The organism is Synechococcus sp. UW179B (genome assembly GCF_900474245.1).
GTDB lineage: Bacteria > Cyanobacteriota > Cyanobacteriia > PCC-6307 > Cyanobiaceae > Synechococcus_C.
The window spans coordinates 1-56945 of record NZ_UCNZ01000009.1 but is presented as its reverse complement, the minus strand read 5'-3'; the positions used below and the strand labels follow the sequence as shown (position 1 = coordinate 56945).

Below are 56945 nucleotides of genomic sequence, written 5' to 3'. Positions count from 1 at the left end.
TGCCGATTGGATGTGCTGTCACCCTCCGGGGTGATCGCATGTATGCGTTTCTAGAACGCTTCATCAACTTGGCGCTGCCCCGCATTCGGGATTTTCGAGGCGTTAGCCCGAAAAGCTTCGATGGCCGTGGGAATTACACCGTGGGAGTTAGAGAGCAAATCATTTTCCCTGAGATCTCTTTCGACAAGATCGACGCCATCAGAGGCATGGACATCACAATCGTGACGTCTGCCCGCACGGATGAAGAGGGCCGGGCCCTCCTCCGCGAGATGGGAATGCCATTCCGCAGCAACTGAGCCCCCCTCGGAAACCACTATGGCTAATCACGACCCAATTTCCGACATGCTCACTCGCATCCGCAATGCGAGTGAAAAACGTCACGAGTCCACAAAAGTTCCAGCTTCTCGCATGTCCCGCAGCATTGCCAAAGTGCTGCAACAAGAGGGATTTATCGCTGAAATCAGCGAGCAAGGCGAGGGTGTCCGCACCGAATTGGTGCTGGAGCTCAAGTACAGCGGCAAACACCGCCAACCCACCATTCGCTCCATGCAACGGGTCAGCAAGCCTGGCCTTCGCATTTACAAAAACACGCGCGGCCTGCCCAAGGTCCTCGGAGGACTAGGGGTAGCCATCATCTCCACCTCCAAGGGTGTGATGAGCGACCGCGACGCCCGCAAGCAAGGCGTGGGCGGCGAAGTGCTCTGCTACGTCTATTGACCCGGAACCTGAACCATGTCACGTATTGGTAAAAATCCAATCCCCATTCCCGACAAGGTGAATGTCACACTCGACGGCCTCGCCGTCACTGTGAAGGGGCCCAAGGGTGAGCTCAAACGCACCCTTCCTGTTGGTGTGAGCGTTAACCAGGTGGATAACTCCATCGTGGTGGCACCCACCAGCACAAAACGCAGTTCCCGTGAACGCCACGGTCTGTGCAGAACTCTCGTCGCCAACATGGTGATCGGAGTGAGTCAGGGCTACTCCAAAAAGCTGGAGATCGTTGGCGTGGGCTCCCGAGCCCAGGTCAAAGGCAAAACCCTTGTGGTGAGCGCTGGCTACAGCCACCCCGTTGAAATGGTGCCCCCTGAAGGCATCACCTTCGCGGTGGAAGGCAACACCAACGTCACCGTTTCAGGCACCGACAAGGAATTGGTTGGCAATGAAGCCGCCAAGATCCGCGCCATCCGTCCTCCCGAGCCTTACAAAGGCAAAGGAATTAAATATGCGGGCGAGCGCATCCTGCGTAAGGCAGGCAAGTCGGGCAAGAAGTAATTCCCTGCCAGACACCCTTCAGCTTTACCCACCATGTCGACCCTCTCCCGCAAACAGCAGACCCAGAAACGCCACAGGCGTCTGCGTCGCCATCTCAGTGGCACTGCCGATCGTCCCAGACTGGCCGTGTTTCGCTCCAACAGTCACATCTACGCTCAGTTGATCGACGACGATGCGCAGAGCACCCTGTGTTCTGCGTCAACGCTCGACAAAGATCTGCGATCCAGCCTCAAAGCTGATGGCAGCAGCTGTGATGCCTCCGGTGCCGTTGGCGACTTAGTGGCCAAACGTGCCATCGCCAAAGGCATCCAACAAGTTGTCTTCGATCGAGGCGGCAACCTGTACCACGGCCGAGTGAAAGCTCTTGCCGATGCCGCCCGGGAAGCGGGCCTTCAGTTCTGATCCTGCTCTCACTATGACGACCGAACCCAACAACCAGACCACCTCCAACGACGTGCCATCGGCTTCTGACGTTCCGGCAGCAGCTGAAGGTCAAGGCCAACAACAGGAGCAGCGCCGCGGAGGCGGAGGCGGCCGCGGTGACCGTCGCGGCGGTCGCGGCGACCGTCGCCGTGGCCAAGAACGTGATTCCGAATGGCAAGAGCGCGTTGTGCAGATCCGCAGGGTCTCCAAAACCGTGAAGGGCGGCAAAAAGATGAGCTTTCGCGCCATCGTTGTTGTCGGCAACGAACGCGGTCAGGTCGGCGTTGGTGTCGGCAAGGCCGGCGATGTCATCGGTGCGGTTCGCAAGGGAGTTGCTGATGGCAAAAAGCACTTGGTGAAAGTGCCTCTGACCCGCCACAACTCGATCCCGACCCTGTCGAATGGTCGTGACGGCGCAGCGAGTGTTCTCATTCGTCCCGCCGCACCTGGTACCGGTGTAATTGCCGGTGGATCCATCCGCACGGTGCTCGAACTCGCAGGCATTAAAAATGTCTTGGCGAAACGCCTAGGAAGCAAAACCCCTCTTAATAACGCTCGGGCTGCCATGGTGGCCCTGCAACTTCTCCGCACCCACAAGGAGACAGCCAAGGAACGGGGGATCTCCCTCGAGCAGATCTACTCCTGATTTCCCCCATGACTCTCAGACTCGACTCTCTCAAACCCAACAAAGGTGCTCGTCGGCGCAAATTGCGTAAGGGCCGTGGTATTGCAGCCGGTCAGGGTGCTAGTTGCGGTTTCGGTATGCGCGGACAAAAGTCCCGCTCAGGCCGTCCCACCCGTCCTGGATTTGAAGGCGGCCAGATGCCGCTTTATCGCCGGGTGCCGAAGCTCAAGCATTTCACCCTGATCAATCCGAAGTCATTCACCGTTCTGAACGTGAGTGCTCTGAACGACATCAAGGCTGGCAGCACCGTCAATCTCGACTCGCTCGTCAAAGATGGCATTGTCACCAGCCCTAAGAGTCCCCTCAAGATTCTTGGCAACGGTGAATTGAAAGCCAAGCTCACCGTTCAGGCAGCGGCCTTTACGGCCTCTGCTCGCGCCAAAATCGAAGCCGCCGGTGGGACCTGCGAGGTTCTCGACTGATCTCGCCAATACGATCTGCTCCGCGCAGATCTAAGGTCTGAGCCGTCCCACTGGATTCCGGTCCTGGGACGGCTTTGCTGCATCAGCCCCATTCTTTTCTTCCTTCTCCATGCTTGTCAGTCGGGGACGCAACCCCAGCGCCACTGAAGTGATTACCCAGTTGGTGCAGAACCCTGAGCTGCGCGGCCGGGTTCTCACAACCTTGGGGTTGCTCATGCTTGTCAGGCTGGGGATCTACATCCCCATGCCTGGGATCGATCGCGTTGCCTTTGAACAATTTATTGAGCAGGGAGGAACACTCATTGGCTTCCTTGACATTTTCACTGGAGGCGGAATCTCCACCCTTGGGGTGTTTGCCCTAGGCATCCTGCCTTTCATTAACGCCTCGATCATCATCCAACTGCTCACAGCGTCGCTCCCCCAACTCGAGGACCTACAGAAAAACGAAGGCGAGGCTGGTCGGCGAAAAATCGCCCAAATCACTCGCTATGTGGCGCTGGGCTGGGGAACGGTGCAAAGCGTCATTTTTGCGATGATCCTGCGCCAATACGCCGTTGAAGGATTAAGCGACGTCGTCTTTGTCGTCCAAACAGCGCTGGCCTTGGTGACAGGCTCGATGATCGTGATGTGGCTCAGTGAAGTGATCACGGAACGAGGCATCGGACAGGGGGCCTCCCTTGTGATCTTTTTGAATATCGTCGCCACCCTCCCGAAGGCCTTGGGGTCAACGATTGAGAAGGCTCAGACAGGAGACCGAGGAGATGTTGTCGGGATCATTGTGCTCGTCTTGGTTTTCCTAATCACCATTGTTGGAATCATCTTTGTTCAGGAAGGCGCTAGACGCTTACCCATCGTCAGTGCCAAGCGCCAGGTAGGGGGGACAGCGCTCCTCCCAAGTCGTCAGAGCTATCTCCCCCTCAAGCTCAATGCCGGTGGCGTGATGCCGATTATTTTCGCGTCAGCGCTGATCTTTTTGCCGATCACGATCGCGAACGTCACCAATAATCCAATCCTGATTCGAGCGGCGAGCGCCTTAAATCCGGGCGCAGCCAATCCATGGCCTTACGCGCTCGTGTTCTTCTCCCTGATTTTGGGATTCGCCTATTTCTATTCATCGCTCTCTCTCAATCCGAGTGACATTGCCACCAACCTCAAACGAGGCGGAGTTGCCATCCCAGGAGTGAGGCCTGGTAGTGCAACAGCTGCCTATCTGGAGGGGGTTAAAAATAGATTGACCCTTCTTGGCGGACTTTTCCTTGGCGCTGTGGCCATTATTCCCTCAGCCGTTGAGAGGGCCACGGGAGTCACAACCTTCCAAGGGCTTGGTGCCACCTCACTTCTGATCCTCGTTGGTGTCGCGATCGACACCGCCAAGCAAGTTCAGACCTACGTGATCTCCCAGCGCTACGAAGGACTTGTTCGCCAATAAGGCATTCACAATCCAGTCAATCCAATTTCCATGAAACAACGACTGCTTTTCTTAGGCCCTCCCGGCGCTGGAAAAGGAACCCAAGCGGCACTGTTATGTGATCGTCATGGCTTACGTCACCTCTCCACTGGTGATCTTCTTCGCGCGGAAGTGTCGGCGGGAACCGAACTGGGCAAAGAAGCCGAAACCGTGATGAATCGTGGAGAGCTGGTGAGCGACGCGCTCGTGCTAGCCATCGTGAAAGCCCAGCTTGGAGCCCTGAATGGTCAGGGATGGTTGTTGGATGGATTCCCACGCAATGTTGCCCAGGCTGAAGCGCTCGATCCGCTCCTCAAGGAGCTCAACCAACCCATCGAAGCCGTCGTGCTTCTTGAGCTAGATGACGCCGTCCTGATCGAACGCTTGTTATCCAGGGGGCGAGACGACGACAACGAAGCCGTGATCCGCAATCGACTCGTGGTTTATGCAGACAAAACCGAGCCCCTGATTGATCATTACCGACAGCGGGGTCTGCTGCAATCGGTGGAAGCCCATGGCAGCATCGAAGCGATCACTGAGCGCATCGAAGGTGTTCTTTCCTAGGTCGCTGTGGTAAATTCGCTGTTTGGAATTTTGGAGAGCCACACCCCATGAAGGTGCGCGCCTCGGTCAAGAAAATGTGTGAAAAGTGCCGGGTGATTCGTCGCCACGGCCGGGTGATGGTGATCTGCCCAAACCCTAAGCACAAGCAGCGCCAGGGATGATCCCTCGCTCCACACTCTGACCGCATCATTCGCTGCCAACAGGCGGCAACTGTCCCCCCTCGATTATTTGCTCAGTGGCAAGGATTGCTGGTGTTGACATTCCCCGCGACAAGCGGATCGAAGTCGCACTTACTTACATCTACGGAATCGGCTCAACTCGGGCCAAGACCATCCTCACCAAAGCCGGAGTCAACCCTGACATCCGCGTGAAGGATCTCGAGGACAACGATGTGCAGAAACTGCGCAACGCCACTGAGTCCTTCACAATCGAGGGAGATCTACGGCGTCAAGAGGGCATGGCCCTCAAGCGCCTGCAAGACATTGGTTGCCTGCGTGGGCGTCGTCATCGGATGAGCCTTCCCGTGCGCGGTCAACGCACCCGCACCAACGCCCGCACCCGCCGTGGCGCCAGGAAGACCGTGGCCGGCAAGAAGAAATAAGCCTGCCCGATTCAATCGGTCTCTCTCTTCATTCATTACAGCCCTACCCCCCTCAGGCTCTAGCCCATGGCCAAGCCCGCAAAGAAATCAGGCCCCAAAAAGGCCAAGCGCAACGTCCCCAACGGAGTTGCCCACATTCAAAGCACGTTCAACAACACGATCGTGTCCATTACAGACACCACCGGAGAAGTTATCTCCTGGTCGTCTGCTGGAGCCAGTGGGTTTAAAGGGGCTCGCAAGGGCACCCCGTTTGCTGCACAGACCGCAGCAGAAGCTGCCGCTCGCCGCGCTCTCGAGCAAGGCATGCGTCAAATTGAAGTCCTTGTTCGTGGACCTGGTTCCGGACGGGAAACAGCCATTCGCGCTCTTCAAGTTGCTGGCTTGGAGATCACCCTGATCCGCGATGTGACTCCCCTACCCCACAACGGGTGCCGCCGCTCCAAGCGGCGTCGTGTCTGAAGATCTCAGCGAATTAGCCCAGGCCCACTTCACTCTCTCCGCTTCAGCCCGTGTTGCAATACCAGATCGACCGTATCGAGCATCAGATCACAGATGATCGCTCGCAGACCGGTGTTTTTCTCATCGGTCCCCTCGAGCGTGGTCAAGCAACGACTCTCGGGAACTCCCTCCGACGGATGCTCATGGGCAACCTCGAGGGCACAGCCGTTACCGCTGTCCGCATTGCTGGAGTTAATCACGAGTACGCCACCATTCCAGGTGTGCGCGAAGACGTGCTTGACATTCTCCTCAACTGCAAGCAACTCACGGTTAATAGCCGTACAGACGTACTGGAAATCGGCCGTCTGATCGTCTCGGGGCCTGCAACCGTAAAAGCCAAGGACTTGCAGTTCTCATCCCAAGTACAAGTGGTGGATGGTGAGCGTCCGATTGCCACTGTCAGCGAAGGGCACAGCCTCGAACTGGAAGTTCATGTTGAGCGCGGCGTCGGCTATCGCCCTGTTGATCGCCATAACGAAGACACGAGCGCCATTGATCTCCTTCAGATCGATGCTGTGTTTATGCCTGTTCACCGCGTGAATTTCACGACGGATGAAACCGCTGTTGCCGAGGGTGGATCTGCCCGCGAACGACTCCGCATGGAAGTCGTGACCGATGGATCGATGACCCCGGATGACGCGATTGCCCAGGCTGCCAATCAGCTCATTGAGCTGTTCCAGCCTCTTGCCACCGTCACCATGGTGGAAGAGCCAGGGATAGAGCCTGAGCCTTCTGCCGAAGCTCAAATCCCCCTCGAAGAGCTTAATCTTTCTGTTCGGGCTTACAACTGTCTTAAGCGCGCCCAGGTGAATTCAGTCTCTGACCTGATGGGTTTCAGTTACGAAGATCTTCTCGAGATCAAAAACTTTGGCTCGAAGTCAGCTGATGAAGTGATCGAAGCTCTCGAGCGCATCGGCATTTCGATCCCCCAAAGTCGCACTAGCGTCTGACCCCTCCTTCCTTCAGTTTTCTCTTAGAACCATGCGCCACCAATGTCGAGTTCCCCTGCTGGGCCGCCCGGCTGACCAACGCAAGGCGTTGCTTCGCGGACTCACAACACAGCTCATCCGCGAAGGCCGGGTGACGACAACCAAAGCAAGAGCCAAGGCTCTGCGTGATGAAGCCGAACGGATGATCACGTTGGCCAAGAACGGAAGTCTCGCCTCCAGGCGTCGCGTTCTGGGCTATGTCTACGACAAGCAGTTGGTCCACGCCCTCTTCGACAAGGCCCCAACGCGCTACGGCGATCGGAACGGCGGATACACCCGCATCACCCGCACGGTGCCTCGGCGTGGCGACAACGCTGAGATGGCCATTATTGAGCTGGTCTGATTCACCCAATCAACACAGCTTCATCCGTGTTGCCTGTGGCCCTAAATCCCTCGTCTGAGGCTGAAAGTCCAATTCTTCAGAGAATTGCGATCAGCTTGCAGTACGAGGGATCTTTTTTTTGTGGTTGGCAGCGTCAGACCCAAGGACGGGGTCAGAGCGTGCAGGCCGTTCTGGAAAAAGCCATTGCAGCCCTCGATCCACACCGACCCGTTAAGGCCATCGCCGCGGGGCGAACCGATGCCGGTGTTCATGCTTCAGGCCAAGTTGTCCACTTTGACTGCAGTGGGCCGATACCAGCGAGTCGCTGGGCACCAGCACTGAATGGGCGCCTGCCTGGGAGCATCCGTGTGCGCGAAGCCATCGAGCGCCCTCTGACTTGGCATGCTTGCTATTCGGCCATCTATCGGCGCTACCGATACACGATTTATAACGGCCGCCGGCCCAATTTATTTTTGGCTCCCTGGAGTTGGCATCGCTACCAGAGGCGACTCGATGAGCAAGCGATGGCGCAAGCGCTCTCTGCATTGAAAGGAGAGCATGATTTCGCGGCCTTTCAACGCGCAGGCAGCCGCCGATCTCATTCAAGGACAACTATCCAAGACGTCAACATTGAGCGAGACGGCGATCTCTTATGCGTGGAGATTCAGGCCAGCGGCTTCCTCTATGGAATGGTTCGACTCCTGATGGGGCAACTCATCTCCGTCGGCGAACACCGCCTCACCCCGCAAAGATTTGAACAGCGTTGGCGGGAACGTCGTCGAGACGAAGTGCGAGAAGCCGCCCCACCCCATGGCCTCTGCCTGCTGCGAGCTGGATACCCGGAGGATCTATTCAGCAAAGGTGGCTGGTACGATTGCCAACCGCGGTTTGCTTTGGCGACGTGCGATCCTCCTCCGGATCCTCCGCCTTGGCCGCAAAACCAATAAGCCCATTGCCTGAGGAAGCCCGCTGCCCCGGTCTAGGAATCAAAAACCAAGACCAGTGACAAGGTAAACTCGATCTTTGAGCTTTGATCAGATCACTCAAGTGATCTGATGCTCCCTGCCCAGCTCCGCCGCTTGCGACGGGGTATACGAGAACCGGCATGCCGGCGCGATGAACAAGACCTCCGTTCCCTCCATTGATTCGATCGACCGCCAGTGGTATCTGGTTGACGCAGAGAATCAAACCCTCGGTCGCCTAGCGACTGAAGTGGCTGCTGTGCTGCGTGGAAAAAACAAAGCCAGCTTCACTCCTCACCTCGACACTGGCGATTTTGTCATCGTGGTGAATGCGGACAAGATCCGAGTTTCAGGCAAGAAGCCCCAGCAGAAGCTGTATCGCCGTCACTCAGGCCGTCCAGGTGGCATGAAGGTTGAAACCTTCGAGCACCTCCAGGAGCGTCTTCCAGAGCGCATCGTTGAGAAAGCGATCAAAGGGATGCTTCCCCACAACGCCCTGGGCCGCCAGTTGTTCCGCAAACTCAAGGTTTACAAGGGCACCGAGCATCCCCATGCCGCCCAGCAACCCAAGACCCTTCAGCTCGACCCTGCCGCTTCCGCACAATGAGTAGCTCAAACAACGCCGTCGTTTATTGGGGCACAGGTCGCCGCAAGACCTCCGTCGCCCGTGTTCGCTTGGTTCCCGGCAATGGCACGATCACCATTAATGGACGCCCTGGCGACAACTATCTGAATTACAACCCCGCCTACTTGGCTGCGGTGAAAGCCCCTCTTCAGACCCTGGGACTCAGCACCGAGTACGACGTTCTTGTGAACGTGCGCGGCGGTGGCCTGACAGGTCAGGCGGATGCCATTAAGCAAGGAGCTGCACGAGCACTCTGCGAACTCTCGGTCGATAACCGCAAGCCACTCAAAACCGAAGGACATCTCAGCCGAGATCCTCGTGCGAAGGAACGTCGCAAGTACGGACTGAAGAAAGCACGTAAAGCGCCTCAGTTCTCCAAGCGCTGATTTTCACCAGATCACCCATTTTTTTGTTTTCCCATGCCTAAGCCCGACATTCACCCAACCTGGTATCCGGATGCAAAGGTGATTTGCAACGGTGAAGTTGTCATGACCACCGGCTCCACCCAGCCTGAAATCAATGTTGATGTCTGGAGTGGAAACCATCCATTCTTTACCGGCACGCAGAAGATTCTCGACACCGAAGGCCGTGTGGATCGCTTCATGCGCAAGTACGGCATGGGCAGTGTTAACAACACCACCTCCGAGACAAAGGACGCCAAAGACGAGACTTCCAAAGAGTCCTGAGCGCTCATAACGCCCATCAGTTCCCGGAACTCGTGAGCCCAACCTCCTCTCGCAGAACGTGTCTGCGCTTGGGGGTTTTTTGATTACTGCTCCCTGAGGGGATGGACACAACAACTCTGATCAGTCGCTTGGAAGCGGCAACCAGCAGCTTCCACAATTTGGAGCGACAGCTGGCAGATCCCGATGTGGCCGCTGACCCACAGCGGCTAGAAACCATTGCCCGTGAGCGTTCACGCCTGGAACCTCTGGTTCTCGATTACACCAGCCTTCAGAAGGTAGAAGCCGAGCAAGTTCAAGCCAAAAGCCTGCTGAAAGAAAGCCGTGGTGATGCAGCCATGGAAGAGTTGGCCCAACAGGAGCTTCAAGAACTCGATCGCCACCATGCCGATCTGATTCAAAGGATCACCCTGGCTTTGTTGCCAAAGGATCCCAGAGACGAGCGCAGCGTGATGCTGGAAATCCGTGCTGGGGCTGGTGGAGATGAAGCCTGTCTTTGGGCTGGAGACTTAGCGCGCATGTATGAGCGCTTCAGCAGTCGACGGGGATGGAGTGTGAAACCGGTTAGCGCGAACGAAGCTGATTTAGGTGGCTACAAAGAATTGATTCTTTCGGTGAAGGGGGATGCCGTCTTCAGCGAACTGAAATTTGAAGCCGGCGTGCATCGGGTGCAAAGGGTGCCCTCCACAGAATCCCAAGGACGGGTTCACACCTCGACAGCCACGGTTGCCGTGATGCCAGAGGCTGATCCGGTTGAAGTGGAGATCGACCCCCGCGACCTGGACATCAGCACCGCCAGGTCGGGCGGCGCCGGCGGCCAAAACGTCAACAAAGTCGAAACGGCGGTTGACCTGATGCACAAACCAACCGGCATCAGGGTGTTTTGCACCCAGGAGCGCTCGCAAATGCAAAACCGCGAACGCGCCCTCGAGATTCTGCGCGCCAAGCTCTACGAACGCCAACTTGCTGAGGCCAATGCCAGCGAACGATCAGCTAGGCGCGCCCAAGTGGGCACGGGGGATCGCAGTGAAAAAATCCGCACTTACAACGCCAAAGACAACCGGATGACAGATCACCGGCTCGGACGCAACTTCAGTCTTGATCCCGTACTGGAGGGTCAAATGGATGATGTCATCGATGCCTGCATCGCCGAAGAACAACGAGGCAAACTCGCCGACCTCAGCGAACAGGCTGATTGAACGGAGATCGATTAAGCACCGATCACATACTTGGCCCATTCGAGATAGCGACCAGAGTCGATCTGGCGTACGGCTTCAAAGCTGAGGCTGCTATGCGGACGACGTGGCACACGATTGAGGGGCATCCCCGCCTCCTCAGGCGTTCGGCTGCCCTTGCGAACATTGCAGCTCAAGCAAGCGGTGGTGATGTTGTCCCAACTATCACCACCGCCACGGCTGCGGGGCATGACGTGATCGATGGAGAGCTGCTCCGTGCGCGAGCCGCAGTACTGACAGCAATGGTTGTCCCTCTGAAACACGTTTCGACGCGTCAAGGGAAGTTGGCGAAAAGGCACCCTTACGAACTGAACAAGACGGATCACCGTCGGCAGATGGGTGCCTTGACGGATCAACTTGCTTTGGTCGTGCTCCAATCCTTCCGCTTTTCCTTTCATCAACATCACCATGGCTCGCCGCCAAGTTGTGATGTTCAGGGGTTCATAGGAGGCGTTGAGAACCAGAACTTGGCCCATTCCAACCCTCCAATAATGGGCATGCTATCGAGAATCACAGGGACGTCTCTGTGATCTTCACTACCCTGCTCGCATGCGAGATCAGATCGCCGACAACCAAAACTCTCCCTGGATTCAGAATCCAGCGGAGGCCAACCCACGCCAGCGCGCCTGGCTAGAGGTGTCGGCTTCTGCCATCGAAACGAATGCCCGTGCTCTAAAACGCCACCTTGGTCCTTCCTGTGATCTGATGGCTGTCGTCAAAGCAGACGGCTATGGCCACGGAGCAGAAACCGTGGCCATAGCCTCTGTTCGTGGTGGTGCCACGAGCTTTGGGGTGGCAACACTCCAGGAGGGGATCGACCTTAGGAATGCAGGGCTTGATCAGCCGGTGCTGGTGTTGGGGCATCTCTCCCAGCCCGATGACCTCAGAGCCTGCCTGCAATGGCGGCTGATGCCTACCCTCAGCAGTATGCGTGAGGCCTTGCTCTGTCAAAACCTGGCGGATAGCAGTGGGCGACGTTTCCCCGTGCAACTCAAGCTGGACACGGGGATGACCCGCCTGGGCTGTGACTGGAAGGAGGGCAACCGGCTGGCCCACGCCATCCAACAGCTGGATCAACTCCACCTTTGTGGCATTTACAGCCACCTAGCCCTAGCGGATGGAGAACGCGACGGACATGCAGGCCAGGTCACCACGCTCCAGGCAGAACGCTTCGAAAGCTTCACACGCGAACTGCGAAGCCCAACCTTGAAGCGGCATCTGGCCAACTCAGCAGGGACCCTGCGGGATTCGCGCCTTCACCACGACCTTGTGCGCGTGGGACTCGCTCTCTACGGTCACTGCCCCAGCGAACATCTCGATGGGATTCTCAACCTGGAGCCTGCGCTGAGCGTTAAAGCCAAAGTGAGCCTGATCCGCGAGGTCCCTCCAGGGGTTGGCGTCAGCTATGGGCATCGCTTTGTCACCAAGCGGCCCAGTCGTCTGGCCGTTGTCAGCATCGGCTACGCCGATGGAGTGAGCCGCTGCCTTTCGGGCCGCATTCATGCGCTGCATGATGGCCACACGCTTCCTCAAGTGGGAGCCATCACCATGGATCAGCTGATCCTCGATGCCACGGAGCACACGGGCCTGGAAAGCGGTGATGTTGTCACCCTGCTAGGCCGCGATGGCGAACAAACCATCAGCCCTCGGTCCTGGGCGGAACTTGCCGATTCCATCCCCTGGGAAGTGCTCTGCAGTTTCAAACATCGCTTGCCGCGCTTAGTGATCTGAGCATTTGGCACACCTCTTGGTAAGATGACCTGGCTGCTGGAGAGGTGGCTGAGTGGTTGAAAGCGGCTCCCTGCTAAGGAGTTACAGGAGGCAACTTCTGTCGAGGGTTCGAATCCCTCCCTCTCCGTTTTAAACAATTCTCTGTTGCCACTTCACTTGACGGTGAATGCAAACATGGAATCCATAGAGATTGTTCACGAAGTACTTCACGCCTTCATGACCGATTCCCAACTCTGATCAAAAAAGTATTATTCAAATCTTTTAAAAGAACCTCTAAAGATTTTCAGGATTCGGCAACTTTCAGCCAAAATCTCCATACCAAGACCCAAGCAGCTACAGACCTGGGAGACAATATTTCTTTACGACTACCTACGCAATAACCATGAGCACGCATCAACCTGATTCACCGCTATGCCGCAAACATCTGTGCGATTCATCAAAGATTTAACTTTCAGATCACCAGTCGAATGAAACCCTTCATCGACCCAAACCAGCGCTTTACAAGCAAGAGATCAAAACAAAATCAATGCAAAGCCATAGCACTTCAAAAGATGCACATATCAGCTAAAAGCTGCAACAACAGCACTATTTCTTACTAAGGCAAGCACTATGAATGCAGGCAATTAATTACTTAGAAGACCTAGCGAAAAGCAGCTAACTCCCTCGCGATCCCCGGCAACAACTGGTTGTCATTGGCACGTTCATGACCCACGCTGAACACCACCAGCATCTGGGCTATGCCCTCAGGATCAGTCCACCAAGCGGCGTCATGCCTGGCCTGACTCATCCATCCGGCTTTGCTCCATAGCCTGCTGTTCTCTGGTAGGCCTTCGCCCAGAAAACCATCTACCTGATTTTCAGGATCAGCGCTCCTCTCGTCCGGATCTAAAGAGCGTGCGAGCGCTGAACGCAGCCGATGACAAGCCGGTGGGGAGAGCAGGCCGTCGGTCATCACCGCCTCTAACAACCGAGAGACGGCAGCAGTTGTTAAGGCATTGCGGTTGCTGTTGTTCTCGCCATAAAACCTCTGTTCCCTCCCATAGGGCCCATCCCCCCAGGTTTTCTGGCAACAGTTCACCCGTTCAAACTCAGCCCAGCCAAAATCCGACAACCACTCATTCACCAATTGACGCTGACGCTGCCAGCTCACCCATGCTTCGCCCTGCAGGTCTGGCCCACTGGAGGTGCCCGTCAGATAGTCCATCACCAATCCAGTGGCATCGTTGCTGGACAGAGCGATCATGTCGTTGACGGCACGCCGTAACTCCGCCGTTTCCAGAAGGAGACCCTTTTGCAGCCAAGCCTCAACCGCAACGGCATAAACCAATTTCACAACGCTCGCTGGATAGAGCGGTTTCTGATCAGCCCAGGCAGCACCAAATCCGCTCCCCGTCGACAGATTGGCTTGGTCGTAACGCACCCAATTCACGGCAATCTGCTCGTGCAATCCAGGGCGGCCCTGCTCAGCGAATCGATCGATCAAGCCGACGAGGTACTCCTGCATCGCCGGCTCGGCACGGTAGAACGCCATAGCACAGGCATCAGTCAATGCCGACCCTAGGCACAGCCCTCACTCCCGAACAGCTGAGCAAAGGAAGCTGTTGGACATTGAATGTGGATGTTCAAGGGTATGCGCGCAGTCATGGCAGCGGCTTAGCGACGCAAGCGTGCGCTGGCAGAGGGTTTCGAGTTCTGGCCGATCCGCCTGCGAGCGCCCATCGCGTCAAAACAGCTTTGCTTGAGGATGGGTACCCCTGTTGGATGGACATCGATGACCTCAAGGGTCAGGCCATAGCGCGCACCAACTGGCGTCCTCGCCTCCTCGATGCAGAGAGCATCCAAAAGCGTCTTCCATTCGTGATTCGTTGGCTGAAGGACGCTGCTCAGATCCCCAATCACTATCTATGGGGGGGGACGATCGGTCCTGATCTCGACTGTTCAGGCCTTGTGCAAACCGCCTTTGCCAGCCAAAGCCTCTGGTTACCTCGGGATGCTTACCAACAGGAACGGTTCTGCAGCCCCGTGGCCGTCCGCCCCGGGAATGATCAACTGCTGCGCCCTGGAGATTTGTTGTTTTTTGGCACGGCACAGCGTTGCACCCATGTGGCCATCCACCTCGGACAAGGTCGCTACATGCATAGTTCGGGGCAGGAGCATGGGCGCAACGGGATTGGCATCGACAGCATCCACCCCTCGGACCAACACCCCGTGGCCTGCCACTACCGATCCGAACTTCGCGGAGCCGGCAGGGTGACGCGCTGCCATGACGGCTCCACGCTTCCTTGAAGAGATCCCTCGATGCCGGATTAAGTTGCTCGCATCGCTCCACATCTGGATGTCTCTGAGCCCAGCAGCACCCTCAAACGCATCCGCAAACGGGGAGAGCAGTCTCGACATATCCGTAGTGGTGCCGCTCTACAACGAAGAGGAGAGCCTTCCCGAACTTGTCGAGCAACTTCTCGCATCCCTGCGGCCCACAGGCGAGCGCTTCGAGCTGGTCCTCGTGAATGATGGGTCGTCTGATCAGACCGCAGCCGTGCTCGCGCAGGTGAGTCAGGAGGTCCCAGAGCTCGTTGGCGTGCTCCTGCGCAAAAACTACGGTCAAACCGCTGCGATGGCCGCGGGGTTTGACGTGGCCCGTGGCCGGGTCATCGTCAGCTTGGACGGCGACTTACAGAATGATCCAGCCGACATCCCCTTGCTCCTGGCGAAGCTGCGGGAGGGCTATGACCTCGTGAGCGGCTGGCGTCACCAACGCCAGGATGCCGAACTCCAGCGCAAGTTGCCCTCGCGCATCGCCAACCGACTGATCGGCAGGGTCACAGGCGTGAAGCTCCATGACTACGGCTGCTCACTGAAGGCCTACGACCGGGCCGTTCTATCGGACATGCGCCTGTATGGAGAGCTTCATCGCTTCCTGCCCGCATTGGCTTTCATCGAAGGAGCACGGATCACCGAGGTGAAAGTGAATCACCGGGCAAGGCAGTACGGCAGCAGTAAATACGGCATTGATCGCACCTTCCGGGTGCTCATGGACCTCCTCACCGTGTGGTTTATGAAGCGATTCCTCACGCGTCCGATGTACGTGTTCGGATTCGCCGGATTGATTGCGATTGCGTTGAGCGTGATTTCCAGCAGCTACCTCCTGCTGATCAAGCTTCAAGGAGCAGATATTGGCAACCGCCCCCTGCTGACGCTGGCGGTGGTTTTGGGGTTGGCAGGCATTCAATTGTTCTGCTTTGGACTGTTGGCAGAACTGCTCATTCGCACCTATCACGAAAGCCAAGGGAGACCGATTTATCGCATCCGCGCAACGTTGCGCGGGGGCCGTACAGATTGAGCAGGAGCAGGGGCAGGGCCGCCACGATGAGGTTCGATTGCGGCAGCTGATAGCTGCACGATGCGTGCGTCCACATCTCGCAGTCCCCTCCTGAGCAGGGGCACGGTGGAGCGATGCCCCCATTCACAGGCGATTTGAATGGCCCTCAAGCGCTCATCCGGATGACCGTGGTTAAAAGCATGCAGCAATTGCTTCCTTAAGGCCATCGCTTGAGCTTCTGAGCAAGGTCTCTGCCAGAGCGGCTCTGCGCTTGCTTCATCGCCGATCGGCTCAGACGCAGGCGACCCGTCGTCAGAGCTTCCATCCACAAGACCAAGTTGCGCTCGGTTGATGGCCGCAACCATGCCTGCATCTGTACTGCTCAGGATTGTTTTGGAGGGACGCCGCCCGAATCCCCACAAAACAAGAACCAAAACAAACGCAGCGCCACCGGCAATGAGCTGATTCATCGGAAAGAAATCGCGAAGACGAAGGATTGAACTTTTATGTCGCCGTCCCGATTGAGGACGGGCCGCATCAAGGGCTTTCTATACAGTAAATAAGGACCTTTTGGCGTCGCCATGACCGGAGAATTCGTCGCTGCCTGGATGCCCTCGGTGTTTGTCCCCCTTGTGGGAATCATGGGACCAGCCGTGGCTATGGCTCTGCTTTTCAATGTGATCGAAGCCACTGACTGATCGGCGGAGACCCCCCAGATCACCTCTGCACATCGCAACCAACTCGCCTTTCCTTCCATGACAGTGACCCCCGTCGCCGATCCCACCGTCGGCAACCTGGCCACACCTGTAAATAGCAGCTACTTCAGCAAGGCCTTCCTCAATGCCTTGCCCGCCTATCGCCCGGCTTTATCTCCCAACCGCCGTGGTCTTGAAATTGGCATGGCCCATGGATTCTTCCTCTATGGACCCTTCACGGTGTGTGGGCCGATGCGCTCAACGGACTACGCCACCACAGCGGGGCTCTTGGCCACGATTGGATTGGTTTCAATCTTGACCATCTGCATGTCGATCTACGGCAGCGCAGGAAATGGACCCAACGTCCAGCCCGCTGACGCCACAATCGACAATCCTCCTGCTGATCTGTTCACCAAAGCAGGCTGGGCTGAATTTGCTAGCGGATTCTGGCTTGGCGGATGTGGTGGGGCTGCCTTTGCATGGTTCCTCACAGGAACGGCCTTGGTCGCACCACTTGTTGATATCGCCGGTGGAGTCTGGAGCGTGGGCTAAGCCTCGCCAACCCATACGTCCACAGACCACCAAAGCCCCGGTTGAGCGGAAACTCGCTCAACCGGGGCTTTCAACTGCCAGGATCAATCTGGTTTTGCAGCAGTTGCCGCCTTGCGGTCCATCTCCCAGCCGTTTCTGCGGCGGCCTGTCCTCACCGTTGTCTGCAGCCTGCTTGTCCTGCTGGCAGGACTTGTGTCGCTGTCTGGCTTGGGCCTGGAAGACTTACCCCAGTTGGCCCCAACCCAGGTCAATGTGACAGCACGCTTCCCTGCTGCATCTCCTGATGTAGTGGAACAGAGCGTCACAACCGTGCTGGAGCAACAGCTCAACGGTCTCAGTGATCTCGACAGCATTCAGTCCACCAGCAGTGAAGGGCAATCAAGGATCAGTCTTCGCTTTAAAAAAGGCAGCCCTCAACTCAACGCGATCAAGGTCCAAAACGAAGTCAATTTGGCGCTGCGCCGATTACCGCAAGCCGTTACCCGCCAGGGGCTGAGCGTGAGTCGCTCCTCTAGCGATTTCCTGATGATCCTGGGCTTTAGTCATCCACAAGATCTCTACGTTCCCACCTTTCTCCCAGGCTGGCTTGAACAGTCGTTCAGAGAGTCGCTCCGCTCGATTACCGGCGTGGGAGACATTCGTGTATTCGGAAGCAGCGAATTGGCCTATCGCCTGTGGATGGATCCTCAAAAGCTGGAGCAAGCCAATCTCACGATTACGGATGTCAGCACAGCGCTTGTCGAGCAAAACGTTCTGGCGGCCATCGGCGCTCTTGGCAGCGCACCGGCTCCACCAGGACAACTTCTCAGCCTTCCCGTCGAAACCGACGGTCGCTTGCGCAGCCAGGGAGAACTTGAAAACCTTGTCATCAAACGATTGGCCAACGGGGGCCTCATTCGCCTCAAAGATGTCGGCCGCGTCAGCCTTGGACAACGCAGTTATGGGAGGGCTGCGATCAATCTGCAGGGAGAGCGCTCCGTTGCCGTAGGGATTTATCAAAGAGATGGAGCGAATGCCCTGGCTCTCAGCCGAAGCATCCGCAGCAATCTCGCAAAACTCGAATCAGGCTTTCCCCCCGGCATCACGATGCAAACCATCGTGGATACGGCCGACACCATCCAGGCCAATCTCGATCGCACCGTCACAACACTGCGCGATGCCGTCCTGCTGGTTTTGGTTGTTTTAGTGCTCTTCCTGGGACGATGGCGTTTAGCCATGGTGCCAGGAATCGCCGTCCCCATTTCGTTGGTGGGCAGCTTGTTGGTGATCCGCCTCAGCGGTTCAGATATCAACAGTTTGAACCTATTCGGACTGATTCTTGCCACAGGCATCGTTGTTGACGATGCCATTGTTGTGAGCGAGGAAATTGCCGATCGCATTGAGAAAGGGGACCAACCCCTAAAGGCTGCTGAAACAGCGATGCAGGAATTGGCCGGGGCAATCGTGGCCACATCCTTGGTTCTTGTGGCGGTGTTCGTTCCTGTTCTGCTGATTCCAGGGTCGATTGGACGCCTCTATGAACCCATTGCCTTGACGATTACGGCCGCCATTGTTTTTTCCACTCTGAATGCCCTCACGTTCACGCCAATGGCATCAGCCAGGGTTCTCACCCCAGGGAATGGGCGCCTGCCAGGACCGATCAGACGACTCAGCGATCGGCTCCGAAAGGCCATGCAGCGCACTGAAGCGCACTACTCACGAACTCTGCGCAAGCTGTTGAATCGCCCCAATTGGGTGGGCCTCGTCCTCATCATTAGCTTGATGCTCACGGGAGTCGTCCTCAGCAACACGCCGACAGCCTTTATCCCCAACGAAGACCAGGGCCAGATTCGCGGTTATTTCACATTGTCGGAAGGCGCCAGCCTGGAACGAAGCGTGGCAAGCATGGAGGCCATTCGCGCTGTCATTGAGCAGGAGCCCCTGATCCGGTCAGGGAACTTCTACGCAGGAAGTTCGTTTGGTCAAAGCGGGGAAGATAAGGGCTCGTTCTACCTCAGATTGAAGCCATTACAGGAGAGAGGCGGAGCAGAGCAAAGCGATCAAGCCATCAAGCGTCGACTGCAAAAAGCCCTGAACCGCTCGATCAGCGATGCCAAAGTTGTGCTGATTACACCGCCAACCGTGCGTGGGTTTAGCGGTGACTCAGCTTTGAATATTGAGCTGCTAGACCGCAGCGCTGGCCAACTGAGCCTGGTCCAATTCGAACAGGTCGCCACGGCCTTTATTGCACGAGCCAAGGAAACGGGGAAATTTGAACGGGTCAGCACGCGTTTTGACGCCAGTGCCCCGAGATGGCGCCTCGTTTTAGACCGCGATCAAATGGCAGCACTGAATCTCCCGTACAGAGAAACCCTGAATTCGATTGGCATGTCCATCGGCGGACGCTATCTCGATGACACCTATGCCGACGGAGAGATTCGCAGCATTTGGATTCAGATGGAGGGCAGCGACCGCAATCGCCCAGAGGACATTCAATCCCTCATGCTCCGAAACCGTGATGGGGAGCTTGTCAGCGCTGAAAGCGTGGCCCGACTTGAAAAAGTTGAGGGGACCGGCTCGATTGATCATTACGCCCTCAACCGATCCATCCGGGTCAGCGCCGTGCCGGCGAAAGGAACAAGTAGCGGACAAGCCATCAACATCCTTGAAGCCACAGGCGAACAAATTGGAGGGGGCAACATTGGTCTTGCTTTTACAGGCCTGGCAGAAGAAGAAAGGGTGGCCGAAGGCGTCACTTGGGCCTTCTTTGGTTTGAGCGTGGTGGTGGTTTACCTCTTGCTCGCTGGTTTGTACGAGAGTTTTCTCGATCCCCTAGTGATTTTGCTTTCAGTGCCTCTTGCACTCCTCGGTGCTCTGATCGGAATCAAACTGCGTGGGCTGCCGCTTGATGTTTACGGCCAGATGGGCCTTCTCGTGCTCGTGAGCTTGGCCGCAAAGAATGGAATTCTGATTGTGGAATTTGCCAATCAGAGGATCCGCGCAGGCCTACCTCTTCGAGAGGCCATCACCGACGCCGCAGAAGAGCGCATGCGGCCCATTGTTTTGACAGCCATTACCTCCTTGGCAGGATTTCTGCCCTTGCTGCTCGCCAGCGGAACGGGATCAGCGAGTCGAATCAGTATCGGCACGGTGGTCTTCAGCGGCTTGCTGATCTCCACACTGCTCTCTCTGTTCGTTGTTCCAGCCGTTTATTTGAGCCTCAAAGGCTGGAGGCAGAGAGCACAAATTCAGCACGCGCAAGGCAATTGACAAACCGGTTGGAGCAAAAAAGAGATAGGTTCTCTGATCAAGCCGATTGCGGCAACCCACGTGGAAGCTGCATGACAACGACCGCAAAGACAATTAGCCAAGACATGGCGCCTAGCAATTACCCCAAACGGATCGACTTCCAACTCGCTCCGTTTATGGCCAGTGATGACCGCATCGCGAGCTGGCAGATCTTCAACACCGTGATTCCCATCATCGCTGTAGCGATCGCGATGGCTGCGGTCACAACATCGTTCAACATCACAGCCATTGTGATGACACCCTTGCTCCTGGTGTTGATGGTTCTGCTGCTCAGTCGCAGCTTCTCCCTGATGCATGACTGCGGACATCAAAGTCTGTTCCGTTCGAAGCGGTCGAATCGAATTGCGGCCTTCGGATTGAGCTTGATTCACGGCATGCCGCAACATCCCTGGTCAAGGGGGCACGCCTTTCATCACAAACACAATGGAAATTGGGACCGCTATCGCGGACCATCTGCTCTCATCACACGCGAACAATACGAAGCGAGATCTCCACGTTCGCAGTGGCTTTATCGCATCTTGCGCCATCCATTGCTGTTATTCCCAGGCGGTTTCTTTTATCTCATCATCAAGCCAAGACTTGCCTTGCTATTGAGCTTCTTTGAATTCATTGGTCATTCCATCAAAAGCACCATCAAGATGGTACGCACTGGGGCCTGGGAATCTCCTCAACAAATTTGCTCAAACTACAAATCGAGCTTCTTCTACACCAGCGGCGAATGTGTCGACATGGTCGCCAACACAGCCGTTGTGGGCCTTTTGTGGTGGTGGATTGGCAGCTCTATTGGCTACGCACATTTTTGGATTCTTTATGCCTTGGTCATGAGTTGCAGTGCCGCAGTGATGATTGCGGTCTTTTTTATTCAACATAATTTCCCAGACTCTTACACAAGCAATGAAGACAACTGGAGCTATTTTCGCGGCGCCCTATCTGGATCCTCCTTCCTGCAAATGCCTGCAGTTTTGAATTGGTTTACCGCCGACATTGCCTATCACCACATCCATCATCTTTCAGAACGAATTCCAAACTATCGATTAAAAGAATGCCATGAAGCAAATATTCACCTAGTAGAGGGTGTTCATAGGCTTTATTTATCTCAAATTGGTGATTGCTTTTCTCTCATCCTTTGGGATAGAGAACGTTTCGAGCTTGTTTCACCTTTCGCCTGAGCTCGAGGCTGACTTCCGAGAATGACGCCACTCATACAATCCCTATCCCATTGATCGATAAGGTATGCGTTCCGTTGAGGCCGGCTCCTTGGTAATTCCCGCATTGCATCAGGCCTCATCTGAGCAAGCCCGTTTTTTTGATTACCGATCCGCTGCAAACCCCCAACAGAGCGGACTGATCTCACCGGTTCCCTATCGGTCGTTTTCGCCGGATTTTTTCGATCAATCCGGCTGTGAGGTTCTTCCTTTAGACCTGAGTGAAGAGCTCGGCTGCACTGGCCCTGCCACCGGTCCTGCTCTTTGCGCCAATTTTGTGCGTCTCGACTGTGGTGATCAACGCACCAGTGCTGTTGCGACAAGTCAGCTGTTTTTCGTCACGCGTGGAGAAGGGGAGACCCAAGCCTGTGGGCAAACATTCCAATGGTCAAAAGGTGACCTTTTGGTGCTGCCTGCAGGAGGCGACGCAATTCATACCAGTCACGAAAAAGCAGGTTTGTATTGGGTGCATGATGCTCCGCTCCTGCGTTACCTCGGAGTAGAGCCAACCCAAGCTCGCTTTGAACCAAGCTTTTACAGCCATCGGGACAGCAAACGGCATCTTGAAGCGATTGCAAACAGCCCTACTGGTGCTCGCGCCAACCGCGTCAGCGTATTGCTGGGCAATAGCCATTTCCCACAAACGCGAACGATCACCCATACGCTTTGGGCCATGCTCGGAATCTTGCCTGCCGGCCAGAGTCAGCGCCCCCATCGCCACCAATCCATCGCTCTTGATTTCGCCGTGGATTGCCAACCCGGCTGCTACACCATGATCGGCACGAAGCTGGATGACAACGGGATGATCATCCATGGGCATCGGGAAGATTGGGTGCCTGGAGCCGCTTTCGTGACACCACCTGGCTATTGGCATTCTCACCACAACGAGTCGGGAGCCGATGCCTACGTTCTGCCGATTCAAGATGCCGGCCTACACACCTATCTACGCACGCTGGACATTGCCTTTAGCGGCGTTAACTAAAGCCAAACAATCAATAGCTTCTGATCTGTTTGTAGCTGGACGGACGATACCCTCACCCGTCCCATAAAAAACCCGCCCGGTAAACCGGACGGGTGAATCTCTGAGAAACGGCTCGTTAGTCAGGCAGAGGTTGGGACTGAATCAGCCAAACTTGCCAGACGTGGAGGCGATCAAGAAGGCGGCGTACGTCAGGATGTACCCGATCGTGAAGTGAGCAAGACCCACAACACGGGCCTGGACGATGGAGAGAGCCACAGGCTTGTCACGCCAGCCAACAAGGTTGGCGAGAGGAGTGCGCTGATGAGCCCAAACGATGGTCTCAATCAGCTCCTGCCAATAACCACGCCAGGAGATCAGGAACATGAATCCTGTCGCCCAAACCAGGTGACCGAACAAGAACATCCAAGACCAAACAGCCAGGTTGTTGCTGCCAAATGGGTTGTAGCCATTGATCAGCTGTGAACTGTTCAGCCATAGGTAGTCGCGGAACCAGCCCATGAGATAGGTGCTGGACTCGTTGAACTGAGCCACGTTGCCCTGCCAAATCGCAAGATGCTTCCAATGCCAGTAGAAGGTGACCCAACCCACCGTGTTCAGAGCCCAGAAGACGGCGAGATAGAACGCATCCCAGGCAGAGATGTCACAGGTACCGCCACGGCCAGGACCGTCGCAGGGGAAGGAGTAACCGAAGTCCTTCTTGTCAGGCATCAACTTGGATCCACGTGCATCCAGAGCACCCTTCACAAGGATCAGGGTGGTGGTGTGGAGACCTAGAGCGATGGCGTGGTGAACAAGGAAGTCACCGGGGCCAATCGGCAGGAACAAGTCATTGCTGCCACGAACACCGTTGATGGCATCCATCCAACCGCCCATGTAGGCCGCGTTGGCATTGGCAGCAGCTCCACCCGCGTTAGCGAGAAGAACATCGAAGCCGTAAATCGCTTTACCGGAAGCAGCCTGGACGAACTGTGCAAAGACAGGCTCAACCAAGATCTGCTTCTCAGGGGTGCCAAACGCCACAACCACGTCGTTATGGACGTAGAGGCCGAGGGTATGGAAGCCCAGGAAAAGGGAGACCCAACTCAGGTGACTGATGATCGCTTCTTTGTGCTCGAGCATCCGAGCCAGGACATTGTCCTTATTGGCTTCGGGGTCGTAATCACGAATGAAGAAGATCGCACCGTGAGCGAAGGCACCACACATCAAGAAGATGGCGATGTACTGGTGATGGGTGTAGAGCGCTGCCTGGGTTGTGTAGTCCTTCGCGATGAAGGCATACGACGGCATCGCATACATGTGCTGTGCAACCAAGCTGGTGATCACGCCAAGAGAGGCAAGAGCAAGACCAAGTTGGAAGTGCAGGCTGTTGTTGATGGTGTCGTAGAGACCTTTGTGACCAGCACCCAGGTTTCCGGGAGTTCCGGTTGGTGGGTTGTGGGCTTCAAGGATCTCGCGGATGGAATGACCGATTCCGAAATTCGTCCGATACATGTGGCCGGCGATCACGAAGATCACGCCGATGGCCAAATGGTGATGGGCGATGTCTGTTAGCCAGAGGGCTTCGGTCTGAGGGTGGAAGCCACCGAGGAAGGTGAGGATCGCAGTGCCTGATCCTTCAGCGGTACCAAAAACCTGACCAGTGGTGTCAGGATTTTGGGCATACACACCCCAATTGCCGGTGAAAAACGGACCCAGGCCAGCTGGGTGAGGCATCACGTTGAGGAAGTTGTCCCAACCAACGTGCTGACCACGGGACTCAGGAATGGCCACGTGAACCAGGTGACCGGTCCATGCGATGGAACTGAATCCAAACAGAACAGCCAGATGGTGGTTCAGGCGGGATTCCGCGTTTTTAAACCAAGCAAGAGACGGACGGAACTTGGGCTGCAGGTGCAGCCAACCAGCGAACAGAGCCCAAGCTGACAGGATCATCATGAAGATGGATCCTTGATACAGCTCGGCATTCGTGGTCATGCCGATCGTGTAAAACCAGTGATAGAGGCCTGAGTAGGCAATATTCACAGGGGAGGAAGCACCCGCTTGGGTAAAGGCATCAATAGCGCCTTGACCGAAGTGGGGATCCCAAATTGCGTGAGCGATTGGGCGCACGTGCAGAGGGTCGGCGACCCACTGCTCGAAGTTGCCCTGCCAGGCGATATGGAACAGGTTTCCCGAAACCCAGAGGCCGATGATGGCGAGATGCCCGAAATGGGTGGAGAAGAGCTTTTGGTAAAGCTTCTCCTCCGTCATTCCGTCATGGCTCTCGAAGTCGTGAGCCGTGGCGATCCCGTACCAGATGCGGCGGGTTGTCGGGTCCTGTGCCAGACCCTGGCTAAACGAAGGAAATTTCGTTGCCATTAGAGGGAAAGGTCAGGTGAGGTCAGCCGACCACAAGGATGTGGGCGTGGAAGAAGGCCCATGTGGTCGCGATGCCGCCCAAGAGGTAATGAGCGACACCCACGGCACGGCCCTGGGTGATTGACAGTGCACGGGGCTGGATGGCAGGTGCCACCTTCAGTTTGTTGTGAGCCCAAACGATGGACTCAATCAATTCCTGCCAGTAGCCGCGGCCACTGAACAAGAACATCAAGCTGAAGGCCCAGACGAAGTGAGCACCAAGGAACATCAGGCCATAAGCACTGGTGTTCGAGCCGTAGCTATTGATCACCTGCGCGGCCTGGGCCCAAAGGAAGTCACGCAGCCAGCCATTAATGGTGATTGCACTGTTGGCGAAATTGCCATTCGTGATGTGTTGGACACTGCCATCAGCATTCACTGTTCCCCAAACATCGCTTTGCATCTTCCAGCTGAAGTGGAAAATCACGATGGAGAGGGAGTTGTACATCCAGAACAGGCCTAGGAACACATGGTCCCAAGCAGACACCTGACAGGTGCCACCTCGGCCAGGTCCGTCGCAAGGGAAGCGGAAGCCCAGGTTTGCTTTATCTGGAACGAGGCGGGAGCTACGGGCATAGAGCACACCTTTGAGAAGGATCAACACAGTCACGTGGATCGTGAATGCGTGGATGTGGTGCACCATGAAGTCAGCGGTCCCAAGAGGAATCGCTGCTGCAGCAACCTTGCCACCAACGGCAATCGTGGAGCCGTTGAACACCTCACTCACGCCAGCAAGTGCGTTGGGAGCGGTGCTACCGGCAGCTCCGGCATGCAAACCCTGAATCCACTGAGCGAACACAGGCTTCAGCTGAATCGCTGAATCACTAAACATGTCCTGGGGACGGCCCAGAGCACGCATGGTGTCGTTGTGGATGTAGAGGCCAAAGCTATGGAAGCCCAACCAAATGCACACCCAGTTCAGGTGGCTGATCAGGGCATCGCGAGCTTTGAGCACGCGATCGAGCACGTTATCCACATGCTTGGCAGGGTCGTAATCGCGGATCATGGCGATTGCTGCGTGAGCAGCAGCGCCAACGATTAGGAATCCACCGATCCACATGTGGTGGGTGAACAGTCCGATCTGCGTCGGATAGTCAATCGCCATGTATGGATACGGAGGCATCGCATACATGTGCTGGGCCACGATGATGCTCAGCGAACCGAGCATGGCCAGATTGACTCCCAACTGAGCATGCCAAGAGGTCGTCATGAACTCAAAGAGTCCGTCGTGCCCATTGGTTGCAGGGAATAGAAGGGGATCACCCTTCTGACCTTCGAGGATCTCCTTGATGGAGTGCCCGATGCCCCAGTTCGTGCGGTACATGTGACCAGCCACGATGAACAACACCGCGATGGCTAGGTGGTGATGAGCGATATCGCTCATCCACATGCTTCCAGTAACTGGATTAATTCCACCTTTAAAGGTCAGGAAGTCGCTGTATGCAGCCCAATCACCAGAGAAGAAAGCGCCAATACCGGCACCGAATCCTGGATAGAGCTGAGCGATCAAATCCTGATTAAAGAATTCGTGTGGCAGTGGAATGTCTGCGACAGAAGCAATGGTTTTGCCATTGAGCACCAGCGGCTGGCCGGCGTCGATGGCATCCATCAACTTGGTGGTCGGCAGAGACACATGCAGAAGGTGCCCGGTCCAGGAAAGGGAACCGAGACCAAGCAAACCTGCCAAGTGGTGGTTGAGCATCGACTCAACGTTCTGGAACCACTCGAGCTTGGGAGCTGCCTTGTGATAGTGGAAAACACCGGCATTCAGCATGAGACCGGCCATCACCAGAGCGCCGATGGCAAGAGACATCAGCTGGGTCTCGTTGGTGATGCCCCATGCACGCCAGACGTGAAAGAGGCCAGATGTGATCTGAATGCCTTGGAAACCGGCACCCATATCACCGTTGAGAATCTCCTGGCCAAACACGGGCCACACCACCTGAGCACTTGGCTTCACGTGGGTGGGGTCGGCGAGCCAGCCGGAGAAGTTGGAAAAGCGGGCTCCGTGGAAGAAAGCGCCGCTTAGCCAGATGAAGATCACGGCCAAATGGCCGAAGTGAGCACTAAAGATCTTCCGAGAAACCTCTTCAAGGTCACTCGTGTGGCTATCGAAATCGTGAGCGTTGGCGTGGAGGTTCCAGACCCATGTTGTGGTCTTGGGGCCTTTCGCGAGAGCTCGGTCGAAATGTCCGGGCTTGCCGAACAATTCAAAGGTTGCTGGATTGTCAACCTTTTCGACTTGGCTCTTCGCGGTGCTCCCACGCTCTGGTGGGCTGATGGTCATCGAGTCGTTCCTCGAGGGACGGGATCGAGGTGGAGGGCCACCCCTCCGGAGAACCGGACAGTTCGCCGGGGCCCCGGCCATAACCCGAAGGCTGTAGCCGGGCGCCAGTTCAAGCCAGGAAAACCCTGTCCATCACTGGTGCTTTGGGCCCCAAAGAGGGGACCGCTGATTTGAGCATAGAGTCGCGAGAGGGCCTTAACCCTCATCGAGTTACAAAGGTTCAATCCGGCGGCGATCCAGTCTGCAACTGGGGTCTGGTTTGCAGGTGGTGTCAGCGAGAACCACCCAATCAAGACACAAAACTATCAACAACCTGCTTATTTTCTTTCGCTAATTAATACTCAGTCAGCGCCCTGGACCTGCGAAGTGGGGCCATTCAGAATGTCGGCACATCCTCTCCGCTCCATGGATAAATCGGGCCGGCGACAAGCAAGCATCCGATGGTTCGCAGCACTCTTCGCCCTGATCCTTCTCTTTGGAACGGGACAACCCGTGCTGGCCATTCCGTCGTTGCCTTGGGCCAATCAGCCCAACTCCAAATCCGCTCCTAATCAAGGCAAGAATCTTCCGACCCAAAACCCATCAGGCCGTCTTCGAGAAGTGGAACCACCTGGTGCGGTTCAGCAGCTCCAGCAAGCCTTAGCGAAGCATCATCCCCAGCTTTCACTCATCAGTCCCTTGGATGGGAGCCAGCTCAAGGAGGGCGGTCCCCTCAACCTGGAATTAAAAATCGAGGATTGGCCCCTCGCGAACGACCGCGAACTCGGTCTCGGAGCCCACGTCGCGATTCAAATTGATGACCAAGCACCCATTCGCATCAGTGAACGGAATGGAAACCGCGTCACGCTTGAACTCCCTCCCCTTAGTCCAGGGAGCCACAGGTTCACGGCCTATGCCGCTTATCCCTGGGGAGAAGCCGTCAAAACTCCTGGCGCCAGCTTGCATTGGGCTGTAGATCAGCTGCGCCCGCTGATGGGCACGCAGCCAAAACGCGATGCCCCTTGGCTGGCGATGGTGAGTCCGGCTGAGCTTGGGGGGGACAGCCCTTTGCTGCTCGATTGGTTGGTATGGAATGCGCCGCTGCAAAACCTCCGAGCTGGAGACGCTCGCTGGCGCCTACGCATCACGGTTGACGAGGACAGTTTTGTCGTGGACCAGCAGGATGCCCTTTGGCTCCAGGGAATCGACAACCGCAAAGGGATCAACACTGTTCAGATGGAATTGCTGAACGGGATCGGTGAATCGCTCGAGCCGATGTTCAACAACCAATTGAGAGTGGTCCCTGAGCGGCAGAACCCCAAACCAATTTGGTTGCAATCAAGCCTGAATGACAGCGAGCTAGCGCGTTTGCTGGGTGAAACCAAGCCTGAAGACCCAAGCGCAAGGCAAGAACTTGTCAGCGAAGAGAACGTCCCTCAAGCGCAAGGGGGCAAGAATGCAGAAACAAAGCCAGAGGCATTGAAGCCACAGGCATTAAGCCAACAGGCTGTAGAGGGAAGGGGCTTGGAAGAGAACGACTTAGGAGAAAAGGACTCAGGAGATAAAGCCAAAGACTCAGGAGAAAAAGGCTTCGAAGAGAAGGCTGGAGATAACAAAACGGAGGAGATCGGGCCCTTAGCAGAAAAGGCCTTAGAGGAAGGTGAACAAAACAAAGATGCAATCGCTGTAGATAGCGAGGCTGTTGAAGGAGAACTCGCCAAGCCCGAGGCTCTGAACACAGGCACAGAGAAAGCAACGTCATTGCCAAACGAAGAGATGGCAGTCACAGCAATGCCAGAGAAAGGAGCTGACACAACAAAGAAACCCAGCAAGATCGCCAACCCGGAACCGGAACGAATTGCTCCAACCAGCACCCTGGGAGGATCAGCTCGGGAGCTATTGAACGCCGATGGCACCCAGCGTTGACCTCCGACTCTCCTGTCCTGAACGACTCGTCTCCTCCGACCGCTGCCCGGCGATTGGCCCTAGGGCTGTCCTCAAGGGCCTGGCCGTTGCTGCAAAGACTTCAGCAATGCAGCCTCACGGATCAACTAGCGCTCACCCCTGGCGCTGCCGCTGCCATTCCTGACCTCGATGGAACGTGTCTGGTGAGCTCAGCTGCGGTGTTGCTCCAGCAGCACTGGCAAGAGGGCGGGGTGTTGATCGTGATCGGAGCCACGGGTGCCGTCACCCGTTTGATTGCTCCACTCCTGACCGACAAAGACAGCGACCCTGCCGTCCTGGTGCTCGATGCCAAGGGGCAAAGGGTGGTTCCTTTGCTTGGCGGCCACCAAGCTGGCGCCGAACAATGGAGTAGGGAGGTCGCTGCCGCGCTCGGGGGGGAAGCGGTTCTAACTGGAGACAGTGCGGTTTCAGGCCGTCTTGCAAGCGATGCATTCGGACATGGTTGGGGATGGAAACGTGGCGGAACAGACGCCAACTGGAGCCAACTGATGAAGGCCCAGGCGCGTGGAGAAACAACCCGTCTGATCCAAACAATGGGGAGCACGCTGTGGCAGAGCAGTTCGGCAGCGCAAGCCAGCCAACTTCTCGGCCCCGATGCCGAAACAGGCAGTGCCATCCCAACGAATGCCATACCAACGCTGGAGATCAGCACATCCATGGCCCATGCAGGGGCTTGCACGTGGCACCCACCACTGCTTTGGCTTGGGATTGGCTGCGAACGCGAGACGAGCTTGAACCTTGTCGAGCGCGCCGTAAGCAGCGCCCTCGAGGAGGCGGGCCTGGCCGAAAGCGCCGTTGCAGGCATCACCAGCATCGATCGTAAGGGCGATGAACGGGCGCTCCAAGCGCTCGCACAGCTTCACCATTGGCCCTTCCGATTGCACACCGCATCAGCCTTGAATGAGGTGCCGGTGCCAACCCCATCCCAGGTGGTTGCTGCAGAAATGGGCACCGGATCCGTTGCAGAAGCGGCGGCATTGCTGAGTGCTGGAGACAACGGACGACTCAAACTGAGCAAACGGATCACCCACGCCAACGAGGCTGAACGTGGCGCTGTCACCGTGGCGATTGCCGAGAGCATGGAGGCCCATGCACCGCAACGGGGCGAACTCCATCTGATCGGTAGTGGTCCAGGTGATCTAGCCCTGCTCACTCCTGAAGCCCGCAGTGCCCTGGAGCGCTGTCCTGCCTGGGTGGGATACGGGCTCTACCTCGACTTACTTGAACCGCTGCGCCGTTCGGATCAGATCCGGCTGGATGGGCAACTCACCATGGAGAGAGACCGCTGCCGGCAAGCGCTGAGTCTTGCTTGCCAGGGTGTTCGCGTTGCGTTGGTGTCGTCTGGCGACAGCGGGATTTATGGAATGGCAGGGCTCGCCCTTGAACTCTGGATGGAGCTACCAGAAAACGCACGACCTCGCTTTGCCGTGCATCCAGGAATCTCCGCACTGCAGCTTGCAGCGGCAAAAGCTGGAGCACCGCTAATGCATGACTTCTGCACTGTGAGCCTGAGCGATCGGCTCACCCCATGGGAGGTGATTGAACGACGGCTGGAAGCAGCTGCCAACGGTGATTTCGTCGTTGCGCTCTACAACCCCCGCTCCAAAGGACGCGATTGGCAGCTGCAACGTGCCAAGGACATCCTGCTAACGCAACGCCCCGACGCCACACCTGTTGTGATCGCAAGGCAATTAGGTCGACAAGAGGAACACGTGTCGTTCTCCCGGCTCGACAGCTTGCCCGTGGACACCATTGACATGCTGACCGTTTTGGTCATCGGCAACAGCAGTAGCAGAATGGAAGGGGGCCGAATGGTGACTCCGCGCGGCTACCCAGGCGCAGAACTGAGTTGAGCGCAACTCATAGAGTCGGGATGACAGGATTCGAACCTGCGGCCCCTTCGTCCCGAACGAAGTGCGCTACCAAGCTGCGCTACATCCCGATGAGGCGACTTTAAAAGATGACGTCCATTCAGAAACCTGACTGGTTGCGCGTCAAAGCCCCCCAGCGCGAGCGCATTGGCGAGGTAGCCGACCTGCTGCTGGACCTCAAGCTGAACACCGTTTGCCAGGAGGCAAGCTGCCCAAATATCGGCGAATGCTTTGCCGGAGGGACCGCGACGTTCCTGATCATGGGGCCCGGCTGCACCCGCGCCTGTCCCTACTGCGACATCGACTTCGACAAGAGCGTCCGAGCACTCGACCCAACCGAACCGCAACGGCTCGGGGAGGCGGTCTCCCGGCTTGGGCTCAAACACGTGGTAATCACGTCCGTGAACCGCGACGACCTGGAAGACGGAGGGGCGTCGCAGTTCGTGGCTTGCATTGAGCAGGTGAAGCAACACTCTCCGCTCACCACAATTGAGCTGCTCATTCCCGATTTCTGTGGCAATTGGGATGCGCTAGCCACGGTGATGGAGGCATCACCGCATGTGCTCAATCACAACATTGAAACGGTGCCGCGGCTGTATCGCCAAGCGCGTCCGCAGGGGATCTATGAGCGCTCCTTGGAACTCCTCAAACGGGTTCGCGATGGCTGGCCACGGTCTTACAGCAAGTCGGGATTGATGGTGGGCCTTGGCGAGAGCGACGCGGAAGTGATCGAGGTGCTTCGCGATTTGAGAGAACACCGAGTTGACATCGTCACCATCGGCCAATACTTGTCACCAGGCCCCAAACACTTGAGCGTGGACCGGTTTGTGACTCCAGAGCAGTTCGAGAGCTACCGCCTCAAGGGAGAACAAGAGCTTGGATTCCTCCAGGTGGTCAGCACTCCGCTCACCCGCAGTAGCTACCACGCCGGTGAGGTCCAGCGATTGATGGCCACGCACCCGCGCTAATCCCCCCTTAAAACCTGCTGCGCCTGGGGATCAAGCCTGAAGTGCTCCCTCAACAGGCTTCCATTCGTGCAGTGTCCAGTCCACCAAGTTTCGAGCAATCATCGGATCGGCAGAGATGAACGCTTTGGCTGCCTCATAGCTTTCGGCCTCGAAGACCAATAAACCGCCCCCACCTGGCTTGTGTTGCTCATCCACAAGAAAACCGCTGGCCATGGCACACCCTGCGAGCCGATGAGATTCAACCCAACGGCGATGGTCATGGCAATGAACGCGACGCTGCTCCGCTGATAACGAGGTCATCGCTGCGGTGAACGTTTCCTGCTTGATAAACCAGGGCATAGCGAAGCGGAGAAATTAGGCGGCAACCACCTCACGCGCTTCAAGCCCCATCGCTGCCCGCTCACTGGGGGGCACCAACAACTTGAACGACGACTTGGCGTTGGTCCAATCCGCAAGCAAAGCCTTGGCCTTCTCACTGGCGGTGGTGTTCAGATGAGCCTCAAGGAGTGATTTCAGCAAGGACTCCTGCTGGGGAGTCGTGATGCTGACCACCTCAACAATTTCAGGATTCACGCGGGCCTGGACACCGCCCGCTTCATCCAACAGGAACGCCACACCACCGGTCATACCGGCACCGACATTGCGACCGGTGCTGCCTAAAACCACAATCACGCCTCCGGTCATGTACTCGCAACAGTGATCCCCGGCGCCTTCCACCACGGCACGCGCTCCGCTGTTGCGAACGCCGAAGCGTTCTCCAGCCCGACCATGCGCAAAAAGCTCACCACCCGTGGCTCCGTACAAACAGGTGTTACCAAGAATCACCTGATCGCCAGGGTTGGCGACACCATCATCCGGAACAAGCGTGATCCGACCACTGTTCATGCCTTTTCCCACGTAGTCGTTGGCTTCACCCTCCAGACGCATCGTCATGCCTTGGACAAGGAATGCCGCAAAGCTCTGGCCGGCAGCGCCCCGGAAGTTCAGATTCAACTGGCCTTTAAAGCCACGATTCCCATGACGTTGCGCCATTTCTCCGGCGAGTCGTGCACCAACACTGCGATCGGTATTAACGATCTCGATCTCGCGACTGAGAGAACCATGATTCTCGACAGCAGCCATGAAGCCGGCATCAGCGAGCAGATCATCTTCAAGAATCGGACCATTCCCATGGGCTTCAGGGCTGTGCTTGAGCCAGGAGCGGTCGTTCGCATCTCCCACGGGAGCCAACAAGCTGGAGAGATCCACGCATTTGGTCTTTTCAAGCTCAACGGAACGGGGCTGAAGCAGATCGCTGCGTCCAATCAGATCCTCAAGACGAGCAACTCCCAAGACACTCATCAACTGACGAACCTCTTCCGCCACGTACCAAAAGAAGTTCACGACGTGCTCGGGCACACCGGTGAAGCGTTTGCGTAGCGCTTCTTTCTGAGTGGCCACCCCCACGGGGCAGTTATTGGTGTGACAAACGCGGGCCATGATGCAGCCCTCGGCAATCATCGCCACAGACCCAAATCCATACTCTTCTGCACCGAGCAGAGCAGCGACGACCACATCCCAGCCGGTCTTGAGACCGCCATCGGCACGGAGCAAGACGCGATCACGCAATCCGTTCTCCAACAGAGACCGATGCACTTCTGTAAGACCTAGCTCCCAGGGACTGCCCGCGTGCTTGATCGAGCTCAGCGGCGATGCCCCCGTGCCGCCATCGTGACCCGAGATCTGGATCACATCGGCATTGGCCTTCGCCACACCGGCGGCAATCGTACCGATCCCAATCTCAGCCACCAACTTGACACTGACAGGGGCTTTGGGATGCACCTGGTGGAGATCATGGATGAGCTGGGCGAGATCCTCAATGGAATAAATGTCGTGGTGGGGCGGAGGTGAAATCAACGCCACACCAGGCTTGCTGTTGCGCAGCCCAGCGATGTACTCATCCACCTTTGGTCCAGGCAGTTGGCCACCTTCACCAGGCTTAGCCCCCTGCGCCACCTTGATCTCAAGTTGCTTCCCGCTGCGCAAATATTCCGCTGTCACCCCGAATCGGCCGGAGGCAATCTGCTTAATCGCTGAGCAGGCGGTATCACCATTTCTCAGCCCACCGATGCTGGGGAAAGACGATGACCGACCGTCTCCATCCACATCATCAAGAACCTGAAAACGAATCGGGTCCTCACCACCCTCACCGCTATTGCTCTTTCCCCCAATACGGTTCATCGCCACGGCTAAAACCTCATGGGCTTCTCTTGAAAGAGCTCCCAAGCTCATGCCACCCGTACAAAAACGGGTGCACAGGCTTTCTGCACTCTCCACCTGGTCGAGCGGCAAAGGCGTTGCAGCCAGCTTGAACTCAAGCAAATCGCGAAGGGCCGTTACAGGCCTGTTTTCCAACAGGGTTTTGTAAGTGGAGAAATGGTCGTATCCAGGACCAGCTTTGACGGCACTGTGCAGAGCCTTCGACATCTCAGGGCTATTGAGGTGGTACTCACCACCGGTGCGGTATTGCACAAAACCCATGAACTCAAGCTTGCTGCGATTCAGCTCAGGGAAAGCCTTGGCATGCAGCGAAAGCGTCTCATTGGCAAGCTCTTGAAGCGTCATCCCAGCCACTCGGCTCGTCGTCCCTGCAAAAGCCTTTTGAATCACGTCGGCCCCAAGACCGATGGCCTCAAAAATTTGAGCTCCGTGATAGCTCGCCAGGAGCGAAATCCCGATTTTGGAGAGAATCTTTCGGAGACCGTTCTCCAAAGACAAGCGCACATTGTCCTGGGCCTTGCCTGGATCCAAGGACTGAAGCTTGCCTTGTTCGATCCGCTTCTGCGTCTTGGGATGGGCGAGCCAATGGCGAGTGGTCTCCCAGGTGAGCCATGGACAAACCGCGCTAGCGCCGTAACCGATCAAGCAGGCCATGTGATGCGTGCTCCAACACTGAGCGGTCTCCGAAACCAGCGAACAATGGAGTCTCAATTTCTGGCGCAAGAGATGGTGGTGCACCGCGCCCACCGCCAACAGAGCAGGCATCGCCACTGTGGTGGCCATTAGCTCCGCGGGCTGTTCATCAGCATTCACGCGGTCCGATAGAACCAACACCTGAGCGCCCTTGCGGACCGCCTCTTCTGCTTTCAAGCAGAGAGCATCTACGGCTGACTGAAGTCCCCCGGCACACGCTTCCACTTCAACCTGGGTGGAGAGGGATCGCACCGTGAGTCCTTGGTTCGACAGAGCGGCCAGCTCCGCCTCATTGAGCACGGGCGTGTCGAGGTGAATCAAGGCCGCGGCCTCTGCCTGGGGCTTCACTGCCGGGCGCCTCTGCCCCAAGTGCATCTCCAAGCTCATCACCAATTTTTCGCGCAAGGGATCAATCGGTGGATTGGTCACTTGCGCAAAGCGCTGTTTGAAATAGTCGTACAGAAGGTGGGGCTTGTCGGAGAGCACCGCCAAGGGGATGTCGTCTCCCATGCAGTAGGTGGGCTCCTTGCCAAGACCTGCCATGTCCTCAATCACAAGATCAAGATCTTCTGCGGTGAAGCCCATCGCCGTCTGCAAACGCAGCAAATCAAGCTCACTGATTTGGCAGTCCTGAGTCCAAGGCTGAGCCGAAACCGAGCGGCGATGCTGCTTCAACCAATCGCCATAAGGGAAGCGTTTTGCGGCGTCTTCCTTCACCGCCCAATTGGTCAACAGCTCTCCGCGCTCAAGATCAACGGCCACCATTTGGCCTGGGCCTAAACGCCCTTTCTCAACCACTGCCTTTCCGCTGAGATCCACCACTCCGGTCTCAGAGCCCATGATGACGAAGCCATCCGCCGTTGTGCACCACCGAGCAGGCCTGAGCCCATTGCGATCCAAGGTCGCTCCCACTCTCTTCCCATCGGCAAACACCAACAACGCCGGGCCATCCCATGGCTCTTGAATCCCGGCATTGAATTCGTACATCGCCGTGACATCAGGACGGCTGTCCAGGTCCGGCTGATTGCGGAAGGCTTCCGGCACCAACGTGATCAAACTGTCGGTGATGGACCGTCCACTGCGCACCATCAGCTCAAGCGTGGCATCGAGATTCGCCGAGTCGCTGAAGTCAGGGTTCACAACGGGTATCAAGTCGGCGGCTGCTTCAGCCCACACGTCTTCGAGGCCAGCTTCTGAGGCCTTAGCCCAGTTGAGATTGCCCAGCAGGGTATTGATCTCTCCGTTGTGACCCAAGAGGCGCATCGGCTGTGCCAACGGCCAGCGGGGAAGCGTATTGGTGCTGAAACGGCGGTGATACACCGCAAAACTCACAGCAAAGCGAGGGTCACGCAGATCGGCGTAGTACTGGGCGAGAACCTCGGAGCGGACCATCCCCTTGTAGACAACAGTCCTGCCACTCAGGGACGCGACATAGAGGTCGCGAGCGCCCTCGGCGCCAAATTCCTGCCGGACCCTGGCACCAACACGACGGCGCAGACGCAACAGCAACGATTCCAGGGCATCGGCATCAACAGCGCTGTGAACCAACCACTGTTCGATGACGGGTGCCGTCTCACGCGCCAGCGGACCGAGCACGGCTGAGTCGACCGGAACCTCACGCCATCCCACGGAGGTCAGGCCAAGGGCCTGCGCCTCTTGATCGCAGAATCGCTGCACTTCGGCACGGCGGCTGGGATCTTTTGGCAGAAACATCATGCCGAGACCGTTGGCGTTCACGGCTTCTGGCCAAATGGCTCTCAAGTAATCCCAAGGGATTTCGCATAGGACTCCTGCCCCGTCTCCAGAATCACCATCGCCTCCACAGCCACCTCTGTGCTCCATACAACCCAACCCACGCAGGGCCTGCTGAAGCACCCAATGACTGCGCTCACCCTGAAGTTGTGCAAGAAAACCAACACCACAGGCGTCCTTCTCCGCGGCAATCGCAGCAGGTGCACTGCTGTCGCAATAGGGCCAATCGGAACCGGTGAGTTGGGTCATAACCTGCAGTCGAGACGTGCAACAGCAACGGTGTTCGCATTCCGTAGCTGGTTGAGATATTTCGGATCCTAAGGATTCGCCCACCCCAGCTAGCGTCGATATATGGATGCAGCAATGCCACCTCCACCGCCAGCGCCGATTGCGGAGGTTCGCGTCACTGATCAGTTCAGTGGAGATCGCCTAACAATCGGCGGCATCGACACCTCGAGCTCGTGGTTGTGGCAAGGCCAGGGAGCGACGCGTCCCACGCGGCTCTGGTTGCCTCTTGATCTGCTTGTGGGCCAGATGGGATTCCAGCGCCAAGCGGACGTCGGCGAAGAATTTCTTGATTGGTACGGCTTTCAACGGCCTTTGAGCGGTTTGCAACAACGCACCATCGGGGATGAAGTCGCCCTCGATGCCCTGCCCTGGTTGAACGCGATGGGGGTTCAAGTGAACCGAACCAAGAGCACGCTGAGGGTGGACCTGCCCAAACCCCATCTGAAAAAGCTCAGACAAGGCAAGGGAAGCAGCGCCAACCGTCTTGTGCTGGACCTCAGTGGGCCTGCTCTCGTTCAACGCCAGGGCGATGATCTCCTTCTGCAAGTGCAGGTCACGCCTCTTCAGGAAAGCCAACTGCGCAGACTTGGCTTGAAAACACGACGAGACAGCAGTGGGCTGAAGCTTCTGGGTCAATCCAGCAGGCTTTCCTCCTTGACCCTGAAAGACCCATGGCGGGTCGTGCTGGATGGCATCACCCCCGCAAAGTCTTCGACAAAACAGCGACAGAGCCAAGCCTTTCAAATCGCGTTGCTTGCCCCAGAGATGCAAGACCTGATCAAGAAAGGGTTGGTTCTTGATCAGCGCGTCGTTCAAGTCGGCGTCAAGCCCATTCGGCTGTACCGAGCAGGAGTTCAGCACAACAGCTCAGATCTCCTTTTACGCCCGCTTGCCCCCAGCCATGCCCAACCAGGATTGCGCTACCTCAATCAGTTGGCGCAACCTGCCAACGCGCTTGTAGCAGTCAATGGAGGCTTTTTCAACAGGGTTCGCCAACTCCCCCTTGGCGCTGTTCGACTCAACAATGAGTGGCTCTCAGGCCCGATCCTCAACCGAGGCGCCATTGGCTGGAAGCGCCGCGGCCCGCTGATGTTTGGACGCCTGCAGTTGATCCAAGAGATGACGGTGGTTGGACGACGGAGATGGCCTCTCGGAATGCTGAATAGCGGGTATGTGCAACGCGGACTCAGTCGCTACACCCGAGCCTGGGGGCCAACGTATCGCGCGCTGAGTGGAGAAGAGCAGGCGTTGACACTCAGCGAAGGACGCGTCGATGCGGTATATGACCAAGCCTCCCTCGTTCGCGGTGTGCCTTTGCCTTTAAAAGGAGACCTGATCGTGGCCCGTGGGGGGACTGCACTCCCCGCACAGATCGGGGATGCAGTGACCATCAACATGCGCAGCTCAAACCCCTTAGGTGAACTCCCTCAAGTGATGGGGGGAGGGCCCCTTCTGCTGCAAATGGGCAGGGTTGTCCTAAACGGCCGTCAGGAGGGCTTTAGTCCTGGCTTCCTTGCCGTTTCAGCACCTCGCACCGTTGTTGCACAAGACAGCGAGCGAATTTGGCTCCTCGCCGTCAAAGGCGCGAATGGCAGCGATCCCACTCTCATTGAAACGAGTTTGGCGCTGAGTCAACTGGGGCTCAGGGACGCGCTCAATCTCGACGGAGGAAGCTCAACCACCATGCTCATCGCCAATACAACCGTGATGACCGGCCGGGGCATCACGCCTCGCGTGCAAAACGGTCTTGGATTTATCAGTGATCAATCCAAGGTGCTGGCAAACTGAATCCATTGATGCGAATGGCTATGGGCGCCACGTTCTCCATCAGCGCCTCCGCTGCAGCGGAACTCGGACGCCAGGCAGCGGTAGCAGGGACACCAGGGTTGATGCATTTGGACTTGGTATCCGGCAGCTGCGAACAACACGTGATCCGCCTGCGACCCGGTCACCTCGCAGGTGTTGCCATGGCACGAGCCGATGGAGTCACGCTGCACGCTCCAGAGGAGCAACTCCATCTTTTAGAGGGTCTGTGCCTCGATTACCGCGGTGATCTGAGTGGCGGTGGCTTTCTGATCAGCCCCCAAGACAACGTGCGTTGCTGTCTCTGCGGAAGCGCTTTTTCCCGCTGCTAAGAAAAAAAGGTCAGACGAACCAGTATGGTGACGGATTGTCGAACTAGGTCGGGTCTCCGGCCGCATCCCGACCGTCGATGCCAACCATCCAGCAACTAATCCGTCACGAGCGTCAGACCCTCAAGGCGAAAACCAAATCTCCTGCGCTTAGGGCTTGCCCGGAGCGACGGGGTGTATGCACCCGCGTGTATACCTCCACTCCGAAGAAGCCGAATTCGGCTCTACGCAAAGTGGCCCGTGTACGCCTCACCTCCGGGTTCGAGGTCACGGCTTACATCGGTGGCATCGGCCATAACCTCCAGGAGCACTCTGTGGTCCTCATCCGTGGAGGAAGAGTCAAGGATCTTCCCGGTGTTCGCTACCACATCATTCGCGGAACCTTGGACACCGCTGGTGTCAAGGACCGCCGTCAATCCCGTTCGAAGTACGGCGCCAAGTCGCCCAAAGAGTGATTTTCACTCTTTCCACTTTTTCTCACTCTGTTTCTCCACACCTAACGGTTCATGTCACGCCGTAACGCAGCAGTCAAGCGTCCGATCCTTCCGGATCCACAATTCAACAACCGCCTCGCCACGATGATGGTGGCTCGGTTGATGAAGCATGGAAAAAAGTCCACCGCCCAACGCATTCTTTCTGATGCTTTTGGATTGATCGGTGAACGCACCGGTGGTGATCCCGTCGAGCTGTTCGAAACGGCAGTCAAGAACGCGACTCCACTCGTCGAAGTTCGTGCTCGCCGCGTTGGTGGTGCGACCTATCAGGTGCCCATGGAAGTTCGCCAAGAGCGGGGCACTGCGATGGCTCTGCGTTGGCTCGTGAATTTCTCAAGAGCTCGTAACGGTCGCAGCATGGCCCAAAAGCTTGCTGGCGAATTAATGGACGCCGCGAACGAAGCTGGTAGTGCCGTCCGCAAACGGGAAGAAACCCACAAGATGGCTGAAGCGAACAAAGCTTTCGCCCACTATCGCTACTGATCTTCAGTCAACCTGATTTACTCAGGTTGACATGTAGAGTCACATTCGCTTTTTAACGCCCCACCCCGGAGTATCCTGTGGCACGCGACTTTCCCCTGGAACGCGTCAGAAATATTGGTATTGCAGCCCATATTGACGCTGGTAAAACAACCACCACTGAGAGGATTCTGTTCTACTCCGGTGTGGTGCACAAAATTGGTGAGGTGCATGACGGTGCCGCTGTAACCGACTGGATGGCCCAGGAGCGTGAGCGTGGGATCACCATTACTGCCGCTGCTATTTCCACAAGCTGGAATGACCACCGGATCAACATTATTGATACCCCTGGACACGTTGACTTCACCATCGAAGTTGAACGCTCCATGCGCGTTCTCGATGGTGTTATCGCCGTCTTCTGTGCCGTTGGTGGTGTCCAACCACAATCAGAAACGGTGTGGCGCCAAGCCGACCGTTATTCCGTGCCGCGCATGGTGTTCGTCAACAAGATGGATCGGACTGGTGCCGATTTCTTGAAGGTCTACGGCCAAATTAAGGATCGCCTCAAGGCCAACGCGGTTCCCATTCAGCTTCCGATTGGAGCCGAAGGCGAACTCAGCGGAATCATCGATCTTGTTGAGAACAAAGCCAATATTTATAAAGATGATTTAGGCCAAGACATCGAAGTCACAGATGTTCCTGCAAACATGAAAGATGAGGTTGATAAGTGGCGCAACGTTTTGATGGAAACGATTGCCGAAACCGATGAAGAACTGATCGAAAAGTTCCTCGAATCAGGCGAACTTTCCAACTCCGAACTTAAGCAAGGGATCCGTACTGGCGTTCTGAAGCACAGCTTGGTTCCTGTTCTCTGCGGCTCAGCCTTTAAAAACAAAGGCGTGCAACTGGTTCTCGACGCTGTGGTGGATTACCTGCCAGCACCCATCGACGTGCCACCGATTCAAGGCATTCTTCCGAACGGCAAGGAAGCGGTTCGACCTTCCGACGACAGCGCGCCCTTCAGTGCTCTGGCCTTCAAGGTGATGGCTGATCCTTACGGCAAGCTCACCTTTGTTCGCATGTATTCAGGCATCCTCGAGAAAGGAAGCTATGTGTTGAACTCCACCAAAGACAGCAAAGAGCGCATTTCTCGCCTCGTCGTCCTCAAAGCCGATGATCGCGAAGAAGTGGATGCCCTTCGTGCCGGTGATCTCGGAGCTGTTTTGGGTCTCAAGAACACAACCACCGGAGACACCCTCTGCTCAACAGACGATCCAATTGTTTTGGAAACGCTGTTTGTGCCTGAGCCCGTGATCTCGGTTGCGGTCGAACCCAAAACCAAAGGCGACATGGAGAAACTCTCCAAAGCCTTGGTGTCATTGGCCGAAGAAGACCCGACGTTCCGTGTCCGTACGGATCAGGAAACAGGTCAGACCGTGATTGCAGGCATGGGCGAACTCCACCTCGAAATTTTGGTGGATCGCATGCTGCGCGAATTCAAAGTGGAAGCCAATATTGGTGCCCCTCAAGTTTCTTACAGAGAAACCATTCGTGGTTCATCGAAAGGGGAAGGCAAGTTCTCCCGGCAAACTGGTGGTAAAGGCCAATACGGTCACGTCGTCATCGAGATGGAGCCTGGCGAACCAGAATCTGGCTTTGAATTCATCAACAAAATTGTTGGTGGCATCGTTCCCAAGGAATACATCAAGCCTGCAGAGCAGGGCATGAAGGAGACCTGCGAGTCAGGTGTGATTGCTGGTTATCCCCTGATTGATGTCAAATGCACGATGGTCGATGGGTCTTACCACGATGTGGACTCGTCGGAGATGGCTTTCAAGATTGCTGGCTCTATGGCCTTCAAGGATGCGGTCAAGAAGTGCAATCCTGTACTTCTTGAGCCGATGATGAAGGTCGAAGTCGAAATCCCCGAGGATTTCCTCGGTTCGGTGATCGGCGACCTGTCCTCTCGCCGGGGACAGGTAGAGGGCCAGTCCGTCGATGACGGAACGTCTAAAGTCTCTTCCAAGGTGCCCTTGGCCGAGATGTTCGGCTATGCCACCGAACTCCGATCCATGACCCAGGGTCGGGGTATTTTCTCGATGGAGTTCAGTCACTACGAGGATGTTCCTCGCAATGTGGCCGAGGCCATCATCTCCAAGAATCAGGGCAATTCCTGATCTCTACACTCCCTTAATTCACCCCTAGATTCTTTACCAAAATGGCTCGCGAGAAGTTCGAAAGGAACAAGCCCCACGTCAACATCGGCACCATCGGCCACGTTGACCACGGCAAAACCACCCTCACCGCAGCGATCACAAGCGTGCTCGCCAAAAAAGGTCAGGCTGAGGTTCAAAACTATGCCGACATTGATGGTGCTCCTGAGGAGCGCGAGCGTGGCATCACCATCAATACTGCTCACGTTGAGTACGAAACCGATACCCGCCACTACGCCCACGTTGACTGCCCTGGTCACGCGGACTATGTGAAGAACATGATCACGGGTGCTGCTCAGATGGATGGCGCCATCCTCGTGTGCGCAGCCACCGACGGCCCCATGGCCCAAACCAAGGAGCACATCCTTCTCGCCAAGCAAGTTGGCGTTCCCGCCTTGGTTGTTGCACTGAATAAGTGCGACATGGTCGATGACGAAGAAATCATCGAGTTGGTTGAACTCGAGATCCGCGAGTTGCTGTCCAGCTACGACTTCCCCGGCGACGACATCCCTGTTGTTCAAGTCTCTGGCCTTAAAGCCATTGAGGGAGAAGCAGAATGGGAAGCCAAAATTGAAGAATTGATGGCAGCGGTGGATGCAAGCATCCCCGAACCCGAGCGCGAAGTGGACAAGCCATTCCTGATGGCGATCGAAGACGTGTTCTCCATCACTGGACGTGGCACCGTCGCAACCGGTCGTATCGAACGCGGCATCGTCAAAGTTGGCGAAGAAGTTGAAATCGTGGGTATCAGAGAGCCCCGTAAAACCACCGTTACCGGTGTGGAGATGTTCCGCAAACTGCTCGACGAGGGCATGGCCGGCGACAACGTGGGTCTTCTGCTTCGCGGCGTTCAGAAGGAAGACATCGAACGTGGCATGGTGCTCGTGAAGCCCGGCTCGATCACTCCTCACACCAAGTTTGAGGGCCAGGTCTACGTTCTCAAGAAAGAAGAAGGTGGTCGTCACACACCTTTCTTTGCTGGCTACCGCCCGCAGTTCTACATCCGCACCACGGACGTGACCGGCCAGATCACCGCATTCACCGCGGAAGATGGCACCAACGTTGAAATGGTGATGCCTGGAGACAACATCCAGATGACTGGTGAGTTGATCTGCCCCGTTGCCATGGAAATGGGCATGCGCTTCGCTATTCGCGAAGGTGGTCGCACCATCGGTGCTGGCGTGGTCTCCAAGATCATCGAATGATCTAATGCTCAATCCCTGTAAGGGACAGCCTGACTGCGGTGAGGCCGTCCCTTACAGTTCTTGAGTGCAAGAGCTCCAACCTCTGGAGCTCTTGCTGTCCGAACCTCGAAAATCCATCCTCTCCGTCTCTTTTAGGGACTTTCTTGCGCTTCCATGTCCACCGCAATCGCTCAGCAAAAGATTCGCATTCGTCTCAAGGCGTTTGATCGCCGCATGCTGGATCTCTCCTGCGACAAAATTATTGAGACTGCCGACAACACGGCAGCAACGGCCATTGGCCCGATTCCACTGCCAACGAAGCGGAAAATTTATTGCGTTCTGCGCTCGCCCCACGTGGATAAGGATTCACGCGAGCACTTTGAAACGCGGACCCATCGACGCATCATCGATATTTACAGCCCTTCTGCAAAGACCATCGACGCGCTCATGAAGCTCGACCTCCCCAGTGGAGTCGACATCGAGGTCAAGCTCTAATCGGAGCCCCATCCCACGATCAGCTGCCTAGTATTTTGCTCTTCGCTTAAAACCTGCGTGGTTGATCTGTCCGTCAGAGAACTCCCTCTGTTTCCTCTGCCGGATGTGGTTCTTTTCCCAAGCGATGTTCTGCCGCTGCATATCTTCGAGTCGCGTTACCGAATGATGTTGCAGAGCGTCCTGGAAACAGATCGTCGATTTGGAGTCGTGCGTTGGGATCCAAATCAACAAACAATGGCCGCTGTTGGCTGTTGTGCTGAGGTGATTCAGCATCAAACCGGAGACGATGGCCGCAGCAACATCGTGACCCTCGGACAACAGCGTTTTCGGGTCCTCAACGTCACCAGGGAGACCCCCTTTCGCTCAGCAATGGTCAGCTGGATCGAAGACGAGCCGGTCGACAACACCAGCGAATTGGAATCTTTAGCGGCGACCGTGACGCAAGCGTTGAAAGATGTGGTCGAGCTGACGGGCAAACTGACCGACTCCAAATCTTCACTCCCTGACGACCTTCCAGACCTTCCTCGCGAGCTCTCCTTTTGGATTGGAGCGCACCTAGGGGGTCCAGTCGCCGACCAACAACAGGATCTCTTAGAGCTCACCAGCACGCGCACACGGCTGGAGCAGGAGTTCGAAATGCTGGATGAGACCCGACGTCAGCTCGCTGCCCGCACAGTTTTACGCGACACCCTGTCAGAGACCGATCCGAGCAACGGTTAATGCCTTCCACGACAGTCCTCATACCAACAGCAGCCGCTTTGCTGCTCTTGGGTTGTGCCTACCAGCTTTGGAATCGACGCAACCGCGCCTATCACTCCAGTGAGAGCGTTGCCGCCGCCTACGACGCTTGGACCGATGACCAGTTACTGGAATCGCTGTGGGGTGAGCATGTTCATCTTGGGCACTACGGAACCCCTGCAAAGCCTCGAGATTTCAGGCAAGCCAAAGCCGACTTCGTTCATGAGTTGGTCCGCTGGAGTGGCTTCGATCAATTGCCCCCGGGATCCCGCGTCTTGGATGTGGGTTGCGGTATCGGAGGAAGCGCCAGGATCCTTTCCCGTGACTACGGTTTAGATGTCTTGGGGGTCAGCATCAGCCCGGCTCAGATCAACCGAGCCACCCAGCTCACCCCCGACACATTGTCCTGTCGCTTCGCCGTCATGGATGCCCTCAACCTGCAGCTTGAGGATCAAGCGTTTGACGCCGTTTGGAGTGTCGAGGCCGGTCCTCACATGCCCGACAAGCAGCGGTTCGCCGACGAACTCCTACGCGTCCTGAAGCCTGGCGGGCGCCTGGCCGTAGCCGACTGGAACCGTCGCGATCCAGTGGATGGTGCCCTTGACCGACGCGAACGCTGGGTGATGCATCAATTGCTCACGCAGTGGGCGCATCCTGAATTCGCCAGCATCCGCGGTTTTCGTCAGAACCTTGAAATCAGCCCCCATCAACACGGCACGATCAGCACCGACGATTGGACAGACGCCACCTTGCCCTCTTGGAATGAATCCATCCTTGAAGGGATTCGCAGGCCCAATGCGATTCTCCGCCTTGGCCCCAAGGCCGTTCTGCAGGGCCTACGCGAAACACCCACGCTGCTATTAATGCGTTGGGCTTTTGCCCGAGGAATGATGCAATTTGGTGTGTTTAAAACTGATCACGCTTGAGAGAAAGCTGTTGAACGCAAGCTGTTGAACGCAAGCTGTTGAACGCAGGCTATTGAGATCAAGCTCCTGAGATCACTCCAACACGGAACTGGGATAAGCCCCGAATTGGAGAAGGTGTTCACACAGCGGCTGAAGGCTTGTGGTCAGCTTGTCGAGGTACTCAGCCGTCTTTTGCCCCGGCAGCTCCACATCCACAAAAAACACATATTCACCAAGCTCACGCTTCGAGGGACGCGATTCAATCCGGCTCATGTTCAGTCCGAGCTGGGCAATCGCTTGCAAGGCCTCAATCAACGCCCCAGGAGCGTTTTGATGCAGTGAAAAGGCAAGACTGGCAATATCTCCCTCACAACTCACCTCACCGTTCTGAAGCAACAAGAAGCGGGTGCGGTTGCCAGCGACATCATTCACTGGATAGGCCAACTCCTGGAGTCCCTGTTGCCCCGCTAACGAGCGATCGGCGATGGCTGCTCGGAAGTGACTGCCTCGCACCATCCTGGCCGCTTCAGCGGTGGATCTGGCTGGGAGCTGCACAGCCTGCGGTAGGTGACGCGCCAACCAGCCGCTGCATTGGGCTAGAGCCTGGGGATGGGACAGGACCTCCGAAATTCCCTCAAGAGAGCCGCTGCTCAGCAGCGCATGACGAATCGGCAGGACAACAGCACGACGAATTCTCAAGTTCGAATAAGACCAGAGAGCATCAAGGCTTGCCGTAACCCCCCCCTCAACGGAGTTCTCCACAGGCACGACGGCCGATTCGCAGCGACCATCGGCAACATGCTCAACCACGGACCGAAGCCCCGAACACGCCACCAGTTCTGGATTCTCGATCGCCTCAAGTTTCATGAGGCTGCGAGCAGCCCGCTCCCCATAGGTCCCTTCCGGCCCGAGAAAAGCCACACGCATCGGCATCGGATCAAGACACACATCGATCGATAGGATCATGCCGCGTCAGGACACGGTCATGCCCCTGGCCTTTCGAGCCAGTCAGCATCTCGATCTACCCATCGCAGATGAGTCAGAACGTCTGCGGGCTTATTTGCATGAGCACGACCGCGTTGTCAAAGCGTTGCTCGACCCCAGCCAGCTCACCGCCTTGGCACCGGGGCACTATCGCTACACCGTGACAACACTCAATGTGTTCCAACTGCATGTCAAACCAGTGGTGTCGCTCGAAGTCGATGAAGTGAGCGGACAACTACGGATCCGAGCTCTTGATGCGGACCTCGAGGGTTTGGGCTTAGTGGATGATTTTCAACTGAGCCTTGAAGCCTTGCTCGAAGCCACTCCAAGGGGACTGCAAGGGGAGGCCATGTTGAGCGTGGAAGTGAGCCAGCCACCCCTGCTACGCCTCATTCCCAAGCGCGTGTTGGAGAGCACCGGGGAGTCCATCTTGAATGGAATTCTGCTCACGATCAAAGGCCGAGTCGGTCGTCAGTTGGTGGCTGATTTTCGGTCTTGGGCCAAGGATTTGGATAGCCCTCCCGCCAGTGAGTCCGCCCTACCCGGTAGCGAATAGCTTCCTCAAGAACGAGTGCCGATGCAGGGGGGTTGGGCCAGCGGCCAGCAGCGCTGCTCGATGTTGAGCCGTTCCATATCCTGCATGTCGCTCCAGTCCATACCCTGGGAATCGATGGGACAGGCGCCGAAGCAAAGCGTCGCGAGCCTCTTTTGCCAACACACTCGCAGCAGCTATGGCGGCATGACTGCTGTCCCCACGCACGATGGTGCGTTGAGAGCCCGCCCACAAACGCAATGGGAGCACTCCATCCACAAGAACCAGCTGGGGCCGGCTGGGCAGGCGCTGCAGAGCACACAACATGGCCTGCTCCGTCGCGGTGCGAATGCCGTAGTGATCAATCGCCCGAGCAGAGCTTTGACCCAATCCCCAAGCCTGGGCATGCTCCTCAATCAGAGGAACGAGTGCGGCGCGACGACGCGGTGTTAATGCCTTGCTATCGGTGAGGCCAGCCGCTTGCAAATGCGCTGCGGCTTGATCACTCAGTACAACGGCCGCCGCAAAAACGGGCCCAAACAAGCAGCCTCGACCCACTTCATCCACCCCAGCGATGCCCAGGCCATCGCCATCGACCATCGGAGCTGACACCACCCGTTAGTCGTTATCGGAAGTCGATGCAGACGAACGACGACGACGGCGACCAGGCCTTGTATCAGAGGAGTCTGCGGGCTCAGCACTGACCTCTGGCTCAGAGCTAGCGACCGGTTCAGAAATGGATACGGAGACAGATTCCACAACGGAGACAGCTTCCGGCTCAGGTGAGATCTCCAGTCGTGGGGTCTCAATCAAAGGCGTGATCTCCACAAGCAACGGCTGTGAATGGTCGTCCGGCTCTAGGGGAGTGACGACGGTTGTGGGTGCTGAATCGTCTCCAGCAGCTGAGGCAAGGGGACGGCCAGAACCAGGACTTGCGCTACGACCATTTCCCCTCGGCCCACGACGGCGGCGGCGACCTGCGTTCGCCGACATTTGCTGTCGAGCCTGCTCAAGTACCTGCTCTGCGTCTTCGCCGGGACGAACGATGCGCACCATCAGGTTGTCCAGCTCGGGCTGAGACTCCAGCAGTAAGGCTGGATTGAGGCCGAGCCATCCGTAGACCTGCTCTTCCTCTTCATCCATAGGAACCGCAACCAGCTCAGGATCCTGACGTCGGCTCACGCTTGCAGGCTCAATGGCAGCAGGCGTCGATGCAGCGCTGGCAATCTCCACCTCATCCAAAGGCGCATCGCTGCTATCGACAGGACCAGAAGCCGCCACAACCTTCCCTCGGCCACCGCGACGACGTCGAGCATTCGAGGCCTCTCCAGACTGAGGGACTTCAGCCCGAGCTGACGCTGCAGAGCGCACCAGCCCCGTGGCGGTGGCGAGAGGCTGCATCAGATCCTTTCCAGGAAGCACGGCAACATGGCCAAGCCCCCCACAGCTGGGGCAGGCTCGCCCGAACAGCTCATAAATATTTTGGCCCTGACGCTTACGCGTCAGCTCCACAAGACCGAGTTCTGTGAGCTGGGCAATTTGAGGGCGAGCGGCATCATCACGAATCGCGCTGGTGAAATGCTCCAACAACTGCAACTGATCACGACGGGAGTCCATGTCGATGAAGTCGACGATGATCACCCCACCGATGTTGCGCAAACGCAACTGACGCGCGATCTCAATCGCCGCCTCACAGTTGGTCCAGAGCACCGTTTCCCTGGCATTCGCCGAGCGGGTAAACGAACCAGAGTTCACATCAATCACCGTGAGCGCCTCGGTGGGCTCGATGATCACGTAGCCACCAGAGGGGAGATCCACCCTTGGCTTCAGGGCATCACGAATGGCGCCATTGACTTTGTAGTGCTCGAGCAGCTCAGAGGGCTCGGGGTGGGCCTCCACCACCACATGACTTCCCTCCTCTCCGAGGAACGAACGCACCCGCTCCACAGCAGCGGAAGACTCCACCACCACACGCTCCAAGTCCAAGCCGGTGTGATCGCGAAGAATGCGATGAATAAAATCCTCATCGCGGTTGAGAAGCACCGGAGGGGATGCCGTCTCAGCAGCTTTTTGGATCGCCTCCCATTGACGTAACAGCGATTCGAGGTCGTCAATCAGCAATTCTTCGCTGATTCCATCGGCTTCCGTACGAATCAGCAGCCCCGCACCTGGGGGCTTCACCAACACACCAAGAGCACGCAACCGGTTGCGCTCTCCTTCTGAACCAATGCGCCTGGAGATATTGACTCCCTGACCACTGGGTTGAAGCACCAGGTACCGACCTGGCAGCGCCAGATTGCCTGTTAAGCGTGGACCTTTGGTGCCCGTGGGCTCCTTCATCACCTGAACCAGCACTTTTTGGCGTGGTTCGAGCAGTTCTGTAATGCCGGCGGCACCTTTTTTAAGGCGCAAAGGGCCTAAGTCGGTGACATGAATGAAGCCATTTTTTTCGCTTTCCCCGATATTGACGAAAGCAGCATCAATCCCTGGAAGAACATTTTCAACGGTGCCCAAATAGACATCACCGATCTGGTAACGCCCTTGGGCAACGATTAATTCATCAACGCACTCATCTGTGAGAACTGCGGCAATGCGCAGTTGCTCAGCAATAACAATTTGTTGGGGCATAAACAATGACTGACGACGCCCGTCAGGATTGGAGCCCGATCAACAGCCAGCCGGCATGTCGCACGGGATTGGAATGAATTCAGGTGACCGATTCGGCCTAAACATTCGGAGTGAATAACTCCTTTGATTTGGAGCTCGACTGCAATGCCTGAGCATTGTTTGAAACAGGAGGCTCTGGCCTCTTATTCCGCAAGATGTGGGAGCAAGAAGGTCGGGACGAAACCGTGGCGCAGGCCCGTGGTTTGTCGTCTTGGTATGAATTTAGCACCGCACAAGCCGTAGCTCGAGGCGCCGAACATTGTGAAGATGTAAAGGCTGCTCCAAGGCTTCAGACAACCAGTGCTGCAACTGAGCGGGCTTCAGGCTCCGTCCTTGGTTATCGATGTGGGCGAAGAAGGCAAGCGTCACCCCATCAGCCAAACCTTCATCAGCCAAGCCTTCATCGACTGGGGCAACAATCTCAAGCCTCTCTAAAGCAGGTCTGCAATCGCGCTGACGAGGACGACCTTTTTTATCGGTGTCGTGCCAAACAAGCGTGTCACGCGACAACAAATCATCCACGACCTGCTTCCAGCGCGCCAAAGAAATCGAAGGCTCGCCCGCTTGAGGTTTCAACTCAAAACTCCATCGGGCTGCTTCCAGTTGCTGCGAGAGGCTCTGGCCAGACACGGGCACTTCATAGGCCTCCATCAACTCAAGACCTGGCGGAAGGGTCTGCTGCCAACGCTTCAAAACCTGAAGCGCCTCCACCTGTTCGATGAATTCCAAATCCATCCATTCCCCCTCCCCTTGCACGCCTAGTGGCAGCGCCAAGGCGAGCTGAAGCCGGGGAAGTGGATGAAAGCCACCGGTGAAACTCACCGGCAATTCAGCCCGTCGAAGCGCACGCTCAAACAAGCGCACCAAATCCAGATGGCTGAGCAGGGCCATCGCGCCTGTTTTGCTGAAACGAAACCTGATCCGGCAGACCCGATCACTCGGTGGAGCTTGCCTTGGCTTCTGAACCGGGATCTCAGGAGCAGGAATCACCACGTTGTGGCCTAGGTCAGGGCCACAGACCCCACAACTGCTGCATCCATCAAACGAACAATCCGGAACCACAGCCGCGTCAAGCGCTCGCTTGAGGTCTTCAGCCAACCAGCGCTTCTCAATCCCGGTATCGATGTGATCCCAAGGCAGCGGCTGAGCACAAAAGGCATCCAACCCCTCCTCGCTGAGCGCATTCGCCCGTCCCCAGCCGCCGAGCTCAAGAGCCCGGTAGCGACCTTCCAGACCGGCTGCGGCAATCGCGCCCGTCCAAGCCTCATAGGTGCGATCGAGGGCCTCGAACCAGGCATCCATCCCTGCCCCCGCACGCCATGCCGCTTCGATGACAGGCGCCAGGCTCCGATCCCCACGACCGACGAAGTCCTCCATGGCCGAGAGCCTCACATCCGTGAAGTTGAAGCGGACACCACGGAGGCGCTTCCCGGCTTCCCGAAGCAACTGCTGACGCCTTAAAAACTCTGCCGTCGAAACGCTGTGCCACTGAAACGGCGTATGCGGTTTTGGGGTGAAATTACTGATGGTGATGTTGAGATTGAGGCGACCCAAATCGCGGCAGCGATCGAGCAACATCCGACAGGTCTCGGCGATGCCGAGCACATCGGCATCGGTCTCACCAGGCAGCCCAATCATGAAATAGAGCTTCACCTTCCGGAAGCCGTTCTGCATGGCCGTGCGGATTCCATCCACAAGGTCGGTATCCGTCAGGCCTTTGTTCACGATGTCTCTCAGCCGCTGGGTGCCGGCTTCCGGTGCAAACGTGAGCCCTGACTGCCGGGAGCCCCCAAGGATGTGAGCGATATCGTCATCAAACCGGTCCACCCGCTGACTCGGCAACTGAAGCGTGACGTTGCGATCGGCGAGACGGTTACGAAGCTCGACACCCACAGCGGGCAACGCCAAATAATCGCTGCAGCTCAACGAGAGCAACGAAAAGTCGCTGTAACCCGTGCGCTGCATTCCCGTTTCAATCGCCTCAATGACGGCCTCAGGCTCCACGTCTCTTGCTGGCCTCGTCAGCATTCCCGGTTGGCAAAAACGACAGCCGCGGGTGCAGCCACGCCGAATTTCCACCGTTAATCGGTCATGCACGGTTTCGACATGGGGAACGAGTCCCATCGCGTAATGAGGCATGGGAGTGGCCACGCGCCTCAACGGGCGCGCCGGGAGACCAGGCTCCAGCGGCGCCACGCTGATCCCTTGCGGATCCGGTCCATAGAGCGAGGGCACATAAACCCCTGGGACAAGAGCCAGATCACGGAGCAAGTCCGTTCGCGACCAACCCGCCGCTTTGGCTTCGGCCACCACCAATCCAATCTCAGGGAGAAGTTCCTCCCCGTCCCCTAAAGCAATGAAGTCGAAAAAAGCTGCGTAGGGCTCAGGGTTGCTGGTGGCGGTGGGACCGCCAGCAAAAATCAGAGGCGGGGACTCAGGGTGAGAGAGGGGCAAGTCGCCTCGCTCTGCCGCATACAACGGCACTTTCGCCAAATCCAACATGGCGAGAATGTTGGTCGCACCCAGCTCGTAACTGAGGCTGAAGCCAAGAACGTCGAAGGCTGGGAGCGGCCTCCTGCTCTCCACCGCAAACAGCGCTTGATTCCGCTCTTTCAGCCTCTCGGATAGATCAGCCTCCGGGAGATAGGCCCGATCACAGAGCTGACCGGGAACAGCATTGAGGATCGAATAGAGAATGATGTGGCCGAGGTTGCTGGAGCCCACCTCGTAAATCTCGGGGTAGGTCAGAGCCCAGCGAACCCGCGCCGCCTCCCAATCCCGTGGCTCCACCCCCAACTCATGGCCCATGTAGCGGGCGGGGCGATTGATTGAGGCATCCACAAGCTGGTCAAACTCCACGACAGCGTGGGGATCCGGATCCTGCTTCGTGTGGGACGGGGCGACAATCACGACCACCAGGCCCTGCTTCTTTCATCGTATGTAGCAGGATGCCCGCAGCAACCCCAGTCATTCGTGGTCAAGGTCAACGGCAATTACCTGAAACTCAAAGCGGGTTATCTGTTCCCGGAGATTGGCCGCAGGGTGAAGGCCTTTAGTAGCGCCACCCCCGGGGCCCAACTGATTCGTCTTGGCATCGGAGACGTCACAGAGCCCCTACCGCTGGCCTGTCGCAACGCCATGAAATCAGCCATCGACGAGATGGGGACGGCGGAAGGGTTCCACGGCTATGGACCAGAACAGGGTTATGCCTGGCTTCGTGAGGCGATTGCCCGCGATGACTTCCAAGCCAGGGGCTGTGAGATCAGCGCAGAGGAGATCTTTGTGTCGGATGGCTCCAAATGCGACAGCAGCAATATCCTCGACATCCTCGGGAGTGGTAACCGCATTGCAGTCACCGATCCGGTGTATCCGGTCTACGTCGACAGCAATGTGATGGCTGGCCGCACAGGCGAAGCGGGCGATGACGGTCGTTATGGCGGCCTCACCTACCTGCCGATCACCGCCGATAACGGCTTTGCAGCACAGATTCCCAGTGAACCTGTGGACCTGATCTACCTCTGTTATCCCAACAACCCCACGGGCGCTGTCGCGACGAAGGCTCAACTCAAAGCGTGGGTGGACTATGCCCGTGCCAACAAAGCCTTGATTCTGTTTGATGCCGCTTATGAAGCCTTCATTCAGGATCCCGAGCTACCCCATTCCATCTATGAGATCGAGGGCGCACGCGAGTGTGCGATCGAATTCCGCTCCTTCTCCAAAAACGCCGGTTTTACAGGCACCCGTTGCGCCCTAACCGTTGTTCCCAAAGGGCTCAAAGGCCAAGCCGACGATGGTTCAGAGGTGGAACTTTGGGGGCTTTGGAACCGTCGGCAGAGCACCAAGTTCAACGGTGTGAGCTACATCATTCAACGCGGTGCGGAAGCGGTGTATTCCGACGCAGGGAAACAGCAAGTGAAGGCGCTTGTGAGCTTTTACATGGAGAACGCTGCCATCATCCGGGGCGAGCTCAGTGCCGCAGGCATCGAAGTGCATGGAGGACAGCACGCGCCCTATGTGTGGCTGAAAACCCCTTCCGGAATGGACTCCTGGAGCTTCTTCGATCACCTTCTTCAGAAGGCCAACGTGGTGGGAACGCCCGGCAGTGGCTTCGGGGCTGCGGGAGAGGGCTATTTCCGCCTTTCCGCCTTCAACAGCCGCAGCAATGTGGACGAAGCGATGGCCCGCATCCGCAACCTATGACCTCATCACTCCTAGATTGGAAGGAGTGGGAATCAGTGGTAATGGTGGATACACCCAGCCGTAGCCCCGGTGGGGCTGCGGTTCTTGATAAGCAGACCGAGCGGGTGCGTAAGACATCGCCCCGCTACAAGGTTTTGCTTCATAACGACCCTGTTAACAGCATGGAGTACGTCGTCGTCACGCTTCAGCAGGTGGTTCCCCAGCTCAGTGAACAGGACGCGATGGCCGTGATGCTGGAAACCCACAACACGGGGGTCGGTCTGGTGATCGTTTGCGACATTGAGCCTGCAGAGTTCTACTGCGAAACCTTGAAGAACAAGGGCCTCACCAGCACCATCGAACCAGAAGATTGATACAGCCCCCCCCCAGATCAACGTTGCACTGGTGGGGAACGCTCTTCTATGTACCGGTGCTCTACGGGCTGGGTTGGCTGAGCGCACGACCTCTGGCACTGATTTTCCCCCAATGGCGCCCGGACCAGGTGAACCTGGCTGGAGTGGTGGTGGCGTTGCTGCTGCTGTTGCTCACCCTCCCTTGGCGATTGCGACGCAGCTGGGGTGTCGAGCATCCCTGGCAAAAGCTGGGGATTGTCGTCCCTGCCGCTGCGGGGCTACGCGCCTTCCTTCGCGGATTCTTGAAGGCAGCTGCACTGCTTTTTGGCGTGGTTGTGGTCCTACTGCTCAGTGGCCAAAGCCAATGGCAGGGGCAACTTACAGCCGGACAACTCCTTAACGCCATCGCCCTGCTGCTGGGATTGGGATTCGCTGAGGAACTGCTCTTTCGTGGTTGGCTCTGGGGTGAATTGGAGCTGCTGGCAGGCCGTCAACAGGCCATTGGCTTGCAGGCTGCCTTCTTTGCTCTGGTGCATCCCTGGTACCAGCTGCCCGCGATCGAAGCGATTGGTCTGCTGGTAGGGCTGGCGCTCTTGGGGCTGGCCCTAGCGCTGCAACGGCGGGCCGATCAAGGTGCGCTCTGGGGATCGGTTGGACTTCACGGCGGACTGGTCGGGGGCTGGTTTGCCCTGCAATCCGGCCTGATCAGCGTGCCGGCGACAGGGCCAGTTTGGCTCTTGGGTCCTGGCGGGGCCAATCCCAACCCGATCGGAGGCCTCTTGGGCTGGGTCGGGCTAGCGGGATTAATCCTGGTGCGCCGCCGCTGGTGGCGCTGAGCTAGCGGGTCGCGGTCGCCAAGGCCTTGCGGCCTTCAACGGGTGCACGCAGGGCTTCTTCAAGTGGAGCTGTGCCGTAGTCGCGTTCGAGAAGTCCCATCACCGTTTTGCCGAAACGACAAGGATCGCGATCAAACGCTTCAAGGCAAACACGACCAAACGTGCTGCCCATCGGCTCAGGATTCCAAAGGAGTTTGCGCGCCGTCCAGGGCATCATGCTCATCGGGTTGTATCCAGGCTTAATCAAACCTTGATCAAAGCCGTATTGCTCGAGGTGCGTGTGCGGCTGTAAGCCGATGAAGAAGATGGCAGGTTCAACCCGATCTTCACCAAAAATCGTTTCGAGTTCCCGGTGATACGCCACGGTTTGCCGAATCGTTTCAGGCCTTTCATCAATCACATTGAAGGAGTAATTCACCGACACGTGATCACGGAAGCCCGCGTCGGCAAGCATCCGGCAACTTTCCAAAACAGTGCGCAGGTTGTACCCCATACGCATCTTGCGAACGAGCTCCTGGGAACCTGAAGTTATACCGATTTCGAAGTAACTCATGCCGGTCTCAACCATCAACTGGGCCAACTCAGGATCCAAGTTGTCGGCACGGATGTAGGCCGCCCAACGAATCCCCGTTAGACCTTCCGCTTTGATCGCACGCAACAGCTCCTTTGCATCCTCGATGTATTTCCGAGCGGGAATGAACTGCGCATCGGTAAACCAGAAGCCCCGCACCCCACGGTCATAAAGCTGACGCATTTCAGCAACAACTTCCTGCACAGGATTGACCCTTACCTGCTTGCCTTCCACAACGGTGTAGACGCAATAACAACAGTTGTGAGGGCACCCTCGCTTGGTCTGAACACCAACGTAAAAGTCTCCACCTTCTAAGTACCAATCCAGCTGCGGCCAAATCGAAGCGATGTAGTTGTAATCACACGCTGTCTTTGGCCTGCTCTCGGGTTGCTCATGAATCAAACCCCGGCGAGGCGCCTCTCCCACAACAAAACAACGCTCTCCATCAAGCGGTTGTTGAGCCAACAGCTTTTCCAGGAGTGGCTCACCCTCCCCGATGGAAATGATGGTTCCCTTCGGCAAGGACCGGCCCAGCTGTTCATAAAAAACACTGACGGCACCACCACCTAAAACGACACGCGCTTCTGGACGATGGCGACGCGCCCGTTTCAAACCACGACGCACCAATTTTTGATTGCGATGAAGTTCGCCGTAATGACTGGTCATCAAGCGCAATCCACCCAAGGCCCCCTTGACTCGCTTCAGAGGGTTGCGTGCATAAAACACTTCAAAGGAATTTTGGAGTGGATTCCCGCCTCGGCCATCCACAGGTGCATAGATCTGAATGTCTCTCCAAGAGAAGACCAACAACGTGGGCCGAAACTGATCCACCACGTTGAGCAGAACACCTTCAACATCAAGAACCGGCAGGGCCGCCAGATCAAGAATGCGCTGGGGCAATTCCGGAAAACACTTGTGCAAGTGATCGGCGAGATAAATCGGTCCGATCGGAAAGATTGGATTGCATGGCAAGCGCACAAACAGGACCCTTTCACCTGCTGCCCTTGACGTCGCGATCGGTACTGCGTTGCTCATCCGCGGACGCTAACAACTGCATCCGCTGCAACGCCCGGCCCCGGGCTTCAGGATTGCTTCATCAAGAAGCGGTTACAAACCGCAAACTTGCTTTACAATTGCTTCGGCAGGGCGTCCTGCCCTTCCGTAACCGTCTCCTTGCGAGACCTTCTTTTCCGTTCTCATGACTACCACCATCCAGCAGCGCTCCGGCGCTAACGGCTGGCAGC

The 56945-nt window shown here is 56.9% G+C and carries 55 protein-coding genes and 2 tRNA genes (1 of these 57 running past the window's edge); 43 read left to right on the top strand and 14 right to left on the bottom strand.

Going from position 1 to position 56945, the window contains the following annotated elements:
* The 18 genes from rplE to prfA all read left to right on the top strand — a co-directional run.
* Positions 1-296: the 3' portion of a 50S ribosomal protein L5 gene (gene rplE / locus DXY38_RS04865; RefSeq protein ID WP_006854816.1), read on the top strand. It extends 244 nt beyond the left edge of the window; 296 of the gene's 540 nt are visible here — the last part of the coding sequence; its start codon lies beyond the left edge, outside the window; the stop codon is at positions 294-296.
* Positions 297-315: 19 nt separating this feature from the next.
* Positions 316-717, top strand: coding sequence for a 30S ribosomal protein S8 (rpsH, locus tag DXY38_RS04860; protein WP_006854815.1), 402 nt, complete (start codon positions 316-318; stop codon positions 715-717).
* A 15-nt stretch (positions 718-732) separates the two neighbouring features.
* A complete protein-coding gene (rplF, locus tag DXY38_RS04855) occupies positions 733-1272 on the top strand; it encodes a 50S ribosomal protein L6 (RefSeq protein ID WP_006854814.1) in 540 nt (179 codons plus the stop codon).
* A 33-nt stretch (positions 1273-1305) separates the two neighbouring features.
* Positions 1306-1674 carry a 50S ribosomal protein L18 gene (gene rplR, locus DXY38_RS04850; protein WP_006854813.1) on the top strand — a complete coding sequence of 123 codons (369 nt, stop codon included), beginning with the start codon at positions 1306-1308 and terminating at the stop codon, positions 1672-1674.
* Between the two features lie 13 nt (positions 1675-1687).
* Complete coding sequence (gene rpsE, locus DXY38_RS04845) at positions 1688-2341, top strand: 30S ribosomal protein S5 (RefSeq protein ID WP_038014840.1); 654 nt, start codon at positions 1688-1690, stop codon at positions 2339-2341.
* An 8-nt stretch (positions 2342-2349) separates the two neighbouring features.
* Positions 2350-2802: a 50S ribosomal protein L15 gene (gene rplO / locus DXY38_RS04840; RefSeq protein ID WP_006854811.1), complete on the top strand. Its 453-nt coding sequence runs from the start codon at positions 2350-2352 to the stop codon at positions 2800-2802.
* A 109-nt stretch (positions 2803-2911) separates the two neighbouring features.
* Positions 2912-4231 carry a preprotein translocase subunit SecY gene (gene secY / locus DXY38_RS04835; RefSeq protein WP_115070689.1) on the top strand — a complete coding sequence of 440 codons (1320 nt, stop codon included), beginning with the start codon at positions 2912-2914 and terminating at the stop codon, positions 4229-4231.
* A gap of 30 nt (positions 4232-4261) precedes the next feature.
* Entirely contained in the window at positions 4262-4813 is a 552-nt protein-coding gene (locus DXY38_RS04830; protein ID WP_115070688.1) for an adenylate kinase, read from the top strand.
* A 47-nt stretch (positions 4814-4860) separates the two neighbouring features.
* Positions 4861-4974 (top strand): 50S ribosomal protein L36, encoded by a 114-nt coding sequence (gene rpmJ, locus DXY38_RS04825; protein ID WP_011618382.1) that lies wholly within the window; start codon positions 4861-4863, stop codon positions 4972-4974.
* Positions 4975-5048: 74 nt separating this feature from the next.
* On the top strand, positions 5049-5414 hold the full coding sequence (gene rpsM / locus DXY38_RS04820) for a 30S ribosomal protein S13 (protein ID WP_006854808.1): 366 nt from the start codon (positions 5049-5051) through the stop codon (positions 5412-5414).
* A gap of 66 nt (positions 5415-5480) precedes the next feature.
* Positions 5481-5873: a 30S ribosomal protein S11 gene (gene rpsK / locus DXY38_RS04815; protein WP_006854807.1), complete on the top strand. Its 393-nt coding sequence runs from the start codon at positions 5481-5483 to the stop codon at positions 5871-5873.
* A 50-nt stretch (positions 5874-5923) separates the two neighbouring features.
* Complete coding sequence (locus DXY38_RS04810; protein ID WP_115070687.1) at positions 5924-6862, top strand: DNA-directed RNA polymerase subunit alpha; 939 nt, start codon at positions 5924-5926, stop codon at positions 6860-6862.
* A 31-nt stretch (positions 6863-6893) separates the two neighbouring features.
* Entirely contained in the window at positions 6894-7244 is a 351-nt protein-coding gene (rplQ, locus tag DXY38_RS04805; protein WP_006854805.1) for a 50S ribosomal protein L17, read from the top strand.
* Between the two features lie 35 nt (positions 7245-7279).
* The gene (gene truA / locus DXY38_RS04800) at positions 7280-8170 is read left to right on the top strand and encodes a tRNA pseudouridine(38-40) synthase TruA (RefSeq protein WP_170952857.1); all 891 of its coding nucleotides are present in this window, start codon (positions 7280-7282) and stop codon (positions 8168-8170) included.
* 169 nt (positions 8171-8339) lie between these two features.
* Positions 8340-8792, top strand: a complete 453-nt coding sequence (rplM, locus tag DXY38_RS04795; protein ID WP_006854802.1) for a 50S ribosomal protein L13 — start codon at positions 8340-8342, stop codon at positions 8790-8792.
* A complete protein-coding gene (gene rpsI, locus DXY38_RS04790; RefSeq protein ID WP_006854801.1) occupies positions 8789-9196 on the top strand; it encodes a 30S ribosomal protein S9 in 408 nt (135 codons plus the stop codon). Before rplM ends, rpsI begins: the two co-directional genes overlap by 4 nt.
* A 33-nt stretch (positions 9197-9229) precedes the next feature.
* The gene (gene rpmE, locus DXY38_RS04785) at positions 9230-9496 is read left to right on the top strand and encodes a 50S ribosomal protein L31 (protein ID WP_115070685.1); all 267 of its coding nucleotides are present in this window, start codon (positions 9230-9232) and stop codon (positions 9494-9496) included.
* A gap of 101 nt (positions 9497-9597) precedes the next feature.
* A complete protein-coding gene (gene prfA, locus DXY38_RS04780) occupies positions 9598-10692 on the top strand; it encodes a peptide chain release factor 1 (RefSeq protein WP_006854799.1) in 1095 nt (364 codons plus the stop codon).
* A gap of 11 nt (positions 10693-10703) precedes the next feature.
* Here the strand turns inward: prfA and DXY38_RS04775 are convergent, their stop codons facing one another.
* Entirely contained in the window at positions 10704-11204 is a 501-nt protein-coding gene (locus DXY38_RS04775) for an HNH endonuclease (RefSeq protein ID WP_006854798.1), read from the bottom strand.
* A gap of 73 nt (positions 11205-11277) precedes the next feature.
* Here DXY38_RS04775 and alr point away from each other — a divergent pair, with 73 nt between their 5' ends.
* Positions 11278-12459 (top strand): alanine racemase, encoded by a 1182-nt coding sequence (alr, locus tag DXY38_RS04770; RefSeq protein WP_115070684.1) that lies wholly within the window; start codon positions 11278-11280, stop codon positions 12457-12459.
* 38 nt (positions 12460-12497) lie between these two features.
* A tRNA-Ser gene (locus tag DXY38_RS04765) sits at positions 12498-12586 on the top strand.
* Between the two features lie 513 nt (positions 12587-13099).
* Here the strand turns inward: DXY38_RS04765 and DXY38_RS04760 are convergent.
* A complete protein-coding gene (locus DXY38_RS04760) occupies positions 13100-13990 on the bottom strand; it encodes a serine hydrolase (RefSeq protein ID WP_115070683.1) in 891 nt (296 codons plus the stop codon).
* Between the two features lie 17 nt (positions 13991-14007).
* Between DXY38_RS04760 and DXY38_RS04755 the strand changes: the two genes are divergently transcribed.
* A complete protein-coding gene (locus DXY38_RS04755; RefSeq protein WP_115070682.1) occupies positions 14008-14745 on the top strand; it encodes a C40 family peptidase in 738 nt (245 codons plus the stop codon).
* 49 nt (positions 14746-14794) lie between these two features.
* Entirely contained in the window at positions 14795-15799 is a 1005-nt protein-coding gene (locus tag DXY38_RS04750; protein WP_006854793.1) for a glycosyltransferase family 2 protein, read from the top strand.
* Here DXY38_RS04750 and DXY38_RS04745 read toward each other — a convergent pair.
* Entirely contained in the window at positions 15757-16248 is a 492-nt protein-coding gene (locus tag DXY38_RS04745) for a hypothetical protein (protein WP_115070681.1), read from the bottom strand. The genes DXY38_RS04750 and DXY38_RS04745 overlap by 43 nt on opposite strands.
* A gap of 111 nt (positions 16249-16359) precedes the next feature.
* Here DXY38_RS04745 and DXY38_RS04740 point away from each other — a divergent pair, with 111 nt between their 5' ends.
* The 3 genes from DXY38_RS04740 to DXY38_RS04730 all read left to right on the top strand — a co-directional run bounded on the left by DXY38_RS04740 (position 16360) and on the right by DXY38_RS04730 (position 20274).
* Positions 16360-16476: a photosystem I reaction center subunit VIII gene (locus tag DXY38_RS04740; protein ID WP_006854791.1), complete on the top strand. Its 117-nt coding sequence runs from the start codon at positions 16360-16362 to the stop codon at positions 16474-16476.
* A gap of 57 nt (positions 16477-16533) precedes the next feature.
* Complete coding sequence (locus DXY38_RS04735; RefSeq protein WP_006854790.1) at positions 16534-17025, top strand: photosystem I reaction center subunit XI; 492 nt, start codon at positions 16534-16536, stop codon at positions 17023-17025.
* A 111-nt stretch (positions 17026-17136) separates the two neighbouring features.
* The gene (locus tag DXY38_RS04730) at positions 17137-20274 is read left to right on the top strand and encodes an efflux RND transporter permease subunit (RefSeq protein WP_115070680.1); all 3138 of its coding nucleotides are present in this window, start codon (positions 17137-17139) and stop codon (positions 20272-20274) included.
* 118 nt (positions 20275-20392) lie between these two features.
* Here the strand turns inward: DXY38_RS04730 and DXY38_RS13970 are convergent, their stop codons facing one another.
* On the bottom strand, positions 20393-20542 hold the full coding sequence (locus DXY38_RS13970) for a hypothetical protein (RefSeq protein WP_244279013.1): 150 nt from the start codon (positions 20540-20542) through the stop codon (positions 20393-20395).
* Here DXY38_RS13970 and DXY38_RS04725 point away from each other — a divergent pair.
* On the top strand, positions 20505-21482 hold the full coding sequence (locus DXY38_RS04725) for a fatty acid desaturase (RefSeq protein ID WP_371410992.1): 978 nt from the start codon (positions 20505-20507) through the stop codon (positions 21480-21482). The two genes, DXY38_RS13970 and DXY38_RS04725, sit on opposite strands and share 38 nt — an antisense overlap.
* A gap of 64 nt (positions 21483-21546) precedes the next feature.
* Positions 21547-22500: a cupin gene (locus tag DXY38_RS04720; protein WP_115070678.1), complete on the top strand. Its 954-nt coding sequence runs from the start codon at positions 21547-21549 to the stop codon at positions 22498-22500.
* A gap of 141 nt (positions 22501-22641) precedes the next feature.
* On the opposite strand, the gene psaB is transcribed toward DXY38_RS04720, so the two are convergent.
* Both psaB and psaA read right to left on the bottom strand, forming a co-directional pair.
* Positions 22642-24858 carry a photosystem I core protein PsaB gene (psaB, locus tag DXY38_RS04715; RefSeq protein ID WP_006854786.1) on the bottom strand — a complete coding sequence of 739 codons (2217 nt, stop codon included), beginning with the start codon at positions 24856-24858 and terminating at the stop codon, positions 22642-22644.
* A 22-nt stretch (positions 24859-24880) separates the two neighbouring features.
* On the bottom strand, positions 24881-27184 hold the full coding sequence (psaA, locus tag DXY38_RS04710; RefSeq protein ID WP_006854785.1) for a photosystem I core protein PsaA: 2304 nt from the start codon (positions 27182-27184) through the stop codon (positions 24881-24883).
* 405 nt (positions 27185-27589) lie between these two features.
* Here psaA and DXY38_RS04705 point away from each other — a divergent pair, with 405 nt between their 5' ends.
* Both DXY38_RS04705 and cobJ read left to right on the top strand, forming a co-directional pair.
* The gene (locus DXY38_RS04705; protein WP_115070677.1) at positions 27590-29089 is read left to right on the top strand and encodes a hypothetical protein; all 1500 of its coding nucleotides are present in this window, start codon (positions 27590-27592) and stop codon (positions 29087-29089) included.
* Positions 29086-30981: a precorrin-3B C(17)-methyltransferase gene (gene cobJ, locus DXY38_RS04700; protein WP_115070676.1), complete on the top strand. Its 1896-nt coding sequence runs from the start codon at positions 29086-29088 to the stop codon at positions 30979-30981. The genes DXY38_RS04705 and cobJ overlap by 4 nt, the downstream gene beginning before the upstream one ends.
* Positions 30982-30996: 15 nt before the next feature.
* Here cobJ and DXY38_RS04695 read toward each other — a convergent pair.
* Positions 30997-31070: transfer RNA gene (locus tag DXY38_RS04695), tRNA-Pro, on the bottom strand.
* A gap of 27 nt (positions 31071-31097) precedes the next feature.
* On the opposite strand from DXY38_RS04695, the gene lipA reads away from it, so the two are divergent.
* Positions 31098-31967: a lipoyl synthase gene (gene lipA, locus DXY38_RS04690; RefSeq protein ID WP_115070778.1), complete on the top strand. Its 870-nt coding sequence runs from the start codon at positions 31098-31100 to the stop codon at positions 31965-31967.
* Positions 31968-31997: 30 nt separating this feature from the next.
* Here lipA and DXY38_RS04685 read toward each other — a convergent pair whose 3' ends face one another.
* Positions 31998-32306, bottom strand: a complete 309-nt coding sequence (locus DXY38_RS04685; protein ID WP_115070675.1) for a YciI family protein — start codon at positions 32304-32306, stop codon at positions 31998-32000.
* A 15-nt stretch (positions 32307-32321) separates the two neighbouring features.
* Positions 32322-36920, bottom strand: coding sequence for a glutamate synthase large subunit (gene gltB / locus DXY38_RS04680; RefSeq protein ID WP_115070674.1), 4599 nt, complete (start codon positions 36918-36920; stop codon positions 32322-32324).
* A gap of 114 nt (positions 36921-37034) precedes the next feature.
* On the opposite strand from gltB, the gene DXY38_RS04675 reads away from it, so the two are divergent.
* From DXY38_RS04675 to DXY38_RS04635, 9 genes are all read left to right on the top strand, one after another.
* The gene (locus DXY38_RS04675; RefSeq protein WP_115070777.1) at positions 37035-38747 is read left to right on the top strand and encodes a phosphodiester glycosidase family protein; all 1713 of its coding nucleotides are present in this window, start codon (positions 37035-37037) and stop codon (positions 38745-38747) included.
* A 20-nt stretch (positions 38748-38767) separates the two neighbouring features.
* A complete protein-coding gene (locus DXY38_RS04670) occupies positions 38768-39094 on the top strand; it encodes an AIR synthase (RefSeq protein ID WP_115070673.1) in 327 nt (108 codons plus the stop codon).
* A gap of 77 nt (positions 39095-39171) precedes the next feature.
* On the top strand, positions 39172-39546 hold the full coding sequence (gene rpsL, locus DXY38_RS04665) for a 30S ribosomal protein S12 (protein WP_006854777.1): 375 nt from the start codon (positions 39172-39174) through the stop codon (positions 39544-39546).
* Positions 39547-39597: 51 nt separating this feature from the next.
* The gene (gene rpsG / locus DXY38_RS04660) at positions 39598-40068 is read left to right on the top strand and encodes a 30S ribosomal protein S7 (protein ID WP_006854776.1); all 471 of its coding nucleotides are present in this window, start codon (positions 39598-39600) and stop codon (positions 40066-40068) included.
* Positions 40069-40145: 77 nt separating this feature from the next.
* Positions 40146-42221, top strand: a complete 2076-nt coding sequence (fusA, locus tag DXY38_RS04655; RefSeq protein WP_115070672.1) for an elongation factor G — start codon at positions 40146-40148, stop codon at positions 42219-42221.
* Positions 42222-42262: 41 nt separating this feature from the next.
* Positions 42263-43462, top strand: a complete 1200-nt coding sequence (tuf, locus tag DXY38_RS04650) for an elongation factor Tu (protein WP_115070671.1) — start codon at positions 42263-42265, stop codon at positions 43460-43462.
* 153 nt (positions 43463-43615) lie between these two features.
* Entirely contained in the window at positions 43616-43936 is a 321-nt protein-coding gene (gene rpsJ, locus DXY38_RS04645; protein WP_006042265.1) for a 30S ribosomal protein S10, read from the top strand.
* Positions 43937-43993: 57 nt separating this feature from the next.
* Positions 43994-44656, top strand: coding sequence for an LON peptidase substrate-binding domain-containing protein (locus DXY38_RS04640; RefSeq protein WP_115070670.1), 663 nt, complete (start codon positions 43994-43996; stop codon positions 44654-44656).
* Positions 44656-45600 carry a methyltransferase domain-containing protein gene (locus tag DXY38_RS04635; RefSeq protein WP_115070669.1) on the top strand — a complete coding sequence of 315 codons (945 nt, stop codon included), beginning with the start codon at positions 44656-44658 and terminating at the stop codon, positions 45598-45600. The genes DXY38_RS04640 and DXY38_RS04635 overlap by 1 nt, the downstream gene beginning before the upstream one ends.
* A gap of 72 nt (positions 45601-45672) precedes the next feature.
* On the opposite strand, the gene pheA is transcribed toward DXY38_RS04635, so the two are convergent.
* Positions 45673-46512 (bottom strand): prephenate dehydratase, encoded by an 840-nt coding sequence (gene pheA / locus DXY38_RS04630; protein ID WP_115070776.1) that lies wholly within the window; start codon positions 46510-46512, stop codon positions 45673-45675.
* 31 nt (positions 46513-46543) lie between these two features.
* On the opposite strand from pheA, the gene DXY38_RS04625 reads away from it, so the two are divergent.
* A complete protein-coding gene (locus tag DXY38_RS04625) occupies positions 46544-47119 on the top strand; it encodes a DUF1997 domain-containing protein (RefSeq protein WP_006854770.1) in 576 nt (191 codons plus the stop codon).
* Here the strand turns inward: DXY38_RS04625 and DXY38_RS04620 are convergent.
* The 3 genes from DXY38_RS04620 to DXY38_RS04610 form a co-directional block, all read right to left on the bottom strand.
* Positions 47102-47695, bottom strand: a complete 594-nt coding sequence (locus DXY38_RS04620) for a ribonuclease HII (protein WP_115070775.1) — start codon at positions 47693-47695, stop codon at positions 47102-47104. The two genes, DXY38_RS04625 and DXY38_RS04620, sit on opposite strands and share 18 nt — an antisense overlap.
* 18 nt (positions 47696-47713) lie before the next feature.
* On the bottom strand, positions 47714-49723 hold the full coding sequence (locus tag DXY38_RS04615) for an Rne/Rng family ribonuclease (protein ID WP_115070668.1): 2010 nt from the start codon (positions 49721-49723) through the stop codon (positions 47714-47716).
* 261 nt (positions 49724-49984) lie between these two features.
* On the bottom strand, positions 49985-52570 hold the full coding sequence (locus DXY38_RS04610; RefSeq protein WP_244279019.1) for a TIGR03960 family B12-binding radical SAM protein: 2586 nt from the start codon (positions 52568-52570) through the stop codon (positions 49985-49987).
* A 165-nt stretch (positions 52571-52735) separates the two neighbouring features.
* On the opposite strand from DXY38_RS04610, the gene DXY38_RS04605 reads away from it, so the two are divergent.
* The 3 genes from DXY38_RS04605 to DXY38_RS04595 are packed head-to-tail and all read left to right on the top strand — an operon-like array spanning position 52736 to position 55130.
* The gene (locus DXY38_RS04605) at positions 52736-53962 is read left to right on the top strand and encodes an LL-diaminopimelate aminotransferase (protein WP_115070667.1); all 1227 of its coding nucleotides are present in this window, start codon (positions 52736-52738) and stop codon (positions 53960-53962) included.
* Positions 53963-54003: 41 nt separating this feature from the next.
* Positions 54004-54315 carry an ATP-dependent Clp protease adapter ClpS gene (clpS, locus tag DXY38_RS04600; RefSeq protein WP_006854765.1) on the top strand — a complete coding sequence of 104 codons (312 nt, stop codon included), beginning with the start codon at positions 54004-54006 and terminating at the stop codon, positions 54313-54315.
* A complete protein-coding gene (locus DXY38_RS04595; protein ID WP_244279011.1) occupies positions 54312-55130 on the top strand; it encodes a CPBP family intramembrane glutamic endopeptidase in 819 nt (272 codons plus the stop codon). The genes clpS and DXY38_RS04595 overlap by 4 nt, the downstream gene beginning before the upstream one ends.
* Before the next feature lies 1 nt (position 55131).
* Here DXY38_RS04595 and DXY38_RS04590 read toward each other — a convergent pair whose 3' ends face one another.
* The gene (locus tag DXY38_RS04590; RefSeq protein ID WP_115070665.1) at positions 55132-56736 is read right to left on the bottom strand and encodes a photosystem II high light acclimation radical SAM protein; all 1605 of its coding nucleotides are present in this window, start codon (positions 56734-56736) and stop codon (positions 55132-55134) included.
* Positions 56737-56945 lie beyond the last annotated feature (209 nt).

What these genes read in the sequence shown, in the direction of transcription:
- DXY38_RS04775 (WP_006854798.1), bottom strand. Translation starts at nt 11,204, where the DNA reads ATGGGCCAAGTTCTGGTTCTCAACGCCTCCTATGAACCCCTGAACATC.
- rpsG (WP_006854776.1), top strand. Translation starts at nt 39,598, where the DNA reads ATGTCACGCCGTAACGCAGCAGTCAAGCGTCCGATCCTTCCGGATCCA.
- DXY38_RS04635 (WP_115070669.1), top strand. Translation starts at nt 44,656, where the DNA reads ATGCCTTCCACGACAGTCCTCATACCAACAGCAGCCGCTTTGCTGCTC.
- rpsH (WP_006854815.1), top strand. Translation starts at nt 316, where the DNA reads ATGGCTAATCACGACCCAATTTCCGACATGCTCACTCGCATCCGCAAT.
- DXY38_RS04750 (WP_006854793.1), top strand. Translation starts at nt 14,795, where the DNA reads ATGTCTCTGAGCCCAGCAGCACCCTCAAACGCATCCGCAAACGGGGAG.
- DXY38_RS04745 (WP_115070681.1), bottom strand. Translation starts at nt 16,248, where the DNA reads ATGAATCAGCTCATTGCCGGTGGCGCTGCGTTTGTTTTGGTTCTTGTT.
- DXY38_RS13970 (WP_244279013.1), bottom strand. Translation starts at nt 20,542, where the DNA reads ATGGCTGTGATGTTGAACGATGTTGTGACCGCAGCCATCGCGATCGCT.
- psaB (WP_006854786.1), bottom strand. Translation starts at nt 24,858, where the DNA reads ATGGCAACGAAATTTCCTTCGTTTAGCCAGGGTCTGGCACAGGACCCG.
- psaA (WP_006854785.1), bottom strand. Translation starts at nt 27,184, where the DNA reads ATGACCATCAGCCCACCAGAGCGTGGGAGCACCGCGAAGAGCCAAGTC.
- rpsJ (WP_006042265.1), top strand. Translation starts at nt 43,616, where the DNA reads ATGTCCACCGCAATCGCTCAGCAAAAGATTCGCATTCGTCTCAAGGCG.
- rpsL (WP_006854777.1), top strand. Translation starts at nt 39,172, where the DNA reads ATGCCAACCATCCAGCAACTAATCCGTCACGAGCGTCAGACCCTCAAG.
- prfA (WP_006854799.1), top strand. Translation starts at nt 9,598, where the DNA reads ATGGACACAACAACTCTGATCAGTCGCTTGGAAGCGGCAACCAGCAGC.
- rpmJ (WP_011618382.1), top strand. Translation starts at nt 4,861, where the DNA reads ATGAAGGTGCGCGCCTCGGTCAAGAAAATGTGTGAAAAGTGCCGGGTG.
- rplQ (WP_006854805.1), top strand. Translation starts at nt 6,894, where the DNA reads ATGCGCCACCAATGTCGAGTTCCCCTGCTGGGCCGCCCGGCTGACCAA.
- rpsK (WP_006854807.1), top strand. Translation starts at nt 5,481, where the DNA reads ATGGCCAAGCCCGCAAAGAAATCAGGCCCCAAAAAGGCCAAGCGCAAC.
- alr (WP_115070684.1), top strand. Translation starts at nt 11,278, where the DNA reads ATGCGAGATCAGATCGCCGACAACCAAAACTCTCCCTGGATTCAGAAT.
- DXY38_RS04670 (WP_115070673.1), top strand. Translation starts at nt 38,768, where the DNA reads ATGGGCGCCACGTTCTCCATCAGCGCCTCCGCTGCAGCGGAACTCGGA.
- gltB (WP_115070674.1), bottom strand. Translation starts at nt 36,920, where the DNA reads ATGACCCAACTCACCGGTTCCGATTGGCCCTATTGCGACAGCAGTGCA.
- DXY38_RS04720 (WP_115070678.1), top strand. Translation starts at nt 21,547, where the DNA reads ATGCGTTCCGTTGAGGCCGGCTCCTTGGTAATTCCCGCATTGCATCAG.
- rplF (WP_006854814.1), top strand. Translation starts at nt 733, where the DNA reads ATGTCACGTATTGGTAAAAATCCAATCCCCATTCCCGACAAGGTGAAT.
- pheA (WP_115070776.1), bottom strand. Translation starts at nt 46,512, where the DNA reads ATGCCGATGCGTGTGGCTTTTCTCGGGCCGGAAGGGACCTATGGGGAG.
- DXY38_RS04705 (WP_115070677.1), top strand. Translation starts at nt 27,590, where the DNA reads ATGGATAAATCGGGCCGGCGACAAGCAAGCATCCGATGGTTCGCAGCA.
- DXY38_RS04620 (WP_115070775.1), bottom strand. Translation starts at nt 47,695, where the DNA reads ATGGTCGATGGCGATGGCCTGGGCATCGCTGGGGTGGATGAAGTGGGT.
- DXY38_RS04830 (WP_115070688.1), top strand. Translation starts at nt 4,262, where the DNA reads ATGAAACAACGACTGCTTTTCTTAGGCCCTCCCGGCGCTGGAAAAGGA.
- DXY38_RS04675 (WP_115070777.1), top strand. Translation starts at nt 37,035, where the DNA reads ATGCCACCTCCACCGCCAGCGCCGATTGCGGAGGTTCGCGTCACTGAT.
- DXY38_RS04755 (WP_115070682.1), top strand. Translation starts at nt 14,008, where the DNA reads ATGCCGACCCTAGGCACAGCCCTCACTCCCGAACAGCTGAGCAAAGGA.
- DXY38_RS04615 (WP_115070668.1), bottom strand. Translation starts at nt 49,723, where the DNA reads ATGCCCCAACAAATTGTTATTGCTGAGCAACTGCGCATTGCCGCAGTT.
- rpmE (WP_115070685.1), top strand. Translation starts at nt 9,230, where the DNA reads ATGCCTAAGCCCGACATTCACCCAACCTGGTATCCGGATGCAAAGGTG.
- rpsI (WP_006854801.1), top strand. Translation starts at nt 8,789, where the DNA reads ATGAGTAGCTCAAACAACGCCGTCGTTTATTGGGGCACAGGTCGCCGC.
- rplM (WP_006854802.1), top strand. Translation starts at nt 8,340, where the DNA reads ATGAACAAGACCTCCGTTCCCTCCATTGATTCGATCGACCGCCAGTGG.
- DXY38_RS04685 (WP_115070675.1), bottom strand. Translation starts at nt 32,306, where the DNA reads ATGCCCTGGTTTATCAAGCAGGAAACGTTCACCGCAGCGATGACCTCG.
- tuf (WP_115070671.1), top strand. Translation starts at nt 42,263, where the DNA reads ATGGCTCGCGAGAAGTTCGAAAGGAACAAGCCCCACGTCAACATCGGC.
- DXY38_RS04610 (WP_244279019.1), bottom strand. Translation starts at nt 52,570, where the DNA reads ATGGGCCATGAGTTGGGGGTGGAGCCACGGGATTGGGAGGCGGCGCGG.
- DXY38_RS04625 (WP_006854770.1), top strand. Translation starts at nt 46,544, where the DNA reads ATGCCGCGTCAGGACACGGTCATGCCCCTGGCCTTTCGAGCCAGTCAG.
- clpS (WP_006854765.1), top strand. Translation starts at nt 54,004, where the DNA reads ATGGTGGATACACCCAGCCGTAGCCCCGGTGGGGCTGCGGTTCTTGAT.
- rplR (WP_006854813.1), top strand. Translation starts at nt 1,306, where the DNA reads ATGTCGACCCTCTCCCGCAAACAGCAGACCCAGAAACGCCACAGGCGT.
- secY (WP_115070689.1), top strand. Translation starts at nt 2,912, where the DNA reads ATGCTTGTCAGTCGGGGACGCAACCCCAGCGCCACTGAAGTGATTACC.
- DXY38_RS04735 (WP_006854790.1), top strand. Translation starts at nt 16,534, where the DNA reads ATGACAGTGACCCCCGTCGCCGATCCCACCGTCGGCAACCTGGCCACA.
- DXY38_RS04740 (WP_006854791.1), top strand. Translation starts at nt 16,360, where the DNA reads ATGACCGGAGAATTCGTCGCTGCCTGGATGCCCTCGGTGTTTGTCCCC.
- DXY38_RS04590 (WP_115070665.1), bottom strand. Translation starts at nt 56,736, where the DNA reads ATGAGCAACGCAGTACCGATCGCGACGTCAAGGGCAGCAGGTGAAAGG.
- rplO (WP_006854811.1), top strand. Translation starts at nt 2,350, where the DNA reads ATGACTCTCAGACTCGACTCTCTCAAACCCAACAAAGGTGCTCGTCGG.
- DXY38_RS04725 (WP_371410992.1), top strand. Translation starts at nt 20,505, where the DNA reads ATGGCTGCGGTCACAACATCGTTCAACATCACAGCCATTGTGATGACA.
- rpsE (WP_038014840.1), top strand. Translation starts at nt 1,688, where the DNA reads ATGACGACCGAACCCAACAACCAGACCACCTCCAACGACGTGCCATCG.
- DXY38_RS04760 (WP_115070683.1), bottom strand. Translation starts at nt 13,990, where the DNA reads ATGGCGTTCTACCGTGCCGAGCCGGCGATGCAGGAGTACCTCGTCGGC.